53 protein-coding genes and 1 pseudogene (2 of these 54 only partly in view) are annotated in these 56,632 nt (G+C 72.8%); 32 read left to right on the plus strand and 22 right to left on the minus strand.

Annotation, left to right across the window (positions count from 1 at the left end; genetic code table 11):
• Positions 1 to 99: the end of a metallophosphoesterase family protein gene (locus ACGFIM_RS27220; protein WP_393205224.1), read on the plus strand. It extends 1,059 nt beyond the left edge of the window; 99 of the gene's 1,158 nt are visible here — the last part of the coding sequence; its start codon lies off the left edge, out of view; its stop codon occupies positions 97 to 99.
• A 29-nt stretch (positions 100 to 128) separates the two neighbouring features.
• The gene (locus ACGFIM_RS27225; protein WP_393205227.1) at positions 129 to 1,697 is read left to right on the plus strand and encodes a bifunctional 3'-5' exonuclease/DNA polymerase; all 1,569 of its coding nucleotides are present in this window, start codon (positions 129 to 131) and stop codon (positions 1,695 to 1,697) included.
• A 4-nt stretch (positions 1,698 to 1,701) separates the two neighbouring features.
• Here the strand turns inward: ACGFIM_RS27225 and ACGFIM_RS27230 are convergent, their stop codons facing one another.
• From ACGFIM_RS27230 to ACGFIM_RS27265, 8 genes are all read right to left on the minus strand, one after another.
• The gene (locus ACGFIM_RS27230; RefSeq protein WP_393205229.1) at positions 1,702 to 2,970 is read right to left on the minus strand and encodes an MFS transporter; all 1,269 of its coding nucleotides are present in this window, start codon (positions 2,968 to 2,970) and stop codon (positions 1,702 to 1,704) included.
• A 185-nt stretch (positions 2,971 to 3,155) separates the two neighbouring features.
• The gene (locus ACGFIM_RS27235; protein ID WP_393205231.1) at positions 3,156 to 3,977 is read right to left on the minus strand and encodes an MOSC domain-containing protein; all 822 of its coding nucleotides are present in this window, start codon (positions 3,975 to 3,977) and stop codon (positions 3,156 to 3,158) included.
• Positions 3,974 to 5,170, minus strand: coding sequence for a Cmx/CmrA family chloramphenicol efflux MFS transporter (locus ACGFIM_RS27240; protein WP_393205234.1), 1,197 nt, complete (start codon positions 5,168 to 5,170; stop codon positions 3,974 to 3,976). Before ACGFIM_RS27240 ends, ACGFIM_RS27235 begins: the two co-directional genes overlap by 4 nt.
• Positions 5,171 to 5,221: 51 nt before the next feature.
• A complete protein-coding gene (locus ACGFIM_RS27245; protein ID WP_393205237.1) occupies positions 5,222 to 5,794 on the minus strand; it encodes a TetR/AcrR family transcriptional regulator in 573 nt (190 codons plus the stop codon).
• Between the two features lie 40 nt (positions 5,795 to 5,834).
• Positions 5,835 to 8,147 carry a protein kinase gene (locus tag ACGFIM_RS27250; protein ID WP_393205240.1) on the minus strand — a complete coding sequence of 771 codons (2,313 nt, stop codon included), beginning with the start codon at positions 8,145 to 8,147 and terminating at the stop codon, positions 5,835 to 5,837.
• A 132-nt stretch (positions 8,148 to 8,279) separates the two neighbouring features.
• Positions 8,280 to 9,668: a DUF1116 domain-containing protein gene (locus ACGFIM_RS27255; RefSeq protein ID WP_393205243.1), complete on the minus strand. Its 1,389-nt coding sequence runs from the start codon at positions 9,666 to 9,668 to the stop codon at positions 8,280 to 8,282.
• Positions 9,669 to 9,741: 73 nt separating this feature from the next.
• Positions 9,742 to 11,163 (minus strand): FdrA family protein, encoded by a 1,422-nt coding sequence (locus ACGFIM_RS27260; RefSeq protein ID WP_393205246.1) that lies wholly within the window; start codon positions 11,161 to 11,163, stop codon positions 9,742 to 9,744.
• On the minus strand, positions 11,160 to 12,149 hold the full coding sequence (locus ACGFIM_RS27265) for a DUF2877 domain-containing protein (protein WP_393205249.1): 990 nt from the start codon (positions 12,147 to 12,149) through the stop codon (positions 11,160 to 11,162). Before ACGFIM_RS27265 ends, ACGFIM_RS27260 begins: the two co-directional genes overlap by 4 nt.
• Before the next feature lie 130 nt (positions 12,150 to 12,279).
• Here ACGFIM_RS27265 and ACGFIM_RS27270 point away from each other — a divergent pair, with 130 nt between their 5' ends.
• From ACGFIM_RS27270 to ACGFIM_RS27315, 10 genes are all read left to right on the plus strand, one after another.
• On the plus strand, positions 12,280 to 13,911 hold the full coding sequence (locus tag ACGFIM_RS27270) for a PucR family transcriptional regulator ligand-binding domain-containing protein (protein ID WP_393205252.1): 1,632 nt from the start codon (positions 12,280 to 12,282) through the stop codon (positions 13,909 to 13,911).
• 21 nt (positions 13,912 to 13,932) lie between these two features.
• Positions 13,933 to 14,136, plus strand: a complete 204-nt coding sequence (locus tag ACGFIM_RS27275) for an RNA-binding S4 domain-containing protein (protein ID WP_364067447.1) — start codon at positions 13,933 to 13,935, stop codon at positions 14,134 to 14,136.
• Positions 14,137 to 14,277: 141 nt separating this feature from the next.
• The gene (locus tag ACGFIM_RS27280; protein ID WP_393205255.1) at positions 14,278 to 14,949 is read left to right on the plus strand and encodes an NYN domain-containing protein; all 672 of its coding nucleotides are present in this window, start codon (positions 14,278 to 14,280) and stop codon (positions 14,947 to 14,949) included.
• Between the two features lie 75 nt (positions 14,950 to 15,024).
• Complete coding sequence (locus ACGFIM_RS27285) at positions 15,025 to 16,347, plus strand: uracil-xanthine permease family protein (protein WP_393205258.1); 1,323 nt, start codon at positions 15,025 to 15,027, stop codon at positions 16,345 to 16,347.
• A 180-nt stretch (positions 16,348 to 16,527) separates the two neighbouring features.
• A complete protein-coding gene (locus ACGFIM_RS27290) occupies positions 16,528 to 17,937 on the plus strand; it encodes a uracil-xanthine permease family protein (protein WP_393205260.1) in 1,410 nt (469 codons plus the stop codon).
• Positions 17,934 to 18,776, plus strand: coding sequence for an FAD binding domain-containing protein (locus ACGFIM_RS27295; RefSeq protein ID WP_393205263.1), 843 nt, complete (start codon positions 17,934 to 17,936; stop codon positions 18,774 to 18,776). Before ACGFIM_RS27290 ends, ACGFIM_RS27295 begins: the two co-directional genes overlap by 4 nt.
• A complete protein-coding gene (locus tag ACGFIM_RS27300) occupies positions 18,766 to 19,275 on the plus strand; it encodes a (2Fe-2S)-binding protein (RefSeq protein WP_393205266.1) in 510 nt (169 codons plus the stop codon). The genes ACGFIM_RS27295 and ACGFIM_RS27300 overlap by 11 nt, the downstream gene beginning before the upstream one ends.
• Entirely contained in the window at positions 19,272 to 21,632 is a 2,361-nt protein-coding gene (gene cutA, locus ACGFIM_RS27305) for an aerobic carbon-monoxide dehydrogenase large subunit (RefSeq protein WP_393205269.1), read from the plus strand. Before ACGFIM_RS27300 ends, cutA begins: the two co-directional genes overlap by 4 nt.
• Positions 21,633 to 21,650: 18 nt before the next feature.
• A complete protein-coding gene (locus ACGFIM_RS27310) occupies positions 21,651 to 22,076 on the plus strand; it encodes a hypothetical protein (protein WP_364067457.1) in 426 nt (141 codons plus the stop codon).
• Between the two features lie 38 nt (positions 22,077 to 22,114).
• Positions 22,115 to 22,531: a hypothetical protein gene (locus ACGFIM_RS27315; RefSeq protein WP_393205272.1), complete on the plus strand. Its 417-nt coding sequence runs from the start codon at positions 22,115 to 22,117 to the stop codon at positions 22,529 to 22,531.
• 36 nt (positions 22,532 to 22,567) lie between these two features.
• Here ACGFIM_RS27315 and cydB read toward each other — a convergent pair whose 3' ends face one another.
• From cydB to ACGFIM_RS27330, 3 genes are all read right to left on the minus strand, one after another.
• Positions 22,568 to 23,449, minus strand: a complete 882-nt coding sequence (gene cydB, locus ACGFIM_RS27320) for a cytochrome d ubiquinol oxidase subunit II (RefSeq protein WP_393205275.1) — start codon at positions 23,447 to 23,449, stop codon at positions 22,568 to 22,570.
• Positions 23,450 to 23,466: 17 nt separating this feature from the next.
• Positions 23,467 to 24,822, minus strand: coding sequence for a cytochrome ubiquinol oxidase subunit I (locus ACGFIM_RS27325; protein WP_393205278.1), 1,356 nt, complete (start codon positions 24,820 to 24,822; stop codon positions 23,467 to 23,469).
• Positions 24,823 to 25,020: 198 nt separating this feature from the next.
• Positions 25,021 to 25,908: a polysaccharide deacetylase family protein gene (locus ACGFIM_RS27330; protein ID WP_393205281.1), complete on the minus strand. Its 888-nt coding sequence runs from the start codon at positions 25,906 to 25,908 to the stop codon at positions 25,021 to 25,023.
• Positions 25,909 to 26,003: 95 nt separating this feature from the next.
• On the opposite strand from ACGFIM_RS27330, the gene ACGFIM_RS27335 reads away from it, so the two are divergent.
• From ACGFIM_RS27335 to ACGFIM_RS27345, 3 genes are all read left to right on the plus strand, one after another.
• Positions 26,004 to 26,744, plus strand: a complete 741-nt coding sequence (locus ACGFIM_RS27335; protein WP_393205284.1) for a carbon monoxide dehydrogenase subunit G — start codon at positions 26,004 to 26,006, stop codon at positions 26,742 to 26,744.
• Positions 26,745 to 26,905: 161 nt separating this feature from the next.
• On the plus strand, positions 26,906 to 27,802 hold the full coding sequence (locus tag ACGFIM_RS27340; protein ID WP_393205287.1) for a hypothetical protein: 897 nt from the start codon (positions 26,906 to 26,908) through the stop codon (positions 27,800 to 27,802).
• 39 nt (positions 27,803 to 27,841) lie between these two features.
• Positions 27,842 to 28,510, plus strand: a complete 669-nt coding sequence (locus tag ACGFIM_RS27345) for a DsbA family protein (RefSeq protein WP_393205290.1) — start codon at positions 27,842 to 27,844, stop codon at positions 28,508 to 28,510.
• Positions 28,511 to 28,570: 60 nt separating this feature from the next.
• On the opposite strand, the gene ACGFIM_RS27350 is transcribed toward ACGFIM_RS27345, so the two are convergent.
• Positions 28,571 to 29,230, minus strand: a complete 660-nt coding sequence (locus ACGFIM_RS27350; RefSeq protein ID WP_393205292.1) for a thymidine kinase — start codon at positions 29,228 to 29,230, stop codon at positions 28,571 to 28,573.
• 77 nt (positions 29,231 to 29,307) lie between these two features.
• On the opposite strand from ACGFIM_RS27350, the gene ACGFIM_RS27355 reads away from it, so the two are divergent.
• The 3 genes from ACGFIM_RS27355 to ACGFIM_RS27365 are packed head-to-tail and all read left to right on the plus strand — an operon-like array spanning position 29,308 to position 33,488.
• On the plus strand, positions 29,308 to 29,679 hold the full coding sequence (locus tag ACGFIM_RS27355) for a hypothetical protein (RefSeq protein ID WP_364067472.1): 372 nt from the start codon (positions 29,308 to 29,310) through the stop codon (positions 29,677 to 29,679).
• 7 nt (positions 29,680 to 29,686) lie between these two features.
• Positions 29,687 to 31,687: a hydantoinase/oxoprolinase family protein gene (locus ACGFIM_RS27360; RefSeq protein WP_393205295.1), complete on the plus strand. Its 2,001-nt coding sequence runs from the start codon at positions 29,687 to 29,689 to the stop codon at positions 31,685 to 31,687.
• Positions 31,680 to 33,488, plus strand: a complete 1,809-nt coding sequence (locus tag ACGFIM_RS27365) for a hydantoinase B/oxoprolinase family protein (RefSeq protein WP_393205298.1) — start codon at positions 31,680 to 31,682, stop codon at positions 33,486 to 33,488. Before ACGFIM_RS27360 ends, ACGFIM_RS27365 begins: the two co-directional genes overlap by 8 nt.
• Positions 33,489 to 33,613: 125 nt before the next feature.
• Here ACGFIM_RS27365 and ACGFIM_RS27370 read toward each other — a convergent pair whose 3' ends face one another.
• Both ACGFIM_RS27370 and ACGFIM_RS27375 read right to left on the minus strand, forming a co-directional pair.
• Positions 33,614 to 34,387, minus strand: coding sequence for an NAD(P)-dependent oxidoreductase (locus tag ACGFIM_RS27370; protein WP_393205301.1), 774 nt, complete (start codon positions 34,385 to 34,387; stop codon positions 33,614 to 33,616).
• 11 nt (positions 34,388 to 34,398) lie between these two features.
• A pseudogene (locus ACGFIM_RS27375) lies at positions 34,399 to 34,473 on the minus strand (NAD(P)-binding domain-containing protein); the annotation flags it as partial.
• 64 nt (positions 34,474 to 34,537) lie between these two features.
• Here ACGFIM_RS27375 and ACGFIM_RS27380 point away from each other — a divergent pair.
• Positions 34,538 to 35,203, plus strand: a complete 666-nt coding sequence (locus ACGFIM_RS27380) for a histidine phosphatase family protein (RefSeq protein WP_393205304.1) — start codon at positions 34,538 to 34,540, stop codon at positions 35,201 to 35,203.
• Here the strand turns inward: ACGFIM_RS27380 and ACGFIM_RS27385 are convergent, their stop codons facing one another.
• Positions 35,204 to 35,734: a uridine kinase gene (locus tag ACGFIM_RS27385; protein WP_393205307.1), complete on the minus strand. Its 531-nt coding sequence runs from the start codon at positions 35,732 to 35,734 to the stop codon at positions 35,204 to 35,206.
• An 80-nt stretch (positions 35,735 to 35,814) separates the two neighbouring features.
• On the opposite strand from ACGFIM_RS27385, the gene ACGFIM_RS27390 reads away from it, so the two are divergent.
• A complete protein-coding gene (locus ACGFIM_RS27390; RefSeq protein ID WP_393205310.1) occupies positions 35,815 to 36,972 on the plus strand; it encodes a CaiB/BaiF CoA transferase family protein in 1,158 nt (385 codons plus the stop codon).
• 74 nt (positions 36,973 to 37,046) lie between these two features.
• Positions 37,047 to 38,531 (plus strand): carboxyl transferase domain-containing protein, encoded by a 1,485-nt coding sequence (locus tag ACGFIM_RS27395; protein ID WP_393205313.1) that lies wholly within the window; start codon positions 37,047 to 37,049, stop codon positions 38,529 to 38,531.
• 188 nt (positions 38,532 to 38,719) lie between these two features.
• Here the strand turns inward: ACGFIM_RS27395 and ACGFIM_RS27400 are convergent, their stop codons facing one another.
• Genes ACGFIM_RS27400 through ACGFIM_RS27420 form a run of 5 tightly spaced genes read right to left on the minus strand, consistent with a single transcriptional unit; the run spans position 38,720 to position 42,880 of the window.
• Entirely contained in the window at positions 38,720 to 39,115 is a 396-nt protein-coding gene (locus ACGFIM_RS27400) for a hypothetical protein (protein ID WP_393205316.1), read from the minus strand.
• Complete coding sequence (locus tag ACGFIM_RS27405; protein WP_364067490.1) at positions 39,112 to 39,558, minus strand: hypothetical protein; 447 nt, start codon at positions 39,556 to 39,558, stop codon at positions 39,112 to 39,114. Before ACGFIM_RS27405 ends, ACGFIM_RS27400 begins: the two co-directional genes overlap by 4 nt.
• A 46-nt stretch (positions 39,559 to 39,604) precedes the next feature.
• Positions 39,605 to 40,381, minus strand: a complete 777-nt coding sequence (locus ACGFIM_RS27410) for a carbon-nitrogen hydrolase family protein (RefSeq protein ID WP_393205319.1) — start codon at positions 40,379 to 40,381, stop codon at positions 39,605 to 39,607.
• Positions 40,341 to 41,261, minus strand: a complete 921-nt coding sequence (locus ACGFIM_RS27415) for a DUF418 domain-containing protein (protein ID WP_393205322.1) — start codon at positions 41,259 to 41,261, stop codon at positions 40,341 to 40,343. Before ACGFIM_RS27415 ends, ACGFIM_RS27410 begins: the two co-directional genes overlap by 41 nt.
• Positions 41,258 to 42,880 carry an alpha/beta fold hydrolase gene (locus tag ACGFIM_RS27420; RefSeq protein WP_393205325.1) on the minus strand — a complete coding sequence of 541 codons (1,623 nt, stop codon included), beginning with the start codon at positions 42,878 to 42,880 and terminating at the stop codon, positions 41,258 to 41,260. Before ACGFIM_RS27420 ends, ACGFIM_RS27415 begins: the two co-directional genes overlap by 4 nt.
• A gap of 25 nt (positions 42,881 to 42,905) precedes the next feature.
• Between ACGFIM_RS27420 and ACGFIM_RS27425 the strand changes: the two genes are divergently transcribed.
• Positions 42,906 to 44,072 (plus strand): pyridoxal phosphate-dependent aminotransferase, encoded by a 1,167-nt coding sequence (locus ACGFIM_RS27425; protein WP_393205328.1) that lies wholly within the window; start codon positions 42,906 to 42,908, stop codon positions 44,070 to 44,072.
• Between the two features lie 105 nt (positions 44,073 to 44,177).
• Here the strand turns inward: ACGFIM_RS27425 and ACGFIM_RS27430 are convergent, their stop codons facing one another.
• Positions 44,178 to 45,275 (minus strand): aromatic acid exporter family protein, encoded by a 1,098-nt coding sequence (locus ACGFIM_RS27430; RefSeq protein WP_393205331.1) that lies wholly within the window; start codon positions 45,273 to 45,275, stop codon positions 44,178 to 44,180.
• A 372-nt stretch (positions 45,276 to 45,647) separates the two neighbouring features.
• On the opposite strand from ACGFIM_RS27430, the gene ACGFIM_RS27435 reads away from it, so the two are divergent.
• The 8 genes from ACGFIM_RS27435 (at position 45,648) to ACGFIM_RS27470 (ending at position 52,018) form a co-directional block, all read left to right on the plus strand.
• Positions 45,648 to 46,739, plus strand: a complete 1,092-nt coding sequence (locus ACGFIM_RS27435) for a ring-opening amidohydrolase (RefSeq protein ID WP_393205334.1) — start codon at positions 45,648 to 45,650, stop codon at positions 46,737 to 46,739.
• 55 nt (positions 46,740 to 46,794) lie between these two features.
• Positions 46,795 to 47,343 carry an SseB family protein gene (locus ACGFIM_RS27440; protein WP_393205337.1) on the plus strand — a complete coding sequence of 183 codons (549 nt, stop codon included), beginning with the start codon at positions 46,795 to 46,797 and terminating at the stop codon, positions 47,341 to 47,343.
• Between the two features lie 114 nt (positions 47,344 to 47,457).
• Entirely contained in the window at positions 47,458 to 48,039 is a 582-nt protein-coding gene (locus tag ACGFIM_RS27445; RefSeq protein WP_393205340.1) for a prepilin peptidase, read from the plus strand.
• 44 nt (positions 48,040 to 48,083) lie between these two features.
• The gene (gene aroC, locus ACGFIM_RS27450; protein WP_393205343.1) at positions 48,084 to 49,265 is read left to right on the plus strand and encodes a chorismate synthase; all 1,182 of its coding nucleotides are present in this window, start codon (positions 48,084 to 48,086) and stop codon (positions 49,263 to 49,265) included.
• Positions 49,262 to 49,765 (plus strand): shikimate kinase, encoded by a 504-nt coding sequence (locus ACGFIM_RS27455; RefSeq protein ID WP_393205346.1) that lies wholly within the window; start codon positions 49,262 to 49,264, stop codon positions 49,763 to 49,765. Before aroC ends, ACGFIM_RS27455 begins: the two co-directional genes overlap by 4 nt.
• Positions 49,762 to 50,832 carry a 3-dehydroquinate synthase gene (aroB, locus tag ACGFIM_RS27460; RefSeq protein ID WP_393205349.1) on the plus strand — a complete coding sequence of 357 codons (1,071 nt, stop codon included), beginning with the start codon at positions 49,762 to 49,764 and terminating at the stop codon, positions 50,830 to 50,832. The genes ACGFIM_RS27455 and aroB overlap by 4 nt, the downstream gene beginning before the upstream one ends.
• Entirely contained in the window at positions 50,829 to 51,263 is a 435-nt protein-coding gene (aroQ, locus tag ACGFIM_RS27465; RefSeq protein WP_364067516.1) for a type II 3-dehydroquinate dehydratase, read from the plus strand. Before aroB ends, aroQ begins: the two co-directional genes overlap by 4 nt.
• Positions 51,260 to 52,018 carry an SGNH/GDSL hydrolase family protein gene (locus tag ACGFIM_RS27470; protein WP_393205352.1) on the plus strand — a complete coding sequence of 253 codons (759 nt, stop codon included), beginning with the start codon at positions 51,260 to 51,262 and terminating at the stop codon, positions 52,016 to 52,018. The genes aroQ and ACGFIM_RS27470 overlap by 4 nt, the downstream gene beginning before the upstream one ends.
• Before the next feature lie 291 nt (positions 52,019 to 52,309).
• Here the strand turns inward: ACGFIM_RS27470 and ACGFIM_RS27475 are convergent, their stop codons facing one another.
• Positions 52,310 to 54,310: an ATP-dependent DNA helicase gene (locus tag ACGFIM_RS27475; protein WP_393205355.1), complete on the minus strand. Its 2,001-nt coding sequence runs from the start codon at positions 54,308 to 54,310 to the stop codon at positions 52,310 to 52,312.
• Positions 54,311 to 54,683: 373 nt separating this feature from the next.
• Here ACGFIM_RS27475 and ACGFIM_RS27480 point away from each other — a divergent pair, with 373 nt between their 5' ends.
• Positions 54,684 to 55,772 carry a hypothetical protein gene (locus tag ACGFIM_RS27480; protein ID WP_393205358.1) on the plus strand — a complete coding sequence of 363 codons (1,089 nt, stop codon included), beginning with the start codon at positions 54,684 to 54,686 and terminating at the stop codon, positions 55,770 to 55,772.
• An 80-nt stretch (positions 55,773 to 55,852) separates the two neighbouring features.
• Positions 55,853 to 56,632, plus strand: partial view of a Na+/H+ antiporter gene (locus ACGFIM_RS27485; protein ID WP_393205361.1) — the start only. 789 nt of this gene lie beyond the right edge of the window; the window shows 780 of its 1,569 coding nt (coding positions 1-780); its start codon is at positions 55,853 to 55,855; its stop codon lies beyond the right edge, outside the window.

The following is a 56,632-nucleotide window of genomic DNA, read 5'->3' on the forward strand; positions in this document are numbered from 1 at the left end:
CAGGAGCTGACCCTGCGCTGCTTCGCCGCGACCGGCTGCCTGGGGCAGGAGCTGAACCCGCCGCTGGAGGACGAGGTCCGCATCAGCCTGACGTCCTGATTGTCGGAGCCGTTTGGCACCCTGGTGGCGTGTACGTGGTGCTCGCGGGGGACACGCTGCTGCCGGTCGGCGGCGCGCCGCGCCGTCCCGCCGTCCTGGCCGACGCGGTGCGCGAGCTGGAGGCCGCCGAGTCCCCGCGGTGGGTGTGGGCCGACACCCGCGAGGCGTACCCACCGCTGATCGAGCGGGGCGTGCGCGTCGGGCGCTGCCACGACATCGCGCTGACCGAGCGGCTGCTGCTCGCCTACGAGGGCCGCCACGGCGAGCCGCGCTCGGCCAGGGCCGCCCACGCCAGGCTGCATGGGCTGCCGGTGCCCGACGAGCGTCCGAGCGAGCCCGGCACGCTGTTCGCGCCCGAGCCGCCGTCCGCCGAGCTGGTCGCCGAGGTGCTCGACGACCAGCTCAGGCGCATCGCCGCGCTGCCCGAGCCGGGCCGGTTCCGGCTGCTGGTCGCGGCCGAGTCCGCGGGCGCGCTGGTGGCGGCCGAGATGTCCCACGAGGGCATGCCGTGGCGCAAAGACGTCCACGACGCGCTGCTGACCGAGCTGCTCGGGCCGCGTCCCGTCCACGGCATGCGGCCGGCCAAGCTGCAGGCGCTGGCCGACGAGGTGGCGGCGGCGTTCGGCCATCCGGTCAATCCCGACTCCGCGCAGCAGCTCGTCAAGGCGTTCAGGGGCGCGGGCATCTCGCTCAAGACCACCAGGTCGTGGGAGCTGAAGCAGATCGACCATCCGGCCGTCGCGCCGCTGCTCGCGTACAAGGAGCTGGCCCGGCTGCACAGCGCGCACGGCTGGGCGTGGGCCGACCAGTGGGTGCACAAGGGGCGGTTCCGGCCCGAATACGTGGTCGGCGGCGTGGTGTCGGGGCGGTGGGCCACCAACGGCGGCGGCGCGCTGCAGATCCCGAAGGCCATGCGGCGGGCGGTGCTGGCCGACGACGGGTGGGTGCTGGTCGTGGCCGATGCCGCCCAGCTCGAGCCCAGGGTGCTCGCCGCGATGGCCGGCGACGGCCAGCTCGCCGAGGCGGCGGGGGAGATCGACCTGTACTCCGCGCTGGCGAAGTCGTTCGGCGGCGAGCGGGCGCACGCCAAGATCGCGATGCTGTCCGCCATGTACGGCGGCACCAGCGGCGACGCCTCCCGGCTGCTCGCCGTCATGCGGCAGCGCTTCCCCAAGGCGTACCAGTTCGTGGAGGACGCGGCCAAGGCGGGGGAGGAGGGCCGGCTCGTACGCTCCTGGCTGGGCCGCACCTGCCCGCCCCCCTCCGCGCGATGGAAGGAACTGGTCGCAGGGCCGGAGGGCGCGCGGGCCGCCCGCGACCGCGGCCGCTTCACCCGCAACTTCGTGGTGCAGGGCACGGCCGCCGAGTGGGCGCTCGCGCTGCTCGCGGTGCTGCGCGGGCGGCTGCCCGAGCCCGCCAGGCTGGTGTTCTTCCAGCACGACGAGGTGATGGTCCACTGCCCCGCCGAGCAGGCCGAGGAGGTCACGGCGGCGGTCGGCGCTGCGGCGGCCGAGGCGACCAGGCTGCTGTTCGGGCGGACGCCGGTGCGCTTCCCGATGGAGACGGTCGCGGTCTCCTGTTACGCCGACGCCAAGTGAAGTCTCAGCGGGCGCGGCGGCGTACGGCGAAGGTCAGCCACAGGCCCGACAGCCCGGCCATGAGGGCGACGACCAGCCCGAGCACGCCGTAGCCGAGCAGGCCCACGATGGCGCCCGCGACGATGGTGCCGGTGGCGCCGCAGACGTTCATCAGCAGGTCGGACAGGCCCTGGACGGCGGTCCGCCGCTCCAGCGGCACCGACTCGCTGACCAGCGCCGAGCCCGCCACCAGCCCGCACGACCAGCCGAGGCCGAGCAGCACCAGCGCCACCGTCACCTGCCCCACGTGGTGCCCCGCGGTGCCCGCCAGCGCGGCGGCGCTCACCAGCAGGGCCATGCCGAGCATCAGCACCGGCACCTTGCCCGCCTTGTCCGCCAGCCAGCCGACGACCGGCGACAGCATGTACATGCCGGCGATGTGCAGGCTGATGACCAGGCCGATGACGTCGAGGTTCGAGCCGTCGTGGTGCAGCTTGACCGGGGTCATCGACATGACCGACACCATGGCCGTGTGACTCACCGCGATCATGATGAGGGCGCGGCGGGCCATCGGGGTGGTGCGCAGCGTCTGCAGGCCGGTGCGGATCATGCCCCGGCGCTTGCCGCCCTCCTCGCGGGTGCCGTCCAGCTCGCGGGCCAGCGCGAGCGGATCAGGACGCAGCAGCCCCAGGACGACGACCAGCGCCAGCCCGAACGCCAGCGCCGCGAACGCGAAAGGCCCCGCCTTCTCCACCAGCCCGAGGTCCACGCCGAGCGCGTCGGCGGGCTCTGCGAGGTTGGGGCCGGCGACCGAGCCGATGGTCGAGGCCCACACCACCAGCGACAGGTGCCGGGCCGAGCGGTCGCGCGGCGACAGGTCGGTGGCCGAGTAGCGGGCCGCCAGGTTCGCCGCGCTGCCGCCGCCGACCAGCACCAGCCCGGCCAGCAGGAGCGGCCACCAGCGCAGGCTGATCGCCAGCGCCGAGACCAGGCAGCCGGCCAGCGCGGCGAGGTACGCAAGCGACAGCCCGGCCCGCCGCCCGCCGCGGCCCGCCGCCCTGGCGGTGGGCAGCGCGAGCAGCGCCGCGCCGAGCACCGTGGCCGTGCCCGCGAACCCGCTGATCACCGTCGAGCCCGACAGCTCGTCCACCACGACGGAGCTGAGCGCCAGCCCGACGGCGACGCCCACGCCGCCCACGATCTGCGACGCCGACAGCACCGCCAGGGTGCGGCGCTGGATGCGGGCGACCTGCTCGGGAGGGGGCGCGGTGGAACGCGTGGGGGCACTGGTCACGCGTGAAGTCTCGCATAACCCCTGACAACGCCCCATAGGGGACAGTGCGCCTTTTTGGCGACTGCCCGTGACCTGGGCCGGTCGCGCCTTCTGGCCTGCGAGGGAACCGCCCCATCGGCCGCGCCTTCCGATGAGCGGATCCACCGCGCCGATCAGACGGTGCGGCCGGCGGATCCGCCGCTCGGTCAGAGGATCGTCACCGGGTCGCCGACGGCGATGCGGCCGGGGGAGTCCGGGATGATGTTGACGCCGAACCAGACCTTGCCGTCCCGCTTGCGGTAGCGCGACAGCGTCCTGATCGGCTCCTTGCCCGTCTCGTACGTGTCGGTGTCGATGGTGGTGAGCACGCACCGCGCGCACCCCTTGACCGCCCTGAACTCCACCTCGCCGATGCGCAGCCGCTTCCACTCCTCCTCGGCGAACGGCTCCGACGGCACGCCGTCGATCACCACGTTCGGCCGGAACCTGCGCATGGGCAGCGGCGCGGGCGGCTCCTCGCCGCGTTCGAGCGCGTCCTCGGCGATCCAGTCGTTGAGCCTGGCGAGCGAGGCCGCCGAGGTGAGCAGCAGCGGGAAGCCGTCGGCCAGGCTGACCCGGTCGTCCGGCCGCCCGTAGCCGGGGTCGACGGGACGGCGGCGGGGGTCGTCCAGCCACTTGAGCCGCACCGGCCGGCCGACCAGCGCAGCCAGCCAAGCGGCGGCGTCGTCACCGCAGTCGGTGAGCTCCACCTCGCGCCCCCACAGGGTGACGGGGGAGAGCGCGCCGGGGGAGGGGGTCACGGTCAGCGGCTCGGCGTGCGGCCCCGTCAGCGTGAGCGCGTCACCGTCGAGCAGGGGGACGATGGACAGCAGCCGTGGCTCGGCACGGGCGGTTAAGGTGCGGCCGCCGGCGTCGGCGATGAGGAAGCGGCGGTCGCCGGCCAGCCCCCACGGCAGCACGTCGGCCTCGCTCACCTCATGACCCGCGGTGGATTTGACGGGATAGTACGAGATGCTCGCCAGCTTCATACGGCAGACCGTATCTCCACCTCAGGCGATTGCCGAAGAGGATTTCCGCGGCGTTCCAGGGCCGCCGACAGCGCGACGGCGGCAAGGGCCGCGACGCCGATCGCGGCGCCCACCCAGGCGACCGAGGCGTACCCGAGCCCGGCGTCGATCGCCAGGCCGCCGGCCCAGGGCCCGGCGGTGATGCCGACGTTGAAGGCGGAGACGTTGAAGGCGGCGGCCAGCGTGGGCGCGCCCTTGGCAAGCGCGAAGGGGCGGGCGTTCAGCGCCGGGTTGGTGCTGAAGCCGAACGCGCCGAGCAGGAAGACGAGCGGGATCGCCAGCACGGCGACGCCGGCCGACAGCCACAGGGCGGCCGAGGTGAGCACGAGACCGGTGACGCCGGTGAACAGCAGCGGGAACGGCCGTGCGTCGCCGATCCTGCCGCCCAGCGTGATGCCGATGAGCGAGCCGGTGCCGTACAGGCCGAGCACCACGGGCACCCAGGCCTCGTCCAGGCCGGTGACGTCGGTGAGCAGCGGGCTCAGGTAGCTGAAGCAGGCGAGCAGTCCGCCGGTCGTCAGCGCCGTGACGCCGTAGGCGAGCAGGACCCGCGGCCTGGCGATCGCGCGCAGCTCGGTGGCCACGCTCGGGGCGCCGTCCTCCTCGGGCCGCCCTCCGGGGATGGTGGCGAGCACGCCGATGGCGGCCAGCACGCTCAGACCGGCGACCGCCCAGAACGCCGCCCGCCAGCCCATGTGCTGGCCGATCAGGGTGCCGGCGGCCAGGCCGATGATGGTGGCCACGGTGAGCCCGCCGGCCAGCACGCTCATCGCCTTGACGCGGGAGGTGGCCGGGACCAGGCCGATCGCGGTGGCGGCGGCCACGGCCCAGAACCCCGCGTACACGAAGGCGCCGATCACCCGGGTGGCGAACAGCACGGCGTAGTCGGCGGTCAGCGCGCCCGCCACATGGGACAGCGCGAAGATCGCGAGAAACGCGAGCAGCACCGTACGGCGCGGCATCCGGAGCGTGGCGACGCCCAGCACCGGCGCGCCCACCAGCATGCCGATGGCGAACGCCGAGATCAGCAGGCCCGCCTCCGGGATGGACACGCCGAGGTCGGCGGCCATACCGGGCAGCAGCCCGGCCAGCATCAGCTCGGACGTGCCCTGCGCGAAGATCGACAGGCCGAGTATGTAGACGGCCAGGGGCATGGCTGCCTCCTTCATTTTAGATTGATCAGTACAAAATCTGGGCAGAAAAAATCAGAAGACACTCAGCGCGACGTTCGCCGTCATCTCGAGCGTCTCCTTGTCGGCGCCGCCCCGCGCCATTACCCGCAGGCCGTTGACCGTGGCGGCGACGAAGCGGGCGAGCGCCGCCGGGTCGTGCTCGGAGTCCAGCTCGCCGCGCGTGCACGCGGCCTCGATGCCGGCCCTGAGCAGCTCGATGCGTTTGGCGTCGTCGTGACGGAGCAGTGCGGCGATCTCGGGGTCGTGGGGGGCGAGCTCGATGCTGGTGTTGACCACCATGCAGCCGGGTGGTTCGTCGGGGTCGGGCTCGACCGCCCACCACAGCACGGTCCTGACCTTCTCCTTGATCGGCAGGTCGCCGTCCATCAGCTCGGCGAGCGATCGGTTGTGCACGTCCATGTAGTGGCGCAATGCGCGCACGAACAGGTCGTGCTTGCCGGCGAAGGTGTTGTAGATGCTGCTGCGGCCGAGGCCGGTCGCGGCGCACAGGTCCTGCGTCGAGGTGGCCTCGTAGCCCGCGTTCCAGAACGCGCGCATCGCCGCCTCGACCGCCCTGTCCTCCTCGAACTTCCTCGGCCGCGCCATGCACCGCACGCTACCGTTTTGGACTGATCGATGCAATACGTCAGGCGACGGGCTGGAACGTGTCCAGGAACACCTTCCTCGTCGCCGCCTGCTCGTCCCACCGCAGGTCCGGCATGTCGAACGTGATCTTGTGCGCCAGCTCGGTGCCGAGCGCGGCGTACCGGACCAGGGCGTGCATGGGGACACCCTGCTTCGTGGTGTAGGTGTACTCCCAGTCGGCGGCCGGCGTGCCCCGGTACTTCACGGCCTGCAGGCGCACCTGGATGTAGTTCTCCCTGCCGCCCTCGGCCTCCAGCTTGCCCAGCTCGGCCACCCCGCCGTCGGGCTGCGGAACGGCCTTCTCGACCACGATCCGCATGTTCGAGTCCTTCGGCCCGCTGAACGTGGCCACGCCGCCCGCCACCGACAGCTTCCAGTCCTGCGGCACGGCGGCGGCGAACCTGGGACCCGCGTGCTCCTTGAAGCCGTCCGGCACCGGCGAGGGCGAGCTCGCCTGCGCGGTGGCGCTCGCGGCCGGCGGCGCGGCGGACACCGCAGACTCCCCGGAGCCGCCGGTGAGCACGATCGCCAGGGCGCCTGCCACGAGGGCCACCGCCGCCACGGAGCCGCCGATCGCCAGCGGCGTCGGGCGGCCGCCGCGCATCCACAGCCCCTCGTCGTCCTCCCGCCTGCGCCGGCTCTTGCCGGCGCGCGGCTCGACCGGCGGCAGCGAGGTCAGGCTGCCCTTGCTGACCTCGGCGCTGACGTTCTTGGACAGGTCGGCAAGGTCGTCGGGCGTGGGCAGCGGCCACGGCGCGGCGCCCGACGTGCGGCTGTCGGTGGTGAGGGGGAGTATCGGCTGCGGGCGCGGGCCGCTGCCGCCGTCGAGGTCGTCATCGAAGTCCCTGGCCGGGGGAGTCGGGGGCGGCGGCGCGCCGAAGGGCTGCTGCCGCCCCGCCGTCCCGAACGGCGGCTGCTGCGGCCCCGGCGCGCCGCCCAGAGAGCCCTGGGGGCCGGACGTGCTTGCCAGGGAGTCGTACGAGGGTGCGGCCGGGCCGCCGGCCGAGCTGTTGGGGCCGGACGTGCTTGCCAGGGAGTCGTACGAGGGTGCGGCCGGGCCGCCGGCCGAGCCGTAGGGGCCGGACGAGCTCGCCAGGGAGTCATAAGGCCCGGACGCGCTCTGCGGGTGCGGCCCCGGCGAGCCCGCCATCGAGTCATAGGCGCCGGGTGGCGGCGGCAGCCGGTCGGTGCGGTGGCTGCCCGACGGGCTCGTCATCCCCTCGTACGGCATCGAGTGCCCGCCCGACGGGCTGCTGATCGGGTCGTACGGCACCCGCACGGGCCCCGACGGCGTCTCCACGATGCGCGAGGGCAGCGGCCCTGACGGCGGCTCGAGCGGCGGCAGCAGGCCGGCCGGCGTGGAGTCGGCCGGGCTCGGCAGCGTCTCCGGCGTGCGCGGCCGCGGCGCGCCGTGCGCGCGCAGCACCTCCTCCAGCATCTCCATGACCTGGTCGGCGGTCAGCCGCTTGGCCGGGTTCTTGCGCAGCAGGCCCTCGATCACCGGCAGCAGCGCGCCGGCCCGCTGCGGCTTGGTCGGCTCCTGGGTCAGCACCGCGCCGAGCACCGCCACCGCGTCGGGCCCCTCGTACGGCGGCCGCCCCTCGACGGCGGCGTACAGGGTCGCACCGAACGACCACAGGTCGGCTGCGGGCCCGATCGGCTGGCCGGACAGGCGCTCCGGCGGAATGTAGGCGGGCGAGCCCATGAGCAGGCCGGTCTGTGTGATGGTCACGTCGCCCTCGATGGCCGCGATGCCGAAGTCGGTCAGCACCACTCGGTCCGAGGTCAGCAGCACGTTGCCGGGCTTGATGTCGCGGTGCAGGATGCCCGCCGCGTGCGCGTGCCTGAGCGCGTCCAGCACCCGGATGCCGATCTCCGCCGCCTGGACCACCGGCAGCGGGCCGCTCTGGCGTACGGCCTGCTCCAGCGACCACGCGCGGACCAGCTCCATCACGATCCAGGGCCGGCCGTCCTCCTCGACCACGTCGTGCACGGTGACGATGCCGGGATGCGTGAGCCGCGCGGCCGACCTGGCCTCGCGCAGCATGCGCCGGTGCGCGATCTGCCTGCCCGCGCTGTCCAGCCCGTACGGCAGGATCAGCTCTTTGACCGCGACGTCACGGTCGAGCAGCACGTCGTGGGCGTGCCACACCATGCCCATGCCGCCCCTCCCCACGGGCGACAACAACCGGTAACGCCTGCCGATCAGGCGTCCCTGGCCCTGCGGAGCGCCGTTCCCCGTCGTCCCCCCGTCTGGCCCGGGTCCGCTGAGCAAGCGGTCGGCTGCCATGCTTCCGCCCCCATCTCGCCTCATCCGTCACGTGCGTCATCGACGCTACTTGCAGATTATGGAGGATCGTCACGATATCGGCGGTAAATGAACATGGGAAGGTGAGAGGGGGATGACACCATTCCTGACATGCAGAAATATCACAATTAAAATGGATCACTTACGCAAATCGGACAGTGCGTGGAGCGCTCTCACGAAGGCCTCGGCGGGCGGCTCGACCAGGCCCGCGCCGACCTGCCCGGTGCCCGCGACCCGGCCCGCGATCCCCGTGTTGACCACCGGCAACAGCCCAGTTCGCGCCACCAGCGCGACGTCGATGCCGACCGGCGTGCCACGGAAGCCGAGCCCGGGGATCTGGTAGGCGGGATGCTCGGCGAGCGTGATCTCGTACATCGAGCGCGTGGCCCGCACCGCGTCCGCCACCTCGCCGCCCACGAACCGCACGATCGCCGGCGCCGCCGCCATCGCGAAACCGCCCAGTCCCGACGTCTCCGTGATCGTCGAGTCGCCGATGTCCGGATTGGCGTCCTCGGGGCCGTACGTACCGAGATACAGCCCGTGCGGCACCCCCGCCGGACCGGTGAACCAGCGCCCGCCCAGCCCCGACACCTGCACCCCGAAGTCGGTGCCGTTGCGCGCCATCGCCACCACCAGCGACGAGCCGGGCACGTCGCGGGCGGCGTCGGCGCTCACCTTGGCCGCGGCCATGCCCGCGTTCAGGAAGAAGTGGTCGTTGCCGTTGATGAAGCGCAGCACCCCGGCCGCCTCGCCGGGCGCCGCCTCCACGATCGCCGGGGCCAGCTCGCGCAGCAGCAGCGACGTGGCCGCGCGGTTGCGGTTGTGCAGCTCGTCGCCCATCTGCAGGGCCTGCGCGATCAGCGCGCGCAGGTCGATCGGCCCGGTACGCTCCAGCGCACCCGCGAGCGCGGGGCCCAGCACCTGGTCCATCCAGCGCAGCCGGTCCAGCACCTCGGGGCCGTACGCGCCGTAACGCAGCACCTTGCCCAGGCCCTCGTTGAGCGAGCAGTACGCGGTGCCGCCGTGCTCGGCGTCGCGCACCTCGAACAGCCACATCGACGGGCTCACCACGCCCGCCATCGGGCCGACCGCGCCGTGCTCGTGACAGGGGCGCAGCTCGACCGCGCCCGCCGCCAGCCGGTCCGCCGCGTCCTCCTCGTCGGCGGCGAGACCTTCGAGCAGCATCGCCCCGATCAGCGCGCCGCACATCGGCCCCGAGGCCCGCTCCCACGTGATGGGCGGGCCCGCGTGCAGGAACACACCCGGTTCCAGGACCTCCGAGGCCCGCCGCACGCCCACCAGGTGCGGGCGGGCGGACGTCAGCCGCCCGACGGCCACCGCGTTGGCCTCCTGCCTGCGCGGATCGGCCAGCACCCGGGCCAGCGCCTCGGCGGTGCCCGGCAGCGGCGGACGCCACGCCACCGGCACCGTCGGCACGGCCTGCGCGCGCAGCGCCTCGTCGAGCAGCCCCGCCCCGACGGTGATGACGCGGGGCGGCCCGTCGAGCAGGCCCGGCCGAGCCGTCATGCCGGGCTCCCGGCTCGGGGACGGTGAACGGGCGCGCTCACGGCGGGCTCCGGGTGTCGGGCGGTTCGCGGGCTCACAGCAGGCTCCTGGCGTGGCGGGCGGCCTGGGCGTTGGAGACGAAGACCGACGCGCCCGCTTCGCGGAACGCCCGCGCCTGCCGGTCGAAGTCCTGCGGGTCGCCCCGGGTGCCGATGAGAGCGACCACCACGGTGGCGGGCGTGCGGGCGATCGCAGGCGCGAGCGAGGCCGCCGGGTCGGGGTCGGCGCCGTGGCCGAGGACGACGTCCATGAGCACGACGTCCGTCTCCACCGTCCGGGACAGGGCCTCCACGCGCAGCGTCGGGTCGATCATCGGGTGGGCCCGGCCCCTGGTGTAGGCGTCGTCGCCGAAGTCCACGAAGTCGCCGGTCCCGGCCAGCAGCGCGGCCTCCGCGCTCAGCGTGCCGCCCGCGTACAGGCCCTTGAGCGTCTTGGCGGCGGGGCGCGGTCCCGCCTCGGCGAGCCAGCAGGGCCACTCGGGGACGGGCTTGCCGAGCGCCCGCAGCACCGCCTCCGCCGCACTTGTGAGGTCGCCAGGCCCGGTGAGATCAGGCGCTGTGAGATCAGGCGCTGTGAGGTCCGCCGCTGTGGGGGCCGCCGCCGCGGCGGGGCCGTGCGCGCCGAGGAGCGCGCGGACGACCGGCGTCCTCAGCGGCGGCTCCGATACCGAGCGCGCCACCTCGGGCGACGGCGGCTTGGAGACGAGCACGATGAGCTCGGTGGCCGGGTCGTCGTCGAGCATGCGCAGGGCGCGCCGCGTGGACAGGCCGCCCACCTCGGCCGACAGGTCCCTGCCGCCCACCCCGAGGACGTGGCTCACGCCCGCGCCCGCCCAGTCGAGCAGCGACGTCACCTGCTGCGCCCCCGTGCCGGACGCGGCCACCACGCCGACGGGGCCCGGTGACAGCACGTTCGCGAAGCCGAGCCCGGCACCGGCGATCACGGAGGTGCCGCAGTCGGGGCCCATGACCAGCACGTCCTTGGCCTCGGCCAGCTCCTTCAGCCGCCGCTCCTGCTCGACGGGGACGCCGTCGCTGAAGATCATGACGGGCAGCCCGGCCTCGACGGCGTCCAGCGCCTCGAAGAAGGCGTACTCGCCGGGCGTCGAGATCAGCACCAGGTCCGCGGGGCCGCGGGCGGTGGCCGAGCGGGTGGTCAGCGGCGGCTGCTCCGCCTCCTGCGTGCCGGCCGGCCGCGCCGCCGCCGCGAGCAGCCGCTCCGCCTCCGCGGCGGCCGCGTCGGGGTCGTCGGCGCGCACCGCGATCACCAGGTCGGACGGCCCCGCGTCCGGCGCCTGGAAGCCCATGTCGCGCAGGATCGAGACGTTGAGCTCCGTCGCCATCGCGACCATGCCGGCCGTCACGCCGGGCAGCTCCGACAGCGCGCGGCTGACCCGCATGAGCGTCACCGAGTCGTGGTAGGCGCCCCGCCGCACCAGTACCACCGGCGCGCTCATCCCGCCACTCCAGGAGAGGCCGCCGCTTCAGGGGAGACCGCCGCTTCAGAAGGAGCCGCCGTTCCAGGGGAGGCCGCCGCTTCGGAAGGGGCCGCCACTTCAGGGGAGGCCGTTCCAGGGGAGACCTCCGCTTCAGAGGGGGCTCCGAGCGCCAGCACGGTGCGCGCGCCGATGCCGATGCCCTGCGCGAGGTCCGCGCCGGAAGTGTGGCCGATCCGGTGCAGGCGGCGCAGCGCGGGCACGAGCGCCTGCCGCCCGGCCAGGCCGCGCAGCACGGCCAGCACCTCGGGGCAGGCCTCGCCCCTGGCCGCGCAGTGCAGCAGGGTGGCGGAGATCGGCGTCGTACGGGTCCGGGCGTCGTACGTCACGGTGGCCGCCAGCCAGTCCGCCAGCCACACGGCCCGCCCCGCGCCCGCGGCCTCGCCCAGGTGCCGCAGCGCCACCAGCAGCCCGGCCAGCACGTCGTCGCCGCTCGGCGTCAGCCCGGGGCCGAGCCCGACGAGTCGTTCCGCCGCCGTGACCGCCCCGAGCAGCCACCCCTTCGCGCAGCTCTCCGCCAGCAGCTCGACCGAGCCGTCACCGGCCAGCCCGGCCCCGGAAGGGCCGGTCAGCTCCTCCGCGCCCCGCGCCAGCAGGCCGAGGTCCAGCGGGCCGAGCGGCGGCGACGGATCCCACCATCGGCGCACGGTCAGGCTCAGCGGGCCCAGCTCGATCGCCCGGTCGCCCACCGCCGCGTCGTCACCCACCGCGAGGTTCGGCAGCGGGCCGGCGAGCACCACGGAGTTCGGCAGCCGGGTGGCCTCGCCCGTGATCACGGCGATCACCGACGGCTCCGTCTCGGTCCTGACCTCCAGGTAGACGCCCTGGGGAAAGGCCGCGAGCACCCGCGCGGGACGCCGCTGTGACTCCAGCAGTGCGCGCACCGCCGTGCTCGCCGCGCCCGTGACGTGCACGCGGGTACGCCGCGCATGAGTACTGACGGTCACCTGACCTCCCAACCGACCTTGGAAGTGACCGTAGAACGGCGGCAGGAACCCCCCGTACGGGTAAATTTGCCAACAGTGAGCGGGAAGGTTGGCTCTTCCTGACAGACGGCCGCCGCGTCACAATCAGCTCATGGAGCCCCCCGTCCGCCTCGCCAGCACCGGCACGATCATCCACGGCGTGTCCGTCGGGGAGGTGCTCGGCGCCTCCACCCTCGCGGGCGCGCGGCTGATCGCCGGCGAGAGCGGGCTCGGCCGCATCGTGCAGCGGCTCAACGTCATGGAAGTGCCCGACATCCTGGCCTGGGTGAAGCCGCACGAGCTGCTGCTCACCACCGGCTACCCGCTGCGCAACACGCCGCAGTCGCTCGGCAGGCTGGTGGCCGACCTCGACGAGCGCGGGCTGTCCGCGCTGGCCATCAAGCTCGGCCGGTACGTCGACGAGCTGCCCGACGAGATGGTGGAGCAGGCCGACAGGCTCGGCTTCCCGCTCATCCTGCTGCCCAACGACGTCGGCTTCGACGACATCCTCAACCAGGTGCTGACCGACATACTCAACCGGCAGGCGGCGGTGCTCGCCCGCGCCGAGGAGGCGCATCGGGCGCTCGTGCAGGTGGTGCTGGCCGGGGGCGGGCTCAACGAGGTCACCGCCGAGGTGGCCCAGCTCCTCGACGTGGCGGTGGCCGCCGTCGACGGCAGCGGCCGCGTGCTCGCCACCGCGGGGCCGCCCGAGCACGTGACGGCGCTGCGCGAGGCCATCGCCCACGAGGGCCCGCCGGTCTCGTCGCCCCCCGAGAGACCGCAGCCCGGGAAGCCGCAGCCCGGGAAGGCGCGCTCGTTCGCCTCCGCGCCCGTCCTGGCCGGCGGCCACCACCATGGCAGGATCGTCGCCTACAGCCCGTCGGGCGCGCTCAGGGACGGCGACATCGGCATACTCGAACGCGCCGCCACCGTCGCCGCGCTCGTCGTCACCCGGCAGGAGGCGGTCAACGCCGTCGAGAGCAAATACCGCGCCGACTTCCTGCGCGACGTGCTCACCGGCCGGGCCGGCGCCGCGGAACGGGTCACCTCGCGGGCCCGCGCGTTCGGCTGGAACCTCGCCCGGCCCGTCACCGTCCTCGTGGCCGAGCTCGACCCCGACGGCGACGAGCGCAGCGCCCAGGACCGGCTCGTCTCCTGCTGGACCGCCGCCGTCAGGCGGCACGACCCCGAAGGCGCGGTCGCCGGGTTCTCCCACGAGGTCGTGGCCGTCGTGGACGCCTCGCTCGACGCCGTCAGGATCGCCAAGGACGCCGCGTCCGCCTTCGCCGACGTGCCGCCCGCCACCTTCTCCACCGGCACCTCGCGGCCCAGCCCTGGGGCGGAGACGCTGCCCGAGGCGTACGCGCAGGCGCTCAAGGCGGCCCGCGTCGGCCGCCAGCTCCACGGCCCCGGCGCGGTCGCCCACTTCGACCAGCTCGGCGTCTACCGGCTGCTGTCGCTCGTCAACGACACCGACGAGCTGCACGCGTTCGTCCGCGAGACGCTCGGCCCCCTCGCGTCCGACGACGACGCCGAGAACGCCGACCTGCGCCGCACCCTCCAGGTCCTGCTGGAGACCAACCTCAACATCGCCGAGACCGCCCGACGGCTGCACTTCCACTACAACACCCTGCGCTACCGCATCGGCAAGCTGGAACGCCTGCTCGGCAACTTCACCGACGACCCCCACCTGCGGCTCAACCTCACCCTCGCCCTGCACGTGCTGCGCATGCGCGGCATCTGAGGCCGTCTAGGCTGGTCGGTCGTGGACTTCGAACTGCGCGACGACTACATCCCGCTGTGCGACCTGCTGAAGTATTGCGGGATCACCGAGACGGGCGGCATGGCCAAGCAGCTCATCGCCGAGGGCCTGGTGAAGGTGGACGGCGAGGTCGAGCTGCGCAAACGCGCGAAGATCCGCTCCGGTCAGGTGGTCAGCGGCGACGGCTTCTCGATCCGCGTCGCGTAGCGGCACGGTCGTTCACGAAAAGTCATCACGTCATTACGTGCTGTTTACTAGCATCGGTGCCGCAAAAAGAAACGGCCCCGATGAAGGGGCCGTAGCACCCGGGACGCAGCCCCGGGCGGGTTGGCTTCATGTTAGGACGTGATGGCTGTGCGCGACAAGTCGAATCCCGAGAGTCAGCGGGTAGGGGTCTACGTCGACGGATTCAACTTGTACTACGGCCTGCGCGCGTTGTACTACGGCCTGCGCGCGCTCGGCGGCAGGCGCTTCCTCTGGCTCGACCTCCATGAGGTGGCCACGCGGGTCCTCCGCCCGCACCAGCGGCTCACGGGGCTCAGCTACTTCACGGCCCCCGTCCGCAACGACCCGCAGGCGACGGCCCGCCAGGAGGTCTACCTCGCGGCGCTGCGATGCAGCGGGGCGCGGGTCGTCCTCGGCCGCTTCCAGGAGCAGCTGCAGCGCTGCCGCGCCTGCGGCCACACGCGGGTGACCTACGCGGAGAAGCAGTCCGACGTGGCGCTGGCCACGGCGATGGTCCACGATGTGGCGGCCGGGCGGGTGGACGCGGTCATGCTCCTGTCGGCCGACTCCGACCTGTGCGCCGCCGTGCACGCCATCAGGAGGATCGACGCCGAGCGCGGCACGAAGACGCGGGTGGTCACCGTGTTCCCGCCCCGCCGGCGCTCGGAGAGCCTGCGGCGGGTGAGCGACGCGTGGTTCCCGCTGGGCGATGCGATCGTGCGGCAGAGCCAGCTGCCCGACGTGCTGCGCGGGCCGGATGGGGTGGAATATCGGCGCCCGGTCTACTGGAATTAAGGCGCACCCTCTATTGTGCTCTGCGACATATCTGCGTGGAGTACCCGCTGGTCAGGCGGAGATTGAGGTGCGGGCGTGGCGTTGGGGTGGAAGGTGCACGGCGATGGCAAGCGCCTGACGCCGGGTGAGGTGGTCAAGCCGGACGAGCGGCTGAGCTGGCCCAGGATGGTGGGCATCGGGGCGCAGCACGTCATCGCGATGTTCGGGGCGACGTTCGTGTTCCCGCTGGTGATGGGGCTGGATGCGAACCTCGCGGTGATGATGTCGGGCGTCGCGACGATCCTGTTCCTGCTGATCGTCAAGGGCAGGATCCCGAGCTACGTGGGGTCGAGCGCGTCGTTCGTCGGCGCGGTGGCCGCGATCAGGGCGGCGGGCGGCGACGACGCGACCGTCACCGGGGCGCTGCTCGCTGTCGGGGTGGTGCTGGCGGCCTGCGGGTATGCGATTCACAGGCTCGGCGTCGGCATCCTGCACCGGGTGTTCCCGCCCATCGTCACCGGCGGGGTGGTCATGCTGATCGGCTTCGGCATGGCGTACGTGGCGGCCGACGTCTACTGGCCGAAGGACCCGTGGGTGGCGCTGCTGACGATGGCGGCGACGTTCGTGTTCATCGGGGTGTTCCGCGGCTTCCTCGGCCGGATCGGGGTGCTGCTCGGCCTGATCTTCGGGTTCGTGCTGTCGTACGTGTGGGACGTCGTCGGTGGGAAGATCACCGCGCCGGACGACAGTGGCCAGGTGACCGAGCACTTCCGGGTGAACCTGGAGGCGGTCTCGCAGGCCGACTGGGTGGGGCTGCCGTCGTTCCACGGGCCGGTGTTCGAGGCGTCGGCGATCGTGCTGGTGCTGCCGGTGGTGATCGCGCTCATCGCGGAGAACGTCGGGCACGTCAAGGCCGTGGGTGAGATGACCGGCGCGGACGTGGACGCCTACATGGGCCGGGCGGTGATGGCCGACGGCGTGGGCACGGTGGTGGCGACCTCGGTCGGCGGCTCGGCGACGACCACGTACGCGGAGAACATCGGCGTGATGGCGGCGACCAAGGTCTACTCGACGGCGGCGTACTACATCGCGGCGGTGATCGCGATCCTGTTCGGGCTCTGCCCGAAGTTCGGCGCGCTCATCGCGGCCACGCCGGGCGGCGTGCTCGGCGGGGTGACGACCATCCTGTACGGCATGATCGGCCTGCTGGGCGCGAAGATCTGGATCGAGAACCGGGTGAACCTGTCGGACCCGGGCAACCTGGTGCCCACGGGCGCGGGCATCATCTGCGCGGTCGGCCCGGTGGCGTTCCCGATCACCGACACGTTCGCGCTGAGCGGCATCGCGCTCGGCACGATCGTGCTGCTGATCGGCTACCACCTGCTGCGCGCCGTGCGCAGGGAGCCCGTCTCCTCGTAGGCCCCCGAACATCCCCCATGGCCCCCTCACAGGGCGGGCCGTCGCAAGTGCGCGATGTCAGCTCTGGTCGGCGGGGCAGATTTGGCAGATCATGCCCGTGTGGGCACGTGCCGTCCGGCCTAATGTGCCCGCAACGGAACGGGCCGCCGGCCCGAGCGCCCGGCACAAGAGGGGCTTGCCATGGTTGTGGGATGGACCAAACACGGTGACGGCAGGCATCTGGCCCCCGGCGAGGTGGTCAGACCGGACGAGCGGCTGAGCTGGCCCAGGATGGTGGGGTTCGGCGCGCAGCACGTCATCGCGATGTTCGGGGCGACGTTCGTGTTCCCGCTGGTGATGGGGCTGGATCCGAACGTCGCGGTGATGATGTCGGGCGTCGCGACGATCCTGTTCCTGCTGATCGTCAAGGGGAAGGTGCCCAGCTACCTGGGCACCAGCGCGTCGTTCGTGGGCGGCGTGTTCGCCATCAGGGCGGCGGCCGGCGGCGACACGGCGGGCGCGGACGCGATCGTGACGGGCGCGATCCTGGTGGCCGGGTTCGTGCTCGCGCTGGCCGGCCTCGCCATCCACTTCCTCGGGGTGGGCATCATCCACCGGATCTTCCCGCCGGTGGTGACCGGTGCGGTGGTGATGCTCATCGGGTTCGGCCTGGCGTTCGTGGTCGCGGACACCTACTGGCCGCAGGACCACTGGGTGGCGCTGGTCACGATGATCATCACGTTCCTGGTGATCGTGCTGTTCAAGGGCTTCGTCGGCCGGATCGGCGTGCTGATCGGGCTGGTGGCGGGGTTCGTGCTGTCGTGGGTGCTCGACGTGACGGCGGGGCCGATCACGTCGGTGCTGCCGGGCGCGAACCTGCGCGACGCGTCGGGCGCGCCCTGCCAGGCCGAGGGGACGTACTGCGTGGCCACGGCGTTCCCGCACGACCGGGTGAGCTTCGACGCGGTGGCGCAGGCCGACTGGTTCGGGCTTCCGGACTTCCACGCCCCCGATTTCAAGACCTCGGCGGTGCTGCTCGTGCTCCCCGCCGTGATCGCGTTGATCGCGGAGAATGTGGGGCACGTCAAAGCCGTGGGGGAGATGACGGGCACCGACGTGGACCCGTACGTGGGCCGCGCCGTGACGGCCGACGGCGTCGCCACCGTGGTCACCAGCGCGGTGGGCGGCTCGCCGACCACGACGTACGCGGAGAACATCGGCGTGATGGCGGCGACCAAGGTCTACTCGACGGCGGCGTACTACATCGCGGCGGTGATCGCGATCCTGTTCGGGCTCTGCCCGAAGTTCGGCGCGCTCATCGCGGCCACGCCGGGCGGCGTGCTCGGCGGCGTCACGGTCATCCTGTACGGCATGATCGGCCTGCTGGGCGCGAAGATCTGGATCGAGAACCGGGTGAACTTCGCCGATCCCGTGAACATGGTTCCGATCGGGGCGGGCATCATCCTGGCCATCGGACCGGTACAGCACGCCATCGGAGGCGACTTCACCCTGGAGGGCATCGCGCTCGGCACGGTCGTGGTGCTGGGCGGCTATCACCTGCTGCGCGCCATCGCCGGGCGCAGCCCCGACGCGGTGCGGAGCGAGGCGTGAAGCCGCCGCCGTTCACCTACCACGCTCCGCGCGACGCCGGCGCGGCGCTGCGGACGCTCGCGGAGGTGGCGGCGGACGGCGGGAAGGTGCTGGCCGGCGGGCAGAGCCTGATCCCCATGCTCAACATGCGGCTGGCCGCGCCCCCGCACCTGGTGGACATCAACCGGGTGGCCGGGCTCGACGGCCTGGAGGTGACGGCGGAGGGCGTACGCGTCGGCGCGCTGGTCCGGCACTCCGACGCCGAGCGAGCGGGCGCGCACCCGCTGCTGACCAAGGCGCTCAGGCTGGTCGCCCACCCCGTGATCAGGAACCGGGGCACGGTGGTGGGCAGCCTCGTGCACGCCGACCCGGCCGCCGAGCTGCCCGCGGTGCTGGCGGTGCTGGGCGGTCACGTGCGGCTGGCCCGGTGGAGCGACGGCGCCGAGTCGGTACGCGACGTGCTGGCCGCCGAGTTCTTCACCGGTCCCATGGAGTCGGCGGTACGGCCGGGCGAGCTGGCCGTCTCGGCTTTCTTCCCCGCCCTTGAGGAGGGCGCGGGGGCGGCCTTCCACGAGGTGGCGCGCAGGCACGGCGACTACGCGCTGGCCGGGGTGTGCGCGGTGGTCACGCCGGACGGGCGGGCACGGCTGGCCTGTATCGGGGTCGGCCCCGTGCCGGTCGTGGTGGATCTGGACGACGCGGGCGACCTCGAGGGGGCGGCGGCCGCCGTACGCGCCGCCGCCGATCCCGGCGACGACCTGCACGCCACCGCCGCCTACCGGCGGCACCTGGTGGGCGTCCTGGCCGGACGGGCGCTGCGCGAGGCGGCGCGGGAGGGGGCATGGGCCCGTGACGCATGAGACCGTTCAGCAGAACGACACCCTGCACGAGATCACGCTCGTCGTGAACGGCACGCCCCGCCGCGCCCGCGTCCCCGCGCGCCGCCTGCTGTCCGACTGCCTGCGGCACGACCTGGGGCTGACCGGCACCCACGTCGGCTGCGAGCACGGCGTCTGCGGCTGCTGCACGGTGCTGCTGGACGGCCGCCCGGTGCGTTCGTGCCTGACGTTCGCGGTCACCGTGGACGGCGCCGAGCTGACCACCGTGGAGGGGCTGGCGGGCCCGGACGGGCGGCTGTCGCCGGTGCAGCGGGCCTTCGCCGAGTGCCACGGCCTCCAGTGCGGCTTCTGCACGCCCGGCTTCCTGTGCACGGTCACCGCGCTGCTGCGCGACAACCCGGCCCCGACCGGCGAGGAGGTCGTCGAGGGCATCGCGGGCAACCTGTGCCGCTGCACCGGCTACCAGAACATCGTCAAGGCCGTGCATCGGGCCGCCGAGCTGCTGGCGGAGGAGACATGAGCACACGGTGGCTGGGCGAGCCGGTGGCGCGCAGGGAGGACCCCAGGCTGCTCACCGGCCAGGGGCGTTACCTCGACGACCTCGGACGCGACGCGCTCGCGGCGGCGTTCGTCCGCTCACCGCACGCGCACGCCCGCATCCGCGACATCGACGTCTCGGGAGCGCTCGACGTGGACGGCCTCATCGCCGTCTACACCTGGGAGGACCTGCCCGAACGCGTCGGCCGGCCGCTGCCGCTGCTGATCCCGCACCCGGCGCTCACCCACGGCCGCACCGCGTACCCGCTGGCCAGGGACGTCGTCAGGCACGTCGGCGAGCCCGTGGTCATGGTGGTGGCGACCGACAGGTACGCGGCCGAGGACGCCTGCGCGCTCATCCGGGTCGACTACGAGCCGCTGAAACCCGTCGTGGGCCTGGAGGAGGCCGTGCAGGGGGCGCAGCTCGTGCACGAGGACGTGCCGGGCAACGTCGGCGCGCACCTCGTCCAGGAGGTGCCGTCCGCGGACGGGCGCGGCGCCAGGGAGGCCATCGAGAGCGCACCGCACACCCTCGCCTTCCGCCTCGACATCGAGCGCAGCGCCAGCATGCCGCTGGAGGGCCGCGGCGTGTACGCCCGCTGGGACGGCCGTGACCTGCGCGTCTACTCCAGCACCCAGACCTCCACCAGCGTCAGGATGGCCGTGGCCGCCGCGCTCGGCCTGCCGCTGCCGCAGGTCGAGGTGATCGCGCCCGACGTGGGCGGCGGCTTCGGCGTCAAGATCGTGCACCCGTGGCCGGAGGAGATCCTGGTGCCGTGGGCGGCGATGACGCTGAACCGCGAGATCAAGTGGACCGAGGACCGCCGCGAGCACTTCGTGTCGTCGGCGCACGAGCGGGCCCAGGTGCAGTACGTACGGGTCGGCTTCGACGACGACGGCCGCCTGCTCGGCCTGGACGTGACGATCCTGCACGACCACGGGGCCTACACCCCTTACGGGATCATCGTCCCGATCGTCACCTCGACGCAGTTGCTCGGGCCGTACAAGCCGGGCGCCTACCGGGTCGAGTTCACCGCCGTCTACACCAACACCGTGCAGGTCACGCCCTATCGCGGGGCCGGGCGGCCGCAGGGCGTGTTCTGCATGGAGCGCACGCTCGACAAGATCGCGCGGTATCTCGGCAAGGACCGCACGGAGGTGCGGGCGGTCAACTTCATCCAGCCCGGCGAGTTCCCGTACGACCAGGGGATGACCTTCCAGGACGGCCGGCCGCTCATCTACGACAGCGGGAACTACCCCGAGATGCTGCGCATGATCAAGGAGCTGATCGGCTGGGACTCCTTCGAGCGGCGTCCGGGGCGCGGCATCGGCATCGGCTGCTACGTCGAGGGCACCGGCGTGGGGCCGTACGAGGGCGGGCACGTGCAGGTCACCTCCGACGGCCGGGTGCACGTCTCGACCGGGCTCACCTCGCAGGGGCAGGGCCACGAGACGGCCTTCGCCCAGATCGCCGCCGCCGAGCTGGGCGTCCCCATCGAGCGGGTCAGCGTGGTCACCGGCGACACGCGCCGCTTCGGGTACGCGGTCGGCACCTTCGCCTCGCGGGCCGCCGTGGTCAGCGGCAACGCCATCGCGCTGGCCTGCAGGAAGGTCCGCGAGAAGGCGCTGCGCATCGCCGCCGACGCCCTGGAGGCCGACCCCGCCGACCTGACCGTCACCGACGGGGTCGTGCACGTCGCCGGCACGCCGTCGGCGTCCATCCCGCTGTCCACGGTGGCGGTGCTGGCCAACCCGCTCAGGTACGCCTTCGACGAGGAGGCGGCCAGGGCCACTCAGTTCAGCGGCGCGGCGGATCCCGGGAAGCCGCCGGTCGCCGAGGGGGACGAGCCGGGGCTCGAAGGGCGCGACTACTACTCGCCGATCCGCTCCACGTTCGCCGCCGGGATGCACGCCGCCATCGTGGAGACCGACCCCGACACCGCCGAGATCAAGGTCGTCAAGTACGCGGTGGTGCACGACTGCGGGCGGCTCATCAACCCGATGATCGTCGAGGGGCAGATCCACGGCGGCGTCGCCCAGGGCATCGGCGGCGCCCTGTACGAGCGGATGGTCTACGACCAGCACGGTCAGCTCGTCAACGCCTCGTTCATGGACTTCCTCATGCCGTACGCGACCGAGATCCCGCCCATCGAGACCGGCCATCTGGAGACGCCGTCGCCGCTCAACCCGCTCGGCGTCAAGGGCGCGGGGGAGGCCGGGGTGATCCCGGTGTCGGCGGTCATCGCTTCGGCCATCGAGGACGCCGAGGGCATTCCGATCGACCGCATGCCGATCTCGCCGTCCGAGCTGTACGCGCTGCGGGTGAACCGGAGACCGTGAGGCTGCGTACCCTCGCACATGACGACATTTCCACGTCTGGCCGCTTTCGCGCTGCTGGCCGGACTGGTCGCCGGCTGCTCCTCGGGAGGCGGCTGGAACGACTACGTCGCAGCAGGCGATGCCGCGCCGCCCAGCCCGCAGCCGATGACCGTCGAGCAGATCTCGGCCAAGGTCGGCTGCAAGCCCAAGATGCAGGTGGAAGCCGAGGACATGCGCACCGCGTTCTGCAAGACGAAGGACGGCGAGTTCTTCGTCAACACCTTCAAGACCGAGAAGCTCAAGGACCAGTGGATGGACCAGGCGCCCGAGTACAACCCGCACCTGGTCGGCCCCAAGTGGACGGTGCTCGGGCCGCTGAAGGTGCTGGAGGTGCTCAAGGGCCCGCTCAACGGCGACCTGCACCTGACCGACCACCGGGTCTCCCAGACGCCGGCCCCCAAGTGACGCTGAACCCGGCTCGCCGCGGATCCGTACCTCCGCACATGACGACATTTCCCCGCCTGGCCGCCGTCGCGCTGCTGGCCGGACTGGTCGCCGGCTGCTCATCGGGGAGCGCCGGCGGCTATGTCGCGGCGGGCGCGCGGCCCGGCGCCGCCCCCCTCACCGTCGAGCAACTGGCCGCCAAGGTCGGGTGCGAGCCGCGGATGCAGGTGGACGCGCCGGAGATCCGTACCGGCTACTGCAAGACCCCCGACGGCGAGTTCTTCGTCACGACCTTCGCCGGCCGGTCCGGCAAGGAGGCCTGGATGGCCGCCGCCCCCGAGGACGACCCGCACCTGGTCGGCGACCTGTGGGCGGTGCTGGCCGGCCGGCAGGTGCTCGACCTGCTCAAGGAGCGGCTCGGCGGCGACCTGCACGTGAAGGACCCGGCGACCAAGGAGATGCGGGTCATCGGCTGACGGCTCGGCCGGCCGCCGCCCCAGGCCCCCGCCGGCTCAGCTCGCGGCCATCAGGACCCGCTTCCTGAACACCCAGTACGTCCATCCCTGGTAGACCAGCACGAACGGCAGGGCGATCAGCCCGATCCAGCTCAGCATGGTCAGCGTGTACGGCCCCGACGCGGCCTCGGCCAGCGTCAGCCCCGGCAGCGGCCGCACCCGCAGCTCCATGAAGGCCGCCAGCGTGGTGAGCACGATCGCGCCGGCCGTCGCGGTGAACGCCCAGCCCTCCCTGCGCCGCCAGATGAGCGCCGTGGCCGCGGCCAGCGCCGCCATGGCGCCCAGCGCGGGGACGCCGCCGAGGCTCGACAGCGCGAACACCGCGACCGGCAGCGTCGCGCCCGCGGCGGCCAGCGCGGCGGACCTCGCGCGGCGGCGCAGCCGGCCGGTGGTCTTCAGCGCCAGGAACACCCCGCCGTGCATGACGCTCACGGCCAGCGTGAACAGGCCGCCGACCACGGCCGCGAGCACGCTGCCGGACAGCAGATGGCCGAAGACCGCGCCCCAGAGGAAGGCCGGCAGCACGCTGCCGGCCGCGACCGCGACGTCGCACCAGGCCGGGTTCGCGACCTTGCCGCGCCACTCGAGGCCGATGCCCCGCAGGATCAGCCCGACCAGGATCAGCGTCACCGGCACGTAGAACGTGCTGAACACGCCGGAGTACCAGGCGGGGAAGGCGGCGAACATCGCGCCGACCGCGGTGATCAGCCACACCTCGTTGCCGTCCCACACCGGGCCGATGGTCTGCAGGCTCGCCCGCCGCTCGCCCGCGTCGCGTCCGACGGCGGGGGCCAGCATGCCCACGCCGAAGTCGAAGCCTTCGAGGACGAAGTAGCCGGTCCAGAGGAAGGCGATGATGGCGAACCACAACTCGATCATGACTAGCTCCTCGGCTCTCAGTACATGAGCGACGGTTCGAGCCGCTCGGTCGCCGGCTCGGGGGCCGGCTCCTCGATGCCCTTGCGTACGTGCCGGGCCAGCAGCACGGCCTCGGCCACGGTGAAGGCGCCGTACACGAGCGTGAAGACCGCGAGCGAGACGGCGATCTCGGTCACCGTGACGCCGGGGGAGACGCTCGCGGCCGTCAGCAGCTCACCGGCCACCGTCCACGGCTGGCGGCCGATCTCGCTGAGCAGCCAGCCCGCGATCACCGCGAGCAGCGGCAGCGGCAGCGCGAGCAGCAGCGCCTTCGACAGCCACGCGGGGAAGTCCCGCCTGCGCCTGGTCAGCCACAGGCCGAGCACCGACAGCCCCACGGTGGCCAGCCCGAAGGCGATCATCACGCGGAACGACCAGAACACGACGGGCTGGTTCGGGCGGTAGTCGCCGGGGCCGAACCGCTCCTCGAAGCGGCGCTGCAGGTCCTCGGTGCCCGCGACGACCGCGTCGGGGTCGTGGGCGGACAGGAAGCTCAGCACCTTGGGGATCTCGATGCCGGGCGCGACGAAGAACGGTGCGCCCGCCGTGTCGTGCTCGAGGCCTTCGGCGGCGGCGAGCTTCATCGGCTGCTGCTCGTACATGAGCTGGGCCGACAGGTCGCCGGTGCCCGCGACCACCGCGCCGGCCAGCGCGGTCATCACCAGCGCCGCGCGGGCGGCGCCGCGCCACATGGCGGCGGCCTGCGTGCCGCGCGTGCGCAGCAGCCAGTAGCCGCAGACCGCGAGCACGAACCCGCCCGCCACCACGAACGCGCCGCCGATGACGTGCGGCACCTGGGCCAGCGCGGTGCTGTTGGTGAGCACCGCCCACAGGTCCGTCATCCTGGCCTTGCCGTCCACCACCTCGTAGCCGACCGGGTGCTTCATCCAGGCGTTGGCGGCGAGGATGAAGTAGGCCGACAGGTTGGAGCCGATGGCGGCCGCCCAGATGGTGGCCAGGTGCACCTTCTTCGGCAGCCGGTCCCAGCCGAAGATCCAGAGGCCGAGGAACGTCGACTCCATGAAGAAGGCGAGCAGCGCCTCCATCGCCAGCGGGGCGCCGAAGACGTCGCCGACGAAGGTCGAGTACTCGCTCCAGTTCATCCCGAACTGGAACTCCTGCACGATGCCGGTGACCACGCCCATCGCGAAGTTGATCAGGAACAGCTTGCCGAAGAACTTGGTCAGCTTGAGGTAGTGCTCCTTGCCCGTGCGGTGCCAGGCCGTCTGCAGGCCGGCCACGAAGATCCCGAGACCGATGGTCAGGGGCACGAACAGGAAGTGGTACACGGTGGTCACCCCGAACTGCCACCGAGCCAGGTCAAGTGCGTCCATCATCCCCGCCGTAGAAGTCGTTGCTCTACAAGCTGTAGTGCATCTACTGCCAGTAGTACTACAGCTTGTAGAGCATTGGGGTGCGAGCTTCGTCACATCCCCGTGCCTTGTGGATTTCGTGCTTCGAGAATGCCCGGCCAGGGCGGGGAGCCGCGTCATCCGCCGGACGGATCGTCGGGTACGTCAGGGGGGCGGAGCTCAGCGCGGGTCGGCGGCGTCCAGGTACGCCTGGAGGTTGCCGAGCGCGTAACCGCGGCGCTTGATCTTCTTCACCAGGATGCGGAAGTCCCTGGCGAGGTTGGGGCGGAAGTGCAGCAGCAGGATGTCGCCCGGGCGCAGTTGCTTGTCGGGCACCTGGTAGGCGATCTTGCCGCCCGGCTGCACGGTCGCCGTCCACAGCAGCACGGCCCGTACGCCGCAGCTCTTGGCGGCCAGCAGCGTGTCGGTGTTGTAGTTGCCGAACGGCGGGCGGAACAGCGCGGGCCGCGTCCCGATCTCCTTCTTGATGAGCTGGGCCGAGCCGCAGATCTCGCGGCGCTGGGCGGCGCGGCCGAGCAGGCGGAGGTTGGGGTGGGTGAGCGTGTGGTTCTCGATGGCCACGCCCGCGTCGCGAAGCTGCCGGAAATATCCCCACTTGCCGGCGCCCACATAGCGGGCCGTGCCGCCCGCCTGGTCGGGCGCGCCCTTCGCCTCCACCGCGTCGCGCATGGCGAAGACCGTGATCGGGATGCGCTCGTCGCGCACCTGCCGGACGAACCCCGGGTCCTGCTCCCAGCCGTCGTCGATGGTCAGGAAGACCACCTTGCGATCGGTGGGGATGGAGCTGATCACCGGCGGCAGATCGCCGGTACGGGCGATCGGGCGTACCTCGCCCTTGCGCGGCCTGACGCCCGGCGGCCCCTGCGGAACGGTGGCGCGCGGCGACGCCGTTCGCCCGGAGGCCGTCTGCTCAGGGGCGGAGGGCTTGGCGGGCTCCGCGGGCGCGGCCGCGCCGCCGGTGCCGCCCGAGCCGCAGGCGGACAGGGCCAGCACGCACGCGGCGCCCATCGCGCCCGCTTTCCCGTACACCCGCCGCATCTTCACCATCGGCCCCTATCTTGCCAGTCATGATCGACCGGCCCGTCCGCATCTGGCAGGTGTTGCCGTTAAGCCGCGAGGGCCCGGCTGCTTAGAGTGGCGACATGAACGTGGCGGGCAGTGTCGTGATCGGGGTGGACAGGGACCGGCTGTGGGCGGCGTTCCGCGACCCCGCCGTGCTGGTGCGGACGATCCCGGGGTGCGAGCGGCTGGAGGAGACCGGCCCGGACACCTACCGGATGACGGTCAACGCGGGCGTCGCCTCCGTCAAGGGCGTCTACCAGGGCGAGGTCGCGCTGTCCGACCCCGTCCCGCCGGAGCGCTTCACGCTCAAGGCGCGCGGGCAGGGCGCGCCCGGCACCGTGGACGCCACCGTGCAGGTCAGGCTCAGCGAGGCCGACGGCGGCACCAGGGTCGACTACGACGCCGAGGCGGTCATCGGCGGCATGATCGGCGGCGTCGGCCAGCGCATGCTCGGCTCGGTGGCCAAGCGCACCGCACAGGAGTTCTTCACCGCCGTCGAGCGGCTGCTGTGCGCCCCGGCCGCCGCCGCGCCCGCAGTGGAGCCCGCAGTGGAGCCCGCCCTGGCCGCCGGAACCGCCACGGGTGCCGCGGTCGTCCCGGGCGCGGCCGTTCCGTCTGACGGCGTCTCCCTTGCGCCCGGTGCGCCGCTCGCGGACGCCGTCCGGCCGCACGCCCCCGCCGTCTACCAGCGGCCCGCAGAGCCGCGCACGCAGACCCGCCCGTGGGTGATGCTGGCCGCGTTCGGCGCGGGGGCCGGCGTGGCGCTGGCCGGGGTGACGCTGGGCTGGCTCCTGGGGCGGGGCGCCCGCCGCCGCGTCTGACAGCGCCGGCCTCCGCCGGCCGCTCCCTGACATGCCGGCCTCCGCGGCCGTCGCGTCACGTGCCGGTCGTCGCGTCACGTGCCGACCTCCGCGGTCGCCGTTTCACGTGCCGGCCTCCGCGGCTATCGCTTCAAAGGATCTCCCGGCGTAGCGTGGCTGGTATGCGGCAGGCACGCGCTGAAGACGCACGTACGGAGGCCAGGCGGATCGTCCGCAGCCTGCTCGGCGAGGAGCGGCCGACGGCCGGGCGGCTGATCGGCGACGTGCGTCCCGTGCTCGGCGACGAGCGCACCGAGCGCGCGCTGGAGCTGGTCCGCGGCGCCCGGCTCACCCGGCGCTCGGCCGAGCTGGCCGCGCTGGCGGCGCTGCTCGTCGGCACCCGCGAGCTGGGCACGGCCTGGTGGGAGAGGCCGCGCGGCGGGAAACCGCCGCCGCCAGACGAGGTCGTGCGCACCGCCGTGGCCATCGAGCCGTGGACCGATCTCACCACGCTGGAGATGCTCGCCGCCTGGATCGCCGACGACGCCGCCGACGAGCTGTGGGGCGCGCCGGTCGCGCAGGTCGATCTCAACTCCTGGCAGGCCGAGGACCGCTTCGCGCTGCCGCCCGGCGTCAAGCCGGGCCGGCGGCTGGTCGTCCGCTTCGACGCGGGCGGCCGGCTCGACGCGGTCGTCATCCGGCGCGCCGACGACGAGCTCGGCTCCAACCTCGACTTCCACTCGCTGCGCTACTCCCGGCCCGCCGAGGCCCAGTGGAGCTGGGGCGTCGCGGCCGGGCTCGGACCGCACCGCCTGCCGGGCGAGAGCCCCGACCCGTACGCCCGCGAGGTCCCCGAGGCGGCGGCCGCCGTGCTGCGGGCCTGGGCGGTGCGCCACGGCGCCACCCGCGAGCAGCTCGGCGACCGGTGGGAGACCGTCGGGGACGTGGTGGCCGCCATCGAGCGGGTCGACTGGATGTGGCGCAGCGGCGAGTGGTTCGGCTGGTGGCGCGGGGCGTCGGCGCTGGTCGACGACTCGGCGTACCTGCCGTACCGGCTGGAGGAGCTGGCCGCCGGATAGGTGAGGAATCTTGGCGGCCCGCGCGCGGTTTGCAGGGGCATGAAGGTTGAGATCTTTTCAGATGTCGCGTGCCCCTGGTGCTACATCGGGCACGCCCGGTTCGACAAGGCCGCCGAGCGGTTCCGCGCCAAGGGCGGCACCATCGAGGTGACGATGCGCCCGTTCCAGCTCAATCCGGACGCACCGGTGGAGGGCGAGCCGCTGATCCCTCAGCTCGAGCGCAAGTTCGGCCCGCAGGCGAAGCAGATGGTCGCACGCGTCAAGAGCGTGGGCGCGGAGGAGGGCCTGGATCTGCGCTTCGACGAGGCCATCAGCTCCAGCACGTTCGAGGCGCACCGGCTCATCCACGTCGCGAGCAAGCAGGGCCGCGGCGAGGAGATGGCCGATCGGCTGTGGCGCGCCTACTTCAGCGAGGGACGCAACATCGCCGACCCCGCCGTGCTGGCCGAGCTGGCGGCCGATGTCGGCGTCACCGACACCGGCGAAGGGGCCGACGAGGTGCGCGAGCAGCTCGCCAGGGCGCACGCGCTGGGCATCAGCGGCGTGCCGCTCTTCCTCTTCGAGGGCAAGTACGCGGTCTCGGGCGCCCAGCCCGAGGACGCCTTCGCCGCCGCCATCGACGAGGTGGCCGAGCGCGTGGGGGAGACCCCGATCACCCAGCTCGCCGCACCCGCCGACGGGTGCGCCGACGGCGCCTGCGCCATCTGACCGCCAGGTGGCGGGCCGCCAGATCCCCGTGCCGTCCCGCTCGTACGAGAGAGCCGCCTCTCAGGCGGCGGAGCCCGACTCCGAGCCAGACCCCTCACCGAGCTGGCCGGCACGGTGGTGGCGGCGGCAGAGCACCTGATAGCGCACCGGCGCGTCGGCGGTGTCGCCGATCACGACCTGCTCGCCCGTGCGCACCATCTTCCCGCCCACGACGCGGGCGTTGAGCAGCCCAGGACGCCCGCACCAGCACAGCACCTCGACCTGGAGCCTGCACACCTCGTCGGCCAGCTCGAACAGCCGCTGCGCCGCCGGGAACATCACCGAGCGGAAGTCCGAGGCCAGCCCGAAGGCGTAGACGTCCACGCCGTGCTCGTCCACCAGGTCGGCGAGCTGCTCGATCTGCCCAACGGTGTAGAAGCAGGCCTCGTCGCAGATCAGATAGTCGATGCGCTCGTCGTGCGAGGTGACGAGCGCCACCAGGTCGAGATCGTCCTCCACCTCGATGGCGTCGCGGCCGAGCCCTATCCTGCTGGTCACCCGCGGCCCGCCGGAGCGGTCGTGCTTGGTCAGCACCAGACCCCGCCTGCCCTGCCGCGCGTGGTTGTAGTTCATCTGCAGCGCCAGCGTGGACTTCCCGCAGTCCATCGGCCCGAAGTAGAACTTGAGCACGGCATCTCTGGCGCCCGCGGGTGCGGGGGACAAGGCAGACAGATCAGTCACGGGCCGCCAGCTTAGTGGCTTGGCTTGTTCCATGGCCTCGTGGGACATTTCTCCCCTGGAGTTACAGGAGGACATCAGTGGTCACCGACAAACCGGCCTCGCTCGACGCCATGATGACGCAGGACGATCTCACCCCGGCCCAGGCCGACGCCAAGCGCTGGCGGTACGGCTTCCTCGTCGTCGTGGCGGGCATCGTCGCGGTCCTCGCGGCCTTCGGCGCAGCCGTGTTCGCAAGCGCCGAGTTCGCTCCCCTGTTCGCGGGCGTGGCGGGGGTGATCGGTACCATCATCGGCGCTTATTTCGGCGTTCAGGCAGGTCAGTCGGGTAAGGCCAGGGTGGAGGCCGAGCTGGCCAGAACCCAGGAGATGGTCGTACGCCTGGCCGCGTACGTCGGCACGGAGAACGCGCCCCGAGTCATAGACGAAGTGCTCGGCCGGCGCCGGAGCTGAGGAGCCCATGCGTAGCGTCCGTATCGGAGTGGACACCGGAGGCACGTTCACCGACGTCGTGGCGGTGGACGAGCGGACCGGTGAGATCCTCACCACCAAGACCCCCTCGACCCCCGCGAACCCGGCCGACGGATTCCTCGCCGGCGTCGGCAAGCTGGGTCCGCTGGAGGTCTCCTCGATCGTCCACGGCACCACGGTGGCCACCAACAGGCTGCTCGAAGACCGCATCGAGAACCTCGGGTTCATCACGACGGAGGGCTTCGAGTTCATCCTGGAGATCGCCAGGCAGAGCGTGCCCGACGGCTACGGCAACTCCTACTTCTGGGTCAAGCCGCCCAGGATCGTCCCCGTCCACCTCGTCAAGACCGTCGGCGGGCGGCTCGACCACCGGGGGGAGGAGGTGCGGCCGTTCTCCGAGGAGCAGGCCGTCGAGGTGGCCCGCTGGTTCCGGGCCAAGGGGATCACCGCGATCGGCGTCTGCTTCCTGCACTCCTACGCCAACCCCGAGCACGAGCGGCGCATGCGCGACGTGCTGGCCCGCGAGCACCCCGAGGCGGTGGTCTCGCTCTCCAGCGACGTGCTGCGCGAATACCGCGAGTACGAGCGCTCGGTGACCACGCTCGTGGACGCCGCGGTCAAGCCGGTCATGCGCAGCTACCTGGCGAACCTGTCGAGCAGGCTCGGCAGGTCGTTCTCCGTCATGAAGTCCAACGGCGGCATCCTGTCGGCCCGCGAGGTCGCCAACCAGCCCATCACCACCGTCCTGTCGGGCCCGGCGGCCGGCGCGCTCGGCGCGGCGCTGCTCGCCCGTACGGCGGGCCACGACTCGGTGATCACCCTCGACGGCGGGGGCACCTCGACCGACGTGGCCGTGGTGATCGACGGCGAGCCTTCCATCACCACCGAGGGCGCGGTCGGCCGCTACCCCTGCAAGATCCCGATGATCGACATCGTCACCGTCGGGGCGGGCGGCGGCTCGATCGCCTGGATCTCGCCCGAGGGCACGCTCAAGGTCGGCCCCCGCTCGGCCGGCGCCGACCCCGGCCCCATCTGCTACGGCAGGGGCGGCACCGAGGTGACGGTCACCGACGCGCACGTCTTCCTCGGCCGCATCCCGCCGCACCTGCTGGGCGGGGAGATCCCGCTCGACGTCGACGCCGCCCGGCACGGCATCGAGTCGCTGGCCGACAAACTGGGGCTCACGCCCGAGCGCACCGCGACCGGCATCCTGGAGATCAGCGCGTTCAACCAGAGCAACGCCATCCGCCGGCTCACCGTCAAGCGCGGGCTGGACGTGCGGGACTTCCCGCTGGTGACGTTCGGCGGGTCGGGGCCGCTGCTGGCGTGCCGGCTGATCGACATCCTCGGCCTGCCGTCGGTCCTGGTGCCCCGCGACCCCGGCAACGTCTCGGCCTTCGGGCTGCTGTCCGTGGACGTCAAGAACGACTACGTCCGCACGTACGTCACTCGCGACCTCTCGCTCGGCAAGGCCGTCGAGATCTTCCACGACCTCGAGCTGCAGGCCGCCGAGGCGCTCGACCGCGAGGGCTTCACCGAGCCGATCTTCCAGCGCAGCGCCGACCTGCGCTACTACGGCCAGGCGTACGAGGTGCGGGTGCCCGCCCCCGCCGGCGAGATCGACGAGTCCTGGCACGCCGAGGTCGTCGCCCGCTTCCACGACGCCCACGAGAAGCTGTACGGCTACGCCTACCGCGACGACCCGCGCCACGACGTCGAATGGGTCAACCTGCGCGTCTCCGGCATCGGCCCCATCGACCGCCCGGTCATCCCGCGCCTGGAGCGGCCGGGGCAGGGCGCCACGTCGGTGCGTCCCGTGCACTTCGACGAGACCCGCGACACCCCGATCCACCAGCGCGCCGCGCTCGGTCCCGGGGCGACCGTCACCGGACCGGCGGTGATCGAGGAGTACGGCTCCACGATCCCCATCCACCCGGGCTTCACCGCCAAGGTCGACGAATACGGAAATGTGGAGATAAGTCGTGACTGATCCGATCCTGGTGGAGATCGTCGAGGGCACGCTCGCCTCCGTCGAGAAGGAGGTCGAGACCGCCATCGCGCGCACGGCCCGCTCGCCGATGATCCGCGACGCCCACGACTTCCGCGCCGGCATCCACGACGTCCGTCTGCGCAAGCTCACCGGACGCTCCTACAGCGCCCTCGTCCAGCCCATCGTCCGCGACTTCCCCATCGAGACGATGAAGCCCGGCGACGTCTACTTCCACAACGACGTCTACCTGTCCGAAGGCGGCATCGGCCACCTGCCCGACCTGTGCGTCACCGTCCCCGTCTTCCACGAGGGCGAGGTGGTCGCGTTCGTGCAGGCGTTCGGCCACCACGACGACATCGGCGGCGCGGTGCCCGGCTCCATGCCCTCCCACGCCCGCTCGGTCTACGAGGAGGGCCTGATGGTGCCGCCGATCAAGCTGCGCGACCAGGGCGTGCCCAACGAGGCCGCGCTGCGCATCATGACCCGCAACTCCCGCATGCCCGACGCGCTGGCCGGCGACCTCGACGCCGAGTGCTCGGCCTGCCTGATGGGCGCGCGGCGGCTCGCCGAGCTGTTCGAACGCTACGGCAGGCAGGCCGTCGAGGAGTGCTTCGACGCGATCATCGACAAGACCACCGAGACGTTCCGCAGGGAACTGCTGTCGAAGATCCCCGAGGGCACGTACGTGTGGGAGGACTACGCCGAGCACGACGGCGTGGACGAGCCCCGCCTGCACGCCCAGCGCATCACGCTCACCGTCGACCACTCCGCGCAGGCGCCGCTCACCATCGACTTCACCGGCACCTCACCCCAGGCCAAGGGCCCCATCAACCACGCCGGCGACTACGCCGACGGCGTCTTCCTCAAGAAGTGGCTCGCCCCCGTGCTGCGCAACCTCGCCGACACGCCCGAGCGCATGGCCGAGCTGGACGTCAACGAGGGCGTCGTGCCGCTGATCAAGATGGTCTTCCCCGAGAAGGGCACGCTGCTCACGCCGATCTTCCCCGCCCCGACCAACGCCCGCACGTTCGTCATCCTGCGCCTGCTCGGCGTGCTCGCCGGCGTGCTGGCCAAGGCCACCGGCGGGCGCATGCCGGCCGACCAGGAGACCATCCGCTACACCGGCGTGTACGGCGTGGACGACGAGGGCCGGCCGTACCTGATGCGCGAAGTGCTCGGCGGCGGCTCCGGCGGGCGCTGGTACGCCGACGGCGAGGACACCATCCACATCGTGCCCGACTCGCGCAACATCCCCGTCGAGTTCGCCGAGGCCCGCTGGCCGCTGCGGGTCGAGCGGCTCGGCCTCGCCTGCGACTCCGGCGGTCCCGGCATGTTCAGGGGCGGGCTCGGCTACGACAAGCACATCAGGATGCTGCGCAACGCCTCGTACATGTCGATCGCCGACCGGTCGATCCTGTCCTGCTGGGGCGTCAACGGCGGGCTCGCCGGCCGGCCGTTCCGCGTCGAGATCAACGGCAAGGAGATGGAGGGGCTGGTCGACGACTACCCCGTCCAGGCCGGCGAGGTGATCAGGATCCGCACCACCGGAGGCGGCGGCTGGGGCTCGCCGTACGACCGCGACCCGCGCGCGGTGGCGGCCGACGTGCGCGACGGCAAGGTGTCGATCGCGGGCGCCCTCGGCGACTACGGCGTGGTGCTCGACGGCGACCGCATCGACGAGCAGGCCACCGCCGAGCTGCGCGCCCGGCTGCGGCCCCCGGCCGACCGCTTCTTCGACCGGGGGCCCGGCTACGCCAAGCTCTCCGGCGGCCGCACCCACGCCGAGGTCGACGACCTCTGACACCTCCGCGCCCGCGCCCGCGCCGGACGCGGCACTCGCGTCCGGCGGGGTGCTCGCGTCCGGCGGACCGGGACATGCTCGCGGACCGTGCCGGTGGGCCGTTCGCGGGCTCGGCCCGGCACGGCTCAGAAGCTCGCGAAGTAGGTGGCCGCCATGTCCTCGTCGCCGTGACCCTGCGCCTCGGCGCGGCGGAACCGCTCACCGGCGGCGGCCACCACGTCCACCCGGACCCCGGCGGCCTCGCCCGCCTCGATGATCAGCCGGGTGTCCTTCTCGGCGTTGCGCACCGAGAACGCCGGTGCGAAGTCGCCCGCCAGGATGGCCTTGGACTTGGCCTGGAAGTACACGCTGTCCAGCGGCCCGCCGGTGATCACCTCGCGGACCAGCTCGGGGTCCACGTCGAGCCCCTTGGCCAGGGCGAGCGCCTCGGCCACCACGGCGGTCGTGGAGACGGCGACGCTCACCGTGGCCAGCTTGAGCCGGGTGCCCGCGCCGCTCGCGCCGTCCTCGGAGAGCCAGAACGTACGCTTGCCGACCGCGCCGAAGACCGGCTCCAGCGCCTTCCTCGCGGGCTCGGGACCGGCCGCCAGGATGATCAGCGCGCCCTGCTCGGCGGGCTGCTTGGTGCCCTGCACCGGCGCGTCCACGAACGTCAGCCCGTGCTGCGCGGCCAGCGCCGCCAGCCGCTCGACGCCCGCCACGCCGACCGTGCTCATCTGCGCCCACACCTGGCCGGACCGCAGCGCCGGCGCGGCTGCGGTGATCGCCTCGTGCACCGCGTCGCCGTCGCTCAGCATGGTGACGATCACGTCGGCGCCTTCGACCGCCTGCGCGGGCGACTCCGCCACGGTGACGCCGTCGGCCTCCAGGGCCTTGCCTTGTCGAGCGTACGATTCCACGCCGTGACCTTCAGACCGGCCTGCGCGAGGTTGCGGGCCATGGGAAGCCCCATGATCCCCGTTCCGAGGAATGCAACAGAAGTCATATGGTGATCCTACGACTTTTGTGATCATCTCACTCGGCCGGGGGTCGTGTGTGAGGATGGCGGTATGCGACCGTCCGGGATCATGGCCGTGCGTCACGGCCAGAGCGAGGCCAATCTCGCCTTCGAGCTCGCGGGCGACCGGCCGCTGGTCTACGGGCGCGGCGACGACGAGGTGACGCTGACCGGGCTGGGCCGCAGGCAGGCGGCGGCGCTCGGCAGGATGCTCACCGCGCTGCCCGGGGACGAGGCCCCCGAGCTGGTGTGCTGCTCGCCGTACCGGCGGGCGCTCGACACCTTGGAGATCGCCGGGCGGGAGTGGGGCGCGCGGCCGCCCGTCCTCGTGGACGACCGGCTGCGCGACCAGGAGCAGGGCGAGTTCGCCGGGCTCAACCCGGCCGCGCTGCGCGAGCGCTTCCCCGAGGAGCAGGCCCGGCGCGAGGCCGAAGGCCCCTACGCCTACCGCCCGCCGGGCGGCGAGTCGCTGGCCGACGTCGCGCTCAGGCTCCGCGACTTCCTGGCGGACGACCTGGGCGGTCGTGCGGACGGGCGGCGGCTGCTGATCGTCGCGCACGACTCCGTGGTGCTGGCGCTGCGCCACGTGCTCGGGGGCAGGCCCGACACCGAGCTCGCGGAGGTGCTCGCGTTCGCGCCGGTGCTGAACGGGTCGGTGTCGGTGTGGCGGGCGGGCGAGCTGGTGCGCTTCAACGACGTCACGCACCTCACGCCGTGATCACGTTCTGATGACGAGATCGGCGCGCTCCTTCGTACGGTCGGCGGCGAACCACGCGCGCTCGGCCGCGAACCACTCCCGCCAGCGCGGCTCCAGCTCGGGCCCGTCGCGCTCCAGCACCCGCCGCATCCGCTCGGCGTCGGCGGCCTCCACCCACACGGTGTAGGCCAGCAGATCGGCGATGGAGGCCCGTGCCGTGCCGACCCCCTCGATCACCAGCGCCGGGGCGGGCGGCACCGTCACCTCCTCGGCGTACGTCCCCCGCACCCAGTCGTACCTGCGGAAACCGCCCGGAAGGCCGCGCTGGAGCGGGCGCAGCACCTGCGACTCCAGCAGGTGGAACCAGCCGCCGGGCCCCTCCTCCCACGGCACGGGGAAGTCGTCGCTGTGGATCACCTGGCAGCCGAGCTCGGCTCCGAGCCGTCCCGCGAACGTCGTCTTGCCCGACCCCGCGGGCCCGTCCACGGCCACCAGGCGTACGGGACCGCAGGACGGAGCCAGAGCGGTGATGCGCGAAGCCAGATCGATCATCGCCACCAGGGTAGAGGAAGAGGGGTAGACGCCTGCGAGAATGTTCATTCACCCCATAACGCGCGTGGGAGGTTGGGATCGTGCTCGGACCCCTCGGTGGCATCGTCGTGCTCGATCTGTCCAGGGCCCTGGCCGGGCCGCACGCCGCACAGCTCCTCGGCGACCTGGGAGCACGGGTGATCAAGGTCGAGCATCCCGACGGGGGCGACGAGTCACGCGGCTGGGGGCCGCCCTTCGTCGGGCCCGATCACGACATCTCCACCTACTTCCTGGCCGCCAACCGCAACAAGCAGTCCATCGCCGTCGACATGAAGTCCGCCGACGGCAGGCGGCTCATCGAGCGGCTGGTCCGCCAGAGCGACGTCCTCATCGAGAACTTCCGTACGGGAGTGCTCGACCGTCTCGGCTTCCCCGTCGAGCGCCTGCACGAGCTCAACCCCCGCCTGGTCATCCTGTCGATCACCGGCTTCGGCCACGACGGCCCCGAGGCCGGTCGTCCCGGCTACGACCAGATCGCCCAGGGCGAGGCCGGCCTGATGTCGCTGACCGGCCCCTCGCCCGACGAGCCCTGCCGCGTCGGCGCGTCCATCGCCGACCTGCTGGCCGGGATCCACGGCGCGTACGGCGTGGCCGCCGCGCTCTACGAGCGCGAGCGGACCGGCAAGGGCCGCGTGGTGCGCACCTCCCTGCTCGCCGCCGTCACCGGCGTCCACTCCTACCACGGCACCGCGTGGACGGTCGGCGGCCAGGTGCCCAGGGCGAGCGGCAACCACCACGCCTCGATCACCCCGTACGGCGCGTTCCGCTGCGCCGACGGCATGCTGCAGATCGCCGCGGGCAACGAGGGCCAGTGGCGCAAGGTCGCCGCGCTCCTCGGCATCGACCCCGAGCAGCCGCGCTACGCCACCAACCGCGACCGGTTCCTGCACCGCGACGAGCTGATCGCCGACATGGAGAAGGCGCTGGCCGCCCGCGACCGCGACCACTGGCTGGCCGAGCTGAGCGCGGCCGGCGTGCCCGCGGGCGCGATCAGGACGCTCGACGAGGTCTACAGCTGGGAGCAGACACGTTCGCAGGGCCTGGTCATCCAGGTCGATCACCCGGTGCTCGGCCCCATCGAGCTGCCGGGACCGCCGCTGCGCTTCGACGGCCTGCCTCCGATGACGCACACCGCCCCGCCCGCACTCGGCCAGGACGGCCCCGCCGTGCTCGCCTGGCTCGAGGAGCGCGAACGATGAGCGACGATCGGTGGCACCGGCGGGGGCGCTCGTGCGTCAACATTGCATCGTTGGCAGACATCTAGGGAGCGATAGTGAGCCGACCGGACGCGCGCACGCTGATTGACACGGTCCTCGACCGGGGATCGTGGAAATCGTGGGATGTGCCGCCCGCCGATCCGGCCGAGCCAGGCTCCTCCTACGCCGACGAGCTGGCCGCGGCCCGCATCAAGTCCGGCTACGACGAGGCCGTGATCACCGGCGAAGGGCTGCTCGGCGGCCGGAGGGTGGCCGTCGTCGCGTGCGAGTTCTCGTTCATGGCGGGCTCGATCGGAGTGGCCGCGGCCGAACGGTTCGTCACCGCCGTCGAGCGCGCCACCCGCGAGCGGCTGCCGCTGCTCGCCGCGCCCGCCTCCGGCGGCACGCGCATGCAGGAGGGCGCGCTGGCGTTCGTCCAGATGGTGAAGATCACCGCGGCGATCCAGGCGCACCGCACCGCGGGCCTGCCGTACGTGGTCTACCTCCGGCATCCGACGACCGGCGGCGTGTTCGCGTCGTCCGGGTCGCTCGGGCACGTCACGGCCGCCGAGCCTGGGGCGCTGATCGGGTTCCTGGGGCCGCGGGTGTTCGAGTCGCTGCACGGCTACCCCTTTCCCGAGGGCGTGCAGGTCGCGGAGAACCTTCACCGCAAGGGCCTGCTGGACGCCGTCGTGTCGGCGGAGGAGGCCAGGGAGGTCGCGATCAGGGCGCTGTCCGTGCTGGCCGACGACGGCTCGGGCGTGGTCGCGGGCGAGCCGCCCGAGGAGGACCTGCGGCCGGTCGAGGCGTGGGAGGCCATCACCCGTTCCCGGCGCGACGACCGTCCCGGCGTGCGCGCGCTGCTCAAACTCGCCGCCACCGACGTCACCCCGCTCAGCGGCACCGGCGAGGGCGAGAACGAACCCGGGCTGCTGCTCGCGCTGGCCAGGTTCGGCACCGCGCCGGCCGTGGTGCTCGGCCAGGACCGGCGCTTCCAGCGCACCACCGCGCCGCTCGGCCCGGCCGGGCTGCGGGTGGCCAGGCGCGGCATGCGCCTCGCCGCCGAGCTGGGCCTGCCGCTCGTCACCGTGATCGACACCGCGGGCGCCGACCTGTCGAAGGCGGCCGAGGAGGGCGGGCTGGCCGCCGAGATCGCGCGCTGCCTGGCCGAGATGGTGACGCTCGAGGCGCCCACGGTCTGCCTGCTGCTCGGCGAGGGCGCGGGCGGGGCCGCGCTGGCGCTGCTGCCCGCCGACCGGGTGCTGTGCGCCCAGCACGCCTGGCTGTCGCCGCTGCCGCCCGAGGGCGCCTCCGCCATCCTCTACCGCTCGGTCGACTTCGCCCCCGAGATCGCCCAGGCGCAGCGCATCCGCGCCACCGACCTGCGCAACGACGGCATCGTGGACCGGGTCGTGCCCGAGCTGCCCGACGCCGCGTACGAGCCGCGCCAGTTCTGCGAGCGGGTGGGCCGGGCGCTGGAGTACGAGATCGCGCACCTGCTGCGGCAGGACAAGGAGGAGCGGCTGGCCGCCCGCCACGCCCGCTACCGCCACCTCCGCTAGACCCGCCACCCGGGCCGACCGGCCATCGGCCGGCCCGCTCCTGACCGGCCGCCCTTGCCCGGCGCTCCTGACCGGCCGCCCTTGCCCGGCCCGCTCCGCCCGGCCGCCCTTGCCCGGCGCGCCCGATCGGCCGGCCCCGCCGAGCGCACCCCGACCAGGGCGCGCCGGTCGGGAAGGGGCGCGGCGCGTTACGGCACCGGGATGCGTTCGATGCGGATGGAGGTGACCTCTTCGCGGGGCACGACCACCTCGTACGCCCCGTGATCGACCATCCAGTAGCCGAGCGCCTCGGCCTTCATCCCGCTGTGGCCGGTGTAGGCGATGTGCAGGCCGTCGTCGTCCTCGTCGAGCACGATGCACGGCTCGCCGCCGAACGCGCCGACGGTGCGGATGAGCACCAGCCACTCCACCTGGGAGCGCGGCACCGTCCGCCGCCAGTAGCCGGATGCGGGCTCGAAGCCCTCCAGCTCGGTCTCGCTGAACAGCACGACCTGGTCGCTGTCGGGGCCGAGCGCCGCGGGCAGGGTGTGCTCGCCGAAGCGGGCGACGAAGCCCGAGGCGATCGGCGTGGTCTCGACGCTCATGCGGCGGGCCGCCAGGTCAGCCCGTCGTACTCGGCGAAGGGCCGCTCGCCCTCGGCGGTGACGTGGACGATCTGCGCCCCGGCCGGTATCGGCATGGGGATGGTGTGGAACTGCGGCACGACGTGCTCGGACGACGTGGTGAACCCGTTGCCCGCGAACGGTGGCGCGTCGCTCCAGTCGCCGCCCATGTGGGGCCCGTAGGGCACCTGGTAGTTGTCGACGTCGCGGGCGTACCAGCGCATGACGTAGAGCTCGGGCACCTCGGCGAACAGCTCGGAGCCGTCGAAGGACAGGTCGAGCCCGTAGAACAGCGCCTCGGGGGTGGTCAGCCTGACGCAGTCCTGGACGCGGTAGACGTAGCCCGAGATGACCGTGCGCTTGCCCGACAGGTAGGGCACGAGCAGACGCGGCGGGACGACCTTCTGCATCTGCGTTCCACTCACGGGTCTACTTTACGATCGCTTGACCCCGTGATGGGCCACTCCCCGGCTACAGAACGCGATGTTCGAGGCACGGCAGGGTGGCGCGGGCGGTCGCCGTGAACTCGTGGTCGATCTCCACGAGGCGCACGCCGGGCCCGGTGCCCATGTCGGCGCGGACCACGCCGAGCGGATCGACCAGCATGCTGCGGCCCACGCCGTAGCCGTCGGACGACTCGGCGGGGTTGGGCGCCTGGCCGACGGCGGCGGTCCACATGGTGTTCTCCAGCGCCCGCGCCCTGACCAGGGTGATCCAGTGGTCCTCCTTGAGCGGCCCCGAGCCCCAGGCGGCGATCACCGCGAACAGCTCGGCGCCCCGGTCGACCAGCGCCCTGGCCAGCTCGGGGAAGCGCACGTCGTAGCAGGTGATCAGGCCCACCTTGAGCCCGGCGAGCTCGGTGACGACCGGCTCGGTGCCCGGCTCGACCAGGTCGGACTCCTTCGCGCCGAACGAGTCGAACAGGTGGATCTTCCGGTACGCCGCCGCGATCGCGCCCTGGGCGTCGATGGCCACGGCGGTGTTGCGCACGCGCTCGCCGCCGGTCTCGAACGTGCCGGCGATCACCGCGATGCCGTGGGCGCGGGCCGACTCGGCGAGCCCGGACACGAAGGGGCCGTCGAGCGGCTCGGCGAGGCTCGTGATGCGCCGCCCGTAGCGGGTGAGCGTGGCCTCGGGGAAGATCGCGAGGTCGGCGCCTTCGGCGGCGGCGATGGCCTCCCTGGCCCTCTTGAGATTGACGGACGGGTCAGGGGACACCGGGATCTGGCAGAGGGCGATGGTCGTCACGGCTCGACTCTAGCCGGTTGGGCACAAGACGGAAGTAGGTCAGGCAGCGCCATGTCCACTCCAGCGGCCCGTACCGGAACCGCCCGAGCCACCACCGGCTGAACAGCGCCTGGACGACCAGCGTCACCGCCGCCAGGGCGGGCACGGACCAGCGGGTCGGGTCGGCGTCGAGCAGCGGGACGGCGAGCACGATCACGGCGGTGCCCGTGACGTAGTTGGTCAGCGCCATCTTGCCGAGCGGCTCCAGCACCGCCGACAGGCGGGGGCGCAGCACGAGCAGCAGGCCCAGCGAGTACGCCGCCGCGCCCGTGATCGCGGCCATGTTGTAGACGGTGCCGTCGCCGGTGGCCTGCCTGGCGGCCGTCAGCAGCACGGTCGCGAGCGCCGTGACCGCGAACCCGGGCAGCAGCAGCTCGCGCGGCGGCCGCAGCCGCCACAGCGCCATGCCGAGCAGGAACAGGCCGGGGATCAGCAGCACGCCGCCGCCCACCATCAGCCCCCATATGGTGACGATGACGCCGAGCAGCAGCACCGGCAGCCCGCCCGGCATGAACGAGGCGGGCAGCAGCACCAGCACGCCGTAGAAGGCGTAGTCGGTCAGCACCTCGCCCTCGTAGAAGGTGTGCTGCACCTTGCCGATGCAAAACAGCCAGAACAGCCGGCTCAGCAGCGCCCACCTGCTGTTACCGCGCAGGAACAGCAGGAAGCTGATGCCGAACAGCATCGAGAAGATGGGGTAGAAGCGGCTCTGGAACAGCGTCTCGATCGTCCAGTCGAGCGGGACGCGCGGCTCCTTGTGGGTGTGCTGCCAGGTGTTGACCAGCATGATGCCGCCCACCGCGAAGCCGCGTAGGGCGTCGAGCTCACGGATGCGCGTCACAGGACCCAGGTGAACCACCATACGAGGAATCCCGCGCCGATGGCGGCCGCGGTGATCTGCGGCCATCTCCGGTTGTGCACAAGCGCCGCCAGCGTGAGCAGCACGGAGACGACCGCGAGCGCGGTGTACCACTCGGTGATCGCGGGCAGGCCGACGGTCAGCGCGCCGGCGTTGCTCCTGGCCAGCTCCCACACCGACTGGGCGGTCAGCCCCGCGAACGCCAGCCCGGACAGCCCGCCGAACGCGGGCAGCGCGAGGCCTTTCAGCGCGGCCGTGACGAGCTGGATCAGGCAGGCCGCGGCGAACAGCGCGAACGGCGCGGCCAGCCACGGCGTCTTCGCGATCTGGTACGGGGCGGCCGTCACGCGCAGCTCCACCGGCCGCGCCTCGGGACAGGGGCCGGACGGCGGCGCGGCCGGGTCGGCCACGAACGCGGCCACCTTGCGCCGGGCGCAGTCATCGGCGGCGAGGCCGGCGCGGGACGCCACGGCACGGGCCTGCAGCACCGTCGCCGGGTCGTGGCGGCCGTCGAGAACGTAGACGGGCGCCTTGAGCGCGGCCACCGGCAGCGCGGCGGGCCCGGCGCCTCGGGGAAGGTTCCATGCGTCGCACACCGCCTTGTCGGCGGCGGCCGTGAAGAGGCGGGACGCGGCGGGCGGGGGATCGTCCTGGCAGCGTACGGCGTGGTACAGCCCGGCCTCGCGCGCCGCGAGCTCGTCGCCGAGCCGCTCCACGAGCGGGCGCAGCAGCGCGTCGTCGCCCCTGGCCAGGGCGCCGACCAGCGCGGGCGCCACCGCGGCCGTCCCCGGGTCGCGCAGCGCCACGCCGAGCAGCGCGGCCAGGTCGTCGCCGCGCACCCGGGCGGTGAACTCCCTGCCGAGCAGCGGATCCACCGCGATCACCCGCGCCGGGCGGGCGTTCAGCCGGGCCACCGCTGCGCCGAAGGCGTCGCGCGCGCCCAGCCCGGCCATGACGGCGGCGGGGTCGCGGGGGTCGTCGCCGGGTCCGAGCACCACGGCCCGGGTCCCCGCCGGATCGGCGGCGGCCACGGCCGCCATGACGCGGGCGGCGTAGCCGGCGCCGAGCAGGTTCCACCTCTCGTAGCCGAGGTGAGAGCGCAGCGCGACCACATCGGCGACGATCTCGTCCGTACGGTAGCCGCGCAGATCGACGCCCTGACCGGCGAGCCGGTCGCGGCAGCGCGCGGCGGCGGCGCCCACGTCGGACGGCTGCTCGCGCAACCGCCCGAGCAGCGCCTGCGCGGTCTCGGGGCAGGCCAGCGCGGGCCGCGACCACGCGCCGCCGCGCTGTTCGGCCGCCACCACGTCACGGTCGGGGAACGCGCGGGCCAGCGCGTCCAGGTGCGGCATCGACGGCGCGCCCGGCCCGCCGCCCATGAAGACCACGGGGTCGGGCTTGCGGTCGCGGGCCGGCGAATGGCGCACCGCGTACGCCACCTTGATCGTGCGCCCGGGTGCGTCCCTGCGCTCGGGGACCTCGAGGAAGCCGCAGACCGTGCGGGCGGGCACGGGGGCCGGGCAGGGACTCGGGTCGGCCTGGGCCGGTGCCGTCGCGGGAGGCGCGGACAGGGCGAGGGCGAGCACGACCCGAATGAACACGGCACGAGACTAATAGTGTGGAGCCGTGACCGAACCACTTGTTGCCAGGATGCGCGCCTTCGGCACGACGATTTTTGCCGAGATGAGCGCGCTCGCCGTACAGACCGGATCGATCAACCTCGGCCAGGGCTTCCCCGACACCGACGGCCCGGCGGCGATGCTCGACCGCGCGGTGCAGGCGATCGGGGCGGGCGCCAACCAGTACCCGCCGGGGCCCGGCGTGCTGGAGCTGCGGCAGGCGGTCAGCGAGCACCGATCGGCGCACTACGGGCTCACCTACGACCCGGTGAGCGAGATCCTGGTCACGGTGGGCGCCACGGAGGCGGTGGCGGCGAGCGTGCTCGCGCTCTGCGAACCCGGTGACGAGGTCGTCGTCTTCGAGCCCTACTACGACTCCTACGCCGCCTCCATCGCGCTGGCGCAGGCCAGGCTCGTCCCCGTCACCATGCGCCCGGTCGATGGCCGCTTCACCTTCGACCCCGATGAGCTGCGCGCCGCGGTCACGCCCCGCACCCGCGCGATCCTGGTCAACTCCCCGCACAACCCCACCGGCACCGTCTTCACCCGCGACGAGCTGACCGCCATCGCCGAGCTGTGCCGCGAGCGCGACCTGATCGCGATCACCGACGAGGTGTACGAGCACCTCACGTTCGACGGCGTCGAGCACATCCCGATCGCGACGCTGCCCGGCATGCGCGAGCGCACGGTGATGATCTCTTCGGCGGGCAAGACGTTCTCGGTCACCGGCTGGAAGACCGGCTGGGTCTGCGCGCCGCCCGCCCTGGTCACGGCGGTCTCGACGGTCAAGCAGTTCCTCACCTTCACCGCGAGCGCGCCGTGGCAGCTCGCGGTCGCGTACGGGCTGCGCCACGAGATGGAGTGGGTGAAGGCGCTCGCCTCCGGGCTGCAGGACAAGCGCGACCGGCTCATGGAGGGTCTGGCGGCGGCCGGGTTCTCCGTGCTGCGGCCTTCCGGCACGTACTTCGTCCAGACCGACATCCGGCCGCTCGGCTTCGAGGACGGGCTCGAGCTGACCCGCCGCCTGCCCGAGCTGGCCGGCGTGGTCGCGATCCCCACGCAGGTCTTCTACGACCGGCCCGAGCGCGGCCGCCACTTCGTCCGCTTCGCCTTCTGCAAGAAGGAGGAGGTCATCGACGAGGCGGTCTCCCGCCTGAAGCGCCTGTCGGCCTGAGTCCCAAGGGGGCCGCGCCGAGTCCGGCTCGCGGGCGCGGCCGCCGCGGTGGGTCCGGCTCGCGGGCGTCGCGGTGGGTCCGGGGCCGCGTGCGCCGCACCCTTCTCAGCGGTGGTCGGTGCCCTTGCCCGCCTCGTCCAGCGGCGTCAGCGTCGCCGTGGCCTCCTCGTTGCTCATGCCCGTGGCCTGCAGCAGGTCCACCACGACCGAGCGCAGCTGGGCGATGATGACGTGCGCGGAGAAGCCCAGGCTCTTCGGGCGCTCCCTGGCGGCCACCGCGAGCAGCGCGTGGCGGGCCAGCGTGGGCTCACGGCCCGCGCCCAGCTCGAGCTGCAGCAGCAGCGCCGCCTCCGACACCTCGCGCATCGCCTCGGCCAGCGCGGCGGGGGGCGGGCTCGCCTCGCCGAGCGACGCGAGCGTCCGCCTGACCAGCACCCGGGTGTTGCGCAGCGCCAGATCGACCGGCATGGCGGCGGTCTCGTAGCGGGCCAGCCGGGCGCGGCGGTGCCGGTGCAGCGGGGAGATCATGGCGATCTCCTTGCTGGTCTCCAGCGCGGCCTCGAACTCGGCGACGGCGGCCTGCGTCGTACGCGCCTCCTCCAGCGCCTCGGCCGCCAGCTCCACGTCGCGCTTCTCGATCGCCTCCGCGGCCCGCTCCATGACGGTGGACAGCGCGTCGAGCACCCCCGAGAGGTGTTTGGCCGCGATCGAGATCGGGCTCGCGGGCATCAGCGCCACCGCCGCGATGCCGACGATGCCGCCGGTGAGCGCGTCGAGCATCCGGTCGAGCCCGCCCACGTTCTCGCCCGGCACCAGCGTGGCCACCAGCACCGCCGACGAGCCCGCCTGCGCGACGAACAGCGCCCCGCTGTTGAGCAAGACCGCCACCGTCATCGCCAGCGCCACGACCAGCGCGAGCTGCCAGGCGCCCGAGCCGATCCAGGACACCAGCAGGTCGCCCACGCCGACGCCGAGGCTCACCCCGACGACGAGCTCCACCAGCCGCCGCAGCCGCTGCCCGAGCCCGACGCCGACGCAGATCAGCACGGAGATCGGGGCGAAGAAGGGGCGAGGGTGGCCGAGCAGCTCGATGGCGATCGTCCAGGCGACGGCCGAACCGACCGCGCACTGCGCGATGGAGGGCGCCGTCAGGGCGAATGTGCCCAGCCGTTCCTTGACGTGATCGCTGAGCCGGGTGCGCACCCCATCTACGATGGCGGATCTTTGTGACATTGAGGTCAAGTTTGCCCCATGTGCCCCCTTTGATTGTGGATGGGGTCACATGGTGGACAGGTCGGGGAACGCGCCGACCGCCCGCAGGAACTCCGTGCGCGCTCCCATGTGGATCAGATGCCCCGCCTCGATCGTCACCAACCGCGTCCCGGGGTGCGGCCGGCGATGTCCGCGGCCATCTCCCGCGGCGGGTACGCGCCCGGATCACCCCCAGGACCTGACCGCCGCCGGCGATGAGCGCAGGTTGACATCACCGCCGGTCTACGTGGGCACACATTGACCATGAACCCCGCTGGCCGGCTCGGTAGCGTCAGCGGAAACCGGGCAGGAGGAGGGCAACGCATGCCGGAACCGATCGAAGTGCGCAAGGTGCCGATCGAGAGCGTCACCGACGCCTCCGGCCTGTCACGCCTCATCGACGACGGCGTGATCGAGGCCGAACGCGTGCTCGCCGTCATCGGCAAGACCGAGGGCAACGGCGGCGTCAACGACTACACGCGCATCCTGGCCGACCGCGCCTTCCGCGAGGTGCTGGCCGCGGGCGGGCATCCGGCGCCGGAGAGCGTGCCGCTGGTGTGGTCGGGCGGCACCGACGGCGTGCTCAGCCCCCACGCGACCATCTTCGCCACCACGGCGAACGCCCCCGCGACCGACGAGCCGCGGCTGTCGGTCGGCGTGGCCATGAGCGAGGTCATCCTGCCCGAGGACATCGGCCGCCCGGCCATGGTGGAGAAGGTCGCGGCGGGCGTGCGCGAGGCCATGAAGGTCGCCGGCATCGACGACCCGCGCGACGTGCACTACGTCCAGACCAAGACGCCGCTGCTCACGCTCGCGACGATCAGCGACGCCAAGAGCCGCGGGCAGACCACCGCCATCGAGGAGACCGGCCCCTCGATGGACCTGTCCAACTCCACCGCCGCGCTCGGCATCGCGGTCGCGCTCGGCGAGATCGAGATGCCCCGCGAGGACCAGATCCACAAGGACCTGTCGCTGTACTCCTCGGTGGCCTCCTGCTCGTCCGGCGTCGAGCTGGACCGGGCGCAGATCGTGCTGGTCGGCAACGTGCGCGGGATCGGCGGGCGCTACCGCATCGGCCACAGCGTCATGAAGGACGCGCTCGACGCCGACGGCATCTGGGCGGCCATCAGGGACTCCGGCATCCCGCTGCCCGAACGCCCGCACCCGTCCGATCTGAAGGGCCGGCTGGTGAACGTCTTCATGAAGTGCGAGGCCGACCCGTCGGGGCGGGTGCGCGGGCGGCGCAACATCATGCTGGACGACTCCGACGTGCACTGGCACCGGCAGATCAAGGCCGCCGTCGGCGGTGTCGCGGCCTCGGTGACCGGGGATCCCGCGGTGTTCGTGTCGGTGGCGGCGGTGCACCAGGGGCCGTCCGGCGGCGGCCCGGTCGCGGCCATCGCCGACCTGGGCTAGCACCCGGCCGGTCCTCCGGCGGGAGCGGGGCGGGCGCCGGATAGGCTCGTACGTCGTGCCGAACATCCCGCAACCACTCGACCCGCACGACGACGGCTCCGCCGCCCCCGCCGTGACCGCCGCACTGGCCGCCTACGACGCGGGCACCGGCGGCCCCGCCGAGGTGCTCAACGCGCTCAGCACGGCCCGCCTGCTGGTCCCCGTGGTCGCGCTGCTGACCGAGACCGAGGTCGGCGCCCACGGGCTGCGGCAGGAGAAGGAGAGCGAGATGGCGCTGCCCAAGCTCGTCGGCAAGGACGGCAGGCAGGCGGTGCTCGCGTTCACCGGCACGGAGTCGCTGGCCCGCTGGCGGCCCGACGCCCGCCCCATCCAGGCCACCACGCTGCAGGTGTGCAGGGCCGCCGTGCAGGAGCAGGCGGCGGCCGTCGTGGTGGACGTCGCCGGTCCCGTGCAGTTCGTGATCGAGGGCGACGTGCTCGCCGCGCTGGCCGCCGTCGAGTCCGGCACGCTGAACGAGCTGAGCGGGGTCACCGTGGCCAGGGTCGCGCCCGGCCCCGCACCGGCCAAGCCCAAGCGGCGGTGGTTCTCCAGAAAGAGCCGCTGACCCGCGGCCCTCGGGCGTGATCCGCGCGAAGCGGCCGGGCGGGCCGCCCGCCGCGCCATACCCGTTGCGCGCATCGGCCGCGGGAGGGCGGGGGAGCGGGCTAGGTTCTGCGGCGTGCTCGCACTCATGGCGGCGATCGGCCTGCTCTGCGGCGCCCGCATCAGGGCGCTGGCCGGCACCTACGACGACGGCCCCGCGCCGGCACCGGACCCCCTGGTGATCGAGCTGGCCGCCGCGTCCCTGGTGACCGTGGTCGCGTGGCGGGCAGGTCCCGCGTACGCGTGCTTCGCCGTCATCGGCGCCGCCCTGGCCGTCATCGACTGGCGCACGTACACGCTGCCCGACGCCATCACGCTGCCCGCGTACCCGATCATGGCGCTCGCGCTCCTCCCGGCGGGAGAGCTGCCGGCCGCGCTGGCCGGCGGCGCGGCGCTCATCGCGGTCTACGGCGTGCTGTGGCTGGCCAGGCCGGAGGCGATGGGGTTCGGCGACGTGAAGCTGGCCGGGCTCATCGGCATGGCGTGCGGCCCGCTCGGCTGGCCCGCGGTCGCCGCCGCGGCGCTCGCCGGGCAGGTGTTCGGCGCCCTGTACGCCCTGTTCCTCCTGCTGTCCCGGCGCGGCACCAGGGACACCCAGTTCCCCTTCGGCCCCTTCATGCTGCTCGGCGCGTTCACGACACTCTGTCTCGCTGGGTGAGCGGAGGGACATCCCACTCGGCGGTACGTGGAAGACTTGTACGCATGTTGCGCTGGTTGACCGCCGGAGAGTCCCACGGGCCCGAACTCGTCGCCATCCTCGAGGGCCTGCCGGCCGGGGTCGAGGTGACCACGGCCGACATCGACGAGGCCCTGCGCCGCCGCAGGCTCGGCTATGGCCGCGGCGCGCGGATGAAGTTCGAGCAGGACAAGGTGACGATCGTCGGAGGTGTGCGCCACGGCCGCACGATGGGCAGCCCCGTCGCCATCCGCGTCGGCAACACCGAGTGGCCCAAGTGGGAGAAGGTCATGGCGGCCGACCCCGTCGACCCCGCCGAGCTCGAGGGCCTGGCGCGCAACGCCCCCCGGTCCCGCCCGCGCCCCGGCCACGCCGACCTGGCCGGCATGCAGAAGTACGGCTTCGACGACGCCCGCAACGTCCTCGACCGGGCGAGCGCTCGCGAGACCGCCGCCCGCGTCGCCCTCGGCGAGGTCGCGCGGCGCTTCCTCAAGCAGGCGCTCGGCGTCGACATCGTCAGCCACGTCACCGAGATCGGCGGCGCCCGCACCCCGGCCGAGACGCTGCCCGGCCCCGGCGACCTCGCCAGGATCGACGCCGACCCGGTCAGGTGCGCAGACCCCGAGGGCAGCGCCGCCATGGTCGCCGTCATCGACAAGGCGCACAAGGACGGCGACACCCTCGGCGGCGTCGTCGAGGTCCTCGCCTACGGCCTGCCGCCCGGCCTCGGCAGCTACACCCACTGGGACCGCAGGCTCGACTCCCGGCTGGCCGGCGCGCTCATGGGCATCCAGGCGATCAAGGGCGTCGCGGTCGGCGACGGCTTCGAGACCGCGCGCAGGCCCGGCTCCCGCGCCCACGACGAGATCGAGTACAGCACCGAAGACGGCGTGCGCCGCATCACCAACCGCGCGGGCGGCGTCGAAGGCGGCATGACCAACGGCGAGATCCTGCGGGTCAGCGCCGCCATGAAGCCCATCTCCACGGTGCCGAGGGCGCTGGCCACGATCGACGTCAAGACCGGCGAGCGGGCCAAGGCCCACCACGAGCGCTCCGACGTGTGCGCCGTGCCCGCGGCCGGCGTCGTGGCCGAGGCGATGGTCGCGCTGGTGCTGGCCGACGCGGCGCTCGAGAAGTTCGGCGGCGACTCCGTCGAGGAAGTCGCCCGCAACCTGTCCGGCTACCTCTCTTCCATGGTGATCAAATGACAGCCAAGGCCGTGCTCATCGGGCCTCCGGGATCCGGCAAGACCACGCTCGGGCGGCTGCTCGCCGAGCGGCTCGGCGTCGGGTTCCGCGACACCGACGCCGACGTCGAGGCGGTGGCGGGCAAGCCCGTCTCCGACATCTTCGTCGAGGACGGCGAGGAGCGCTTCCGCGAGCTCGAACACCAGGCCGTGCGCCGCGCGCTGGCCGAGCACGACGGCATCCTGTCGCTCGGCGGCGGCGCCATCCTGCACGAGGAGACGCAGGTGCTCCTCGAGGGCCAGCACGTCGTCTACCTCCAGGTCGGGCTGGCCGACGCGGTCCAGCGGGTCGGCCTGGCCAGCGCCCGCCCGCTGCTGGTGCTCAACCCGCGCAGCAGGCTCAAGGCGCTGATGGAGGAGCGGCGGCCCATCTACGAGCGGCTGGCCACGGTGACCGTGGTGACCGACAAGCGCGAGCCCGAAGAGCTGGCCGACGAGATCATGAAGGGGCTGCCCGGGTGAGCGCCACCAGGATCCACGTGCGGGGCGACAGCCCGTACGACGTCGTCGTCGGCACCGGCGTGCTCGCCGAGTCGGCCACGCTGTTCAAGCCAGGCGTGCGCACCGTCGCCGTCATCGCGCCCGAGACCCTGCCCGAGATCACCAGGCCGGTCCGCGAGGCGCTCGAAGGCGCCGGTTACGAGGTGGCCGAGCTGACCGTGCCCGACGGCGAGCAGTGCAAGACCGTCGAGGTGGCCGCCCGGCTCTGGTCCGAGCTGGGCCGCCACGGCGTGACCCGCTCCGACGCCGTGGTGGGCGTCGGCGGCGGCGCGACCACCGACCTCGCCGGGTTCGTCGCGGCCACCTGGCTGCGCGGCGTCCAGGTGGTGCTCGTGCCCACCACGCTGCTCGCCATGGTCGACGCCGCCGTCGGCGGCAAGAACGGCATCGACACCGCCGAGGGCAAGAACCTCGTCGGCACCTTCCTGCCGCCCGCCGGCGTGCTGTGCGAGCTGTCCACGCTGGCCGGGCTGCCCAAGGCCGACTACGTCGCGGGCCTCGCCGAGATCATCAAGGGCGGTTTCATCGCCGACCCCGAGATCCTGCGGCTCGTCGAGTCCGACCCCGAGGCCGCCACCCGCCCCGACGGCCCCCACACGCGCGAGCTGATCGAGCGCAAGATCCGCGTCAAGGCCGACGTCGTGGGCGCCGACCTGCGCGAGGCCGGGCTGCGCGAGATCCTCAACTACGGCCACACGCTCGCCCACGCCATCGAGCGCGACGAGCACTACACGATCCGCCACGGCGAGGCGGTCGCCATCGGCATGGTCTACGCCGCCGAGCTGTCCAGGCTGTCCGGCCGCGCCGATCTCACCGGCCGTACCCGCTCCATCCTCACCTCGGTGGGCCTGCCGATCAGCCATCGCGCCGACGCCTGGCCGCGGCTGCGCGAGCACATGCGGCTCGACAAGAAGAACCGCGGCGCCAAGCAGCGGTTCGTCGTGCTCGACGACCTGGCCAGGCCCGGCCGCCTCGAAGACCCCGCGGAAGAGCTGCTCGAAGCCGCCTACAAGGAGATCTCCGCATGATCCTCGTCCTCAACGGCCCCAACCTCGGCCGGCTCGGCGTCCGCGAGCCCGACGTCTACGGCTCCGAGACCCTGGAGGACCTCGCCGCCCTCTGCCGCGACACCGGCCGCAAGCTCGGCCACCACGTCGAGGTACGCCAGACGGACGACGAGGCCGAGATGATCGGCTGGATCCACGAGGCGTGCGACGGCCGCATCCCGGTGGTGCTCAACCCCGCCGCGTTCACCCACTACTCCTACGCGCTCAAGGACGCGATCGCCCAGCGCACCGCCCCGCTCATCGAGGTTCACATCTCCAACCCCGCGGCGAGGGAAGAGTTTCGCCATACCTCCGTCGTGGCCGGGGTGGCGACGGGCACGATCGCCGGCTTCGGGCTACAGTCATACGTCCTTGCGCTGCACGCTATCGCGGAGATGATCACCACCTCATGAGGCACTACAAGTCCTTCGTCGCGCTCGGCGACAGCTTCACAGAAGGACTGAACGATCCCGGTCCGGACGGGCACTTCCGTGGCTGGGCCGACCGGGTGGCCGAGCGGCTCGCCGCCGACGACCCCTCCTTCCGCTACGCCAACCTCGCCGTCCGCGGCAAGCTCCTCGACCAGGTCGTGGCCGAGCAGGTGCCGCCGGCCGTCGACATGGCGCCCGACCTGGTCAGCTTCTGTGCCGGGGGCAACGACCTGCTGCGGCCGGGCAGCGACCCCGACGTGATGGCCAAGACCCTCGCACGGGCCGTGCGCGAGCTGCGCTCCGGCGGGGCCGACGTGCTGCTGTTCACCGGGGTGGACCCGCGCGACACGCCCATCATGCGCCGCCTGCGCGGCAAGTTCGCCATCTACTACCTGCACCTGCGCTCCATCGCCGACCTGTACGGCTGCAAGCTCGTCGACCAGTGGTCGATGCAGGGGCTGCGCGACTGGCGGGCCTGGAGCGCCGACCGGCTGCACATGAACGAGGACGGTCACCGGCTGGTGGCCGCCCGCGTGCTCGACGTGCTGGGCGTGCCGTTCGAGGAGGACTGGCGCAAGGAGTGGCCGCCGCGCACCGTCGATCCCCGCACCAGGCGGCGCGAGGACGCCCAGTGGATCAAGGAGCACCTGGTGCCGTGGGTGTCGCGCCGGATCCGCGGCGTCTCCTCCGGCGACGGCCTGTCGCCCAAGCGCCCCGAGCTCGCCCCCTGGGCCTGAGCTCCGGGCCGGGCGGCGCCCGCCAGGGCGAGCACTCCCCGGCGACGGCGGGCCTGTCGGCCTCGCGGGTCCGGAACGCGTCCAGGACCCGCGGCTTCGCCGTCGGGCTTGCGGTGGTAGGCCACCTGGCCGCCATGCGGCGTGGGCTCCGGCGTGCCGTGCGCGGTCACCGGCGCCGCGACCGTGAGCAAGACGACCGCACCGTGCCGTCGCGTACCTCCCTGCTCGCTCTGCGGCCCGTCCGATGATCACGGACGGAGCCCGCCCCGGCATCGCCTGGGGGAGGGGACCTCAGGAGGAGGCGGCGGCCAGGCGCTTGAGCGCGGCGCGCGGAACGGCCGGGTCGGTGGTGCGCCAGAACGGCGGCAGCGAGTTCAGCAGGAAACCGCTGTAGCGGGCCGTCACCAGCCGGGGATCGAGCACCGCGATGACCCCCTTGTCGTCCTGCGACCGCAGCAGCCGCCCGACGCCCTGCGCGAGCAGCAGCGCGGCGTGGTTGGCCGCGACGGCCATGAACCCGTTGCCGCCCTTCGCCGCCACATGGCGCTGCCTGGCGGAGGTCAGCGGGTCGTCGGGGCGGGGGAACGGCACCCGGTCGATGATGACCAGCCGCAGCGAGGGCCCGGGGACGTCGACGCCCTGCCACAGCGACAGCGTCCCGAACAGGCAGGTCGGCTCGTCCTCGGCGAACTGCTTGACCAGCAGCATCGTCGAGTCGTCGCCCTGGCACAGCAGCGGCACGTCGAGCCGGTCGCGCAGCGCCTCGGTCGCCGCCTTGGCGGCGCGCATCGAGGAGAACAGCCCCAGCGTGCGCCCGCCGGCCGCTTCGATCAGCTCGGCGATCTCGTCGAGGTACGCCTGGGGCAGCCCGTCGCGGCCCGGCTGGGGGAGGTGTTTGGCGACGTACAGGATGCCCGAGCGGGGATGGTCGAAGGGCGAGCCGACGTCGATGCCCTGCCAGTCCTTGCCGGCCTCGCCGAGCCCCCACTGGGCGGCGAGCGCGTCGAACGTGCCGCCGAGCGCCAGCGTGGCCGAGGTGAGCACGACCGTGCGCTCGCCGAACAGCTTGTCGCGCAGCATGCCGCCGACACTGAGCGGCGCGACCCGCAGCACGGGCGGGCGGCGGTCGCTGCCCGGGTCGAGCCAGACGACCTCGGCGCGGTCGGCCTCGGTGGCGTGGCCGTAGGCGTCGAGCATGCGCACGGCGCTGTCGTGCACCTCGTCGAGCGCCGTGAACGCGGCCTTGCGCTGGCCCGCCTTGTCGGGGTCGTCCTTGTCGGCGTTGCGCGGCCCCAGGGCGGTGATGCAGCGCCACGCGGTGTCGCGGATGGCCTGCAGGGTCAGCCCCAGCACCTGCGGCAGCTCGTCGATGCGGCCGGGCGGCGCGGCGGCCAGCAGCGCCTTGAGGTCTTCGCCGGCCTCCAGGAGCTGATCGGCGATGGGCTGGTCGATGAGGCGGCCGACGCGGCGTACGGCGAGCATGACCGAGGCCTCCGACAGCTCCGACGTCACCACGGAGGTCACCCTGTCGACCAGCTCGTGCGCCTCGTCGACCACCACGACCTCGTGCTCGGGCAGCACCGGCAGCTCGCCCATGGCGTCGATGGCGAGCAGCGCGTGGTTGGTCACGACGACGTCGGCCTCGCCCGCGCGCGCCCTGGCCAGCTCGGCGAAGCACTCGGCGCCGCTCGGGCAGCGGCTCGCGCCCAGGCACTCCTGCGCGCTCACCGAGAACTGTCGCCACGCCTGGTCGCTCACGCCCGGCACCAGCTCGTCGCGGTCGCCGGTCTCGGTCTCCTCGGCCCACTGCTGGATGCGCTGCACCATGCGGCCGGTGGCGCTCACCTCGCGCGGATCGAACAGCTGGTCCTGCTCGTCCTCCTCGGGCCAGCCCGCGGAGGCCTTGTAGCGGCACAGGTAGTTACGGCGGCCCTTGAGTATCGCGTACGTCGGCTCGTGCGGCAGCTCCTTGCCGAGCGCCTCGGCCAGGCGGGGCAGGTCGCGGTCGACGAGCTGGCGCTGCAGCGCGATGGTGGCGGTGGAGACCACGACGGGCTTGTCGCTGTCCATCGCGTGGCGGACGGACGGCACCAGATAGGCCAGCGACTTTCCCGTGCCCGTGCCCGCCTGGACGGCCAGGTGCTGCTTGGCGTCGATGGCGTGTTGCACGGCCCGCACCATGGTGATCTGGCCCTCGCGTTCGCTTCCTCCGAGAGCGTTGACCGCGATGCTGAGCAGTTCTTCCACTGGCGGGAGATGGGAATCGGGCACGGCAGTAAACGCTACCCGCATTCCGGGGCCGCCGCGCCGAACGCGGCGTGATCGGCCAGACGCATCCCGGCGTTCCCGAAAACTCACGGCGGGTTGCGTGGCACACTGGGCGATCGGAACGTCAACTGGCAGGTGGGGGATTCACCGGACGTGACCAGGGGGGTTCCGGGAGTAGATGGGAAGGCCGGTTAAGTAGGGTTTTCCGGGGTTGAGTGGACGAATAAAGGCTGGTTAAAGCAGTATGTCTGCCATGTCGGAAGTTGTCCCGTTGCCGTCGTTCGGCGAAGTCTTCTTCGATGCGCGAGGTCAGGAGCGGTGTCTGCGTGTCACGTGGCATGAGGGCACCCTCGTCCTCAGCCTGTGGCGCGGGGAGATGTGCACTGCGAGCTTCCGCATGCCGATGGAGGATGTCGGCCGGCTGCTCGACACCCTCGACGAGGGGTACGCCGAGGCGACCGGAGAGCAGGCCGCCGTGCCCGCGCACGAGCCGGGCACCGAGGTCATCCCCGGCACCGGCCAGTACCACCGGCCGCCCCAGCCGGGGCAGGCCCCGCCCCAGCAGGTCCAGCAGGACCGGCCGCAGCAGCACGCCCAGCAACGCGGACAGCAGGACCGGCAGCAGCCGCAGCACGCGCAGCCGTCGCCGCTCGACGAGCGCCCCACGGCGGCGCTCTCGCCGAACGACGTGCTCGTGGCCAGGGGCAACCCGCCGCAGGACAAGCTCGTCGCCTCGTACGGCGACTCCGGCGCGCGCGACTCCTACGGCGAGACCACCGCGCCCCGCGAGGCCTTCGCCGACCAGCGGCCCTTCACCGGCCCGCAGTACGTCGACTCGACCGCCCCGCAGCCGAAGTACACGGGCGACCCCTTCAGCGGCCCGCAGTACACCGGCGACCCGCTCAGCGACCCCCGGTACGCCCAGCCGCAGAGCCGCTCGGCCGAGCCGTTCACCGGCCCGCAGTACGTCGATCCCGACCGCGGCTACCAGATGCCCTCCGAGCAGCGCCGCCCGTCGCCGGTGAACACCGACCCGCTCGGCTTCCCCTCGCAGGCCGCCGACCCGTACCAGGGGTCGCAGCAGCGCCGCGACCAGTACTCCGCCGACCCCTACCCCTCCGACCCGTACGGCGGCCGGCGTTCCGACGGCTACGCCCAGCCCCAGCAGCAGGCCCAGCAGCAGGCCCAGCAGCAGGCCCAGCCGCAGCCGACCGTGGCGGGCCTCGGCACGCCCATGCACGGCATCCCCGGCGCGGGCCGCCGCCGCCCGGCGTCCCAGCCCGCCGCCGACGACTACGGCTCCTACCAGAACCCGGCGGCCAACCCGGTGGACCCGCTGCTGTCGCTCGGCCGGCAGGACCAGCAGTACCCGCAGTCCGAGGCCGAGATGACCCGCCCGTACGTGGACCCCATGTTCTCCACGGGCGAGCGCCTGCGCCCCGAGCAGCCCGACTACCACGAGAGAAGCGACCGCAGGGAGTGGTGAATCCCCGCCACTCGCCGCCGGGTACGCTTCAGCGCGAGACGGCCTGCTGAGGCGGTCACGTCCAGGCGCGGGGGGCATTGGTGGGTTCGAGCGGTGGCCTGCAACTACTGTTGCTGGCCGGCGGCGCGGTCGCGGTCTCGGCGCTCGCGCGGCGGCACAACTGGCCGGCACCGCTGCTGCTGGTGGCGGCCGGGCTGGTGGTATCGCCGCTGGTGCCCGAGGTGCCGCTCGACCCCGACCTGGTGCTGTACGTCTTCCTGCCGCCGCTGCTCTACTCCGCCGCGCTCGACAGCTCCTACCTGCGGCTGCGTGACGTCAGGCGGCCGGTCGCGCTGCTGTCGGTGGGGCTCGTGCTGTTCACCGCGGCCGTGGCCGGGCTGCTCGTCCACTTGCTGCTGCCCGGTCTGCCGCTCGCGCTGGCGTTCGCGCTCGGCGCGATCATCGCGCCGCCCGACGCGGTGGCCGCCGTCGCGGTCGGCCGCAGGCTCGGCCTGCCGCGCAGGACGCTGACCATCCTCATCGGCGAGAGCCTGTTCAACGACGCCACCGCGCTCACTCTCTACCGGGTCGCCATCGGGGCCGCCACCGGCGGTGCGATCAGCCTCTGGGCGGGGCTCGGCGAGTTCCTGCTGACCGCGCTCGGCGGGGTGGCCGTCGGCCTGGCGCTGGCGCGGGCCTGCGCCTGGGTGCTCGAACGCCTGCGCGACTCGCTCGTCGAGACCACGGTGATGCTGCTCATCCCGTTCGGCGCCTATCTCGCGGCCGAGTCGGTGCACGCCTCAGGCGTGATCGCCGTCGTGATCGTCGGCCTCTATCTCGGCCACCGGATGCACCTGCGCGGCTTCGGCACCCGGCTGGTG

The sequence above is a fragment of the Nonomuraea sp. NPDC049309 genome (genome assembly GCF_043196965.1).
Taxonomy (GTDB): domain Bacteria; phylum Actinomycetota; class Actinomycetes; order Streptosporangiales; family Streptosporangiaceae; genus Nonomuraea; species Nonomuraea fastidiosa.

Coding starts and splice junctions, on each gene's coding strand:
- ACGFIM_RS27235 (WP_393205231.1), bottom strand. CDS start 3,977: ATGAAGCTGGCGAGCATCTCGTACTATCCCGTCAAATCCACCGCGGGT.
- ACGFIM_RS27240 (WP_393205234.1), bottom strand. CDS start 5,170: ATGCCCCTGGCCGTCTACATACTCGGCCTGTCGATCTTCGCGCAGGGC.
- ACGFIM_RS27245 (WP_393205237.1), bottom strand. CDS start 5,794: ATGGCGCGGCCGAGGAAGTTCGAGGAGGACAGGGCGGTCGAGGCGGCG.
- ACGFIM_RS27250 (WP_393205240.1), bottom strand. CDS start 8,147: ATGAGGCGAGATGGGGGCGGAAGCATGGCAGCCGACCGCTTGCTCAGC.
- ACGFIM_RS27255 (WP_393205243.1), bottom strand. CDS start 9,668: ATGACGGCTCGGCCGGGCCTGCTCGACGGGCCGCCCCGCGTCATCACC.
- ACGFIM_RS27260 (WP_393205246.1), bottom strand. CDS start 11,163: ATGAGCGCGCCGGTGGTACTGGTGCGGCGGGGCGCCTACCACGACTCG.
- ACGFIM_RS27270 (WP_393205252.1), top strand. CDS start 12,280: ATGGAGCCCCCCGTCCGCCTCGCCAGCACCGGCACGATCATCCACGGC.
- ACGFIM_RS27280 (WP_393205255.1), top strand. CDS start 14,278: ATGGCTGTGCGCGACAAGTCGAATCCCGAGAGTCAGCGGGTAGGGGTC.
- ACGFIM_RS27290 (WP_393205260.1), top strand. CDS start 16,528: ATGGTTGTGGGATGGACCAAACACGGTGACGGCAGGCATCTGGCCCCC.
- cutA (WP_393205269.1), top strand. CDS start 19,272: ATGAGCACACGGTGGCTGGGCGAGCCGGTGGCGCGCAGGGAGGACCCC.
- ACGFIM_RS27310 (WP_364067457.1), top strand. CDS start 21,651: ATGACGACATTTCCACGTCTGGCCGCTTTCGCGCTGCTGGCCGGACTG.
- ACGFIM_RS27315 (WP_393205272.1), top strand. CDS start 22,115: ATGACGACATTTCCCCGCCTGGCCGCCGTCGCGCTGCTGGCCGGACTG.
- cydB (WP_393205275.1), bottom strand. CDS start 23,449: ATGATCGAGTTGTGGTTCGCCATCATCGCCTTCCTCTGGACCGGCTAC.
- ACGFIM_RS27325 (WP_393205278.1), bottom strand. CDS start 24,822: ATGGACGCACTTGACCTGGCTCGGTGGCAGTTCGGGGTGACCACCGTG.
- ACGFIM_RS27330 (WP_393205281.1), bottom strand. CDS start 25,908: ATGGTGAAGATGCGGCGGGTGTACGGGAAAGCGGGCGCGATGGGCGCC.
- ACGFIM_RS27335 (WP_393205284.1), top strand. CDS start 26,004: ATGAACGTGGCGGGCAGTGTCGTGATCGGGGTGGACAGGGACCGGCTG.
- ACGFIM_RS27340 (WP_393205287.1), top strand. CDS start 26,906: ATGCGGCAGGCACGCGCTGAAGACGCACGTACGGAGGCCAGGCGGATC.
- ACGFIM_RS27345 (WP_393205290.1), top strand. CDS start 27,842: ATGAAGGTTGAGATCTTTTCAGATGTCGCGTGCCCCTGGTGCTACATC.
- ACGFIM_RS27360 (WP_393205295.1), top strand. CDS start 29,687: ATGCGTAGCGTCCGTATCGGAGTGGACACCGGAGGCACGTTCACCGAC.
- ACGFIM_RS27380 (WP_393205304.1), top strand. CDS start 34,538: ATGCGACCGTCCGGGATCATGGCCGTGCGTCACGGCCAGAGCGAGGCC.
- ACGFIM_RS27385 (WP_393205307.1), bottom strand. CDS start 35,734: ATGATCGATCTGGCTTCGCGCATCACCGCTCTGGCTCCGTCCTGCGGT.
- ACGFIM_RS27400 (WP_393205316.1), bottom strand. CDS start 39,115: ATGAGCGTCGAGACCACGCCGATCGCCTCGGGCTTCGTCGCCCGCTTC.
- ACGFIM_RS27435 (WP_393205334.1), top strand. CDS start 45,648: ATGCCGGAACCGATCGAAGTGCGCAAGGTGCCGATCGAGAGCGTCACC.
- aroC (WP_393205343.1), top strand. CDS start 48,084: ATGTTGCGCTGGTTGACCGCCGGAGAGTCCCACGGGCCCGAACTCGTC.
- ACGFIM_RS27455 (WP_393205346.1), top strand. CDS start 49,262: ATGACAGCCAAGGCCGTGCTCATCGGGCCTCCGGGATCCGGCAAGACC.
- aroQ (WP_364067516.1), top strand. CDS start 50,829: ATGATCCTCGTCCTCAACGGCCCCAACCTCGGCCGGCTCGGCGTCCGC.
- ACGFIM_RS27470 (WP_393205352.1), top strand. CDS start 51,260: ATGAGGCACTACAAGTCCTTCGTCGCGCTCGGCGACAGCTTCACAGAA.
- ACGFIM_RS27475 (WP_393205355.1), bottom strand. CDS start 54,310: ATGCGGGTAGCGTTTACTGCCGTGCCCGATTCCCATCTCCCGCCAGTG.
- ACGFIM_RS27480 (WP_393205358.1), top strand. CDS start 54,684: ATGCCGATGGAGGATGTCGGCCGGCTGCTCGACACCCTCGACGAGGGG.